This window comes from Aurantibacter sp., from assembly GCF_039941195.1.
GTDB lineage: Bacteria > Bacteroidota > Bacteroidia > Flavobacteriales > Flavobacteriaceae > Aurantibacter_A.
In genome coordinates this window covers 1-57,671 of record NZ_JBDVFA010000085.1, presented here as the reverse complement: position 1 = coordinate 57,671, position 57,671 = coordinate 1, and the positions used below count along the sequence as shown (strand labels likewise).

Below are 57,671 nucleotides of genomic sequence, written 5' to 3'. Positions count from 1 at the left end.
TTCTATATTTTGATAGGATTTTTTTAGCGCCTTTTTAAAATCATCTCCATAAGATGTAACCGCTAATACGCGACCACCATTGGTCAGTACTTTATCGTTTTCAAGCTTTGTACCAGCATGAAAAACAATAGAATCCGCTATGTTTTCAAAACCTGTAATTTCCATTCCCTTTTCATATGTACCGGGATATCCACCAGAAACAGCCATTACCGTAGTAGCTGTTCTAGGATCAATTTTTAAATTGATTTCATCCAACTTTTGGTGAGCCACAGCTTGAAACACTTCTACCAAATCATTTTCTATTCTTGGTATTACAACTTCAGTCTCAGGATCGCCCAAACGAACGTTATATTCTATTACAAAAGGATCATCCCCAACTTTTATCAATCCTATAAAAATAAAACCTTTGTATGGCAACTGATCCGTTTTAAGACCCTCTACGGTCGGTTTAACGACCCTCTCGTGGATTTTATCCATAAATTCTGGGGTAGAGAAAGGAACGGGAGAAATAGCCCCCATACCCCCTGTATTTAAGCCTGTATCGCCTTCACCTATTCTTTTATAATCTTTTGCTGTTGGCAACACTTTGTATCCCTCTCCATCCGTTAAAACAAAAACACTTAACTCTATTCCATCTAAAAACTCTTCTATTACAACGGTTTTACTAGCATTTCCAAATTTTGAATTTGCTAACATCGCATGTAATTCCTGTTTTGCTTCTTCTAAATCATTTAAAATTAAAACACCTTTACCTGCAGCCAAACCATCAGCTTTTAGCACATAAGGTGCTGCAATACTTTCTAAGAACTTATATCCGTTCTCAAGTGTGTCCACTGTAAAACTTTCGTATGCTGCCGTTGGAATACTATGCTTTATCATAAATTCTTTTGCAAATTCCTTACTTCCCTCTAGTTCTGCAGCAGCCTTTTGAGGACCTATTACCGGAATATTTTTCAAATTAGAATTGCTTAGAAAATAGTCATGAACTCCGTTAACCAAAGGATCTTCAGGCCCAACCACGACCAAATCAATATCATTTTCTAAAACCGCTTCTTCAATCTTTTGAAAATCATTTACACCAATCGGGATATTTTTGGCTATTGCCGCCGTACCAGCATTACCTGGAGCGACATAAAGATTTTTACATTTTGGACTTTGATTGAGTTTCCAAGCAAGAGCATGCTCGCGACCACCTGAACCTAAAATAAGAATATTCATTTGTAGAAAATTTGCCCAAAAATAATCCTATTCCAAACAACTGCGTAGAAGCTACTCTTATATTTTTTTAATCCTCTAAAAATAAAAGTAAGAAACACCCAATTTTACATTATATGCTCTCTAATTTACATAAACGCTCTTTGGGACGTTTCTAATGGTAAAACAAAAGCTAAAACCATCAATAACACCTGTTAATTCGACGTTTTACTGGGTTTTATATAAATCGTATACGATTTATTTAGCCCCTGTTAAACGGCCATTTTTAATAAAATCGTCACAGGATAATAGTAAACACCATAAAAAAGAGGTTTTGGAATTCTTTATCCAAAACCTCTTAAATTTTTTAGTTTTTATTCTCTTAATTCTTATTTCTATCCTTAAAATCTCGGTGTTCCGTTTTCTCTAAATCTTCTTTTGATAAAGATTTAAAATAATCGAAAGTTTTCTTCATTCCTTCAGCTCTACCAACTTTTGGTTCCCAGTCTAAAATTCTTTTGGCTTTAGAAATATCAGGTTGGCGTTGCATAGGATCATCTTGTGGTAAATCTTTATAAATTACTTTTTGATCAGTACCTGTTAATTTGATAATTTCTTCTGCAAAATCTTTGATTGTAATTTCATGAGGATTACCAATATTAACTGGATTACTATAATCACTTAGTAATAATCTATAAATACCTTCAACCTCATCGTCTACGTAGCAAAAAGAACGTGTTTGTGAACCGTCTCCAAATACAGTTAAATCTTCACCCCGTAAGGCTTGGCCCATAAATGCTGGAATTACACGACCATCATTTAAGCGCATTCTCGGACCGTATGTATTAAAAATACGTACGATACGTGTTTCCACACCATGAAAACGATGATATGCCATTGTAATTGATTCTTGGAAACGTTTAGCTTCATCATAAACTCCCCTTGGTCCAATGGTGTTTACATTACCATAATACTCTTCGGTTTGTGGGTGTACTAATGGATCACCATAGATTTCAGAAGTTGATGCTATTAATATTCTAGCATTTTTCTCTTTAGCCAAACCTAATAGGTTATGCGTGCCTAAAGCCCCTACTTTCAACGTTTGAATAGGAATTTTTAAATAATCTATTGGACTTGCTGGTGATGCAAAATGCAATATATAATCTAAATCACCGGGCACATGTACAAATTTTGTTACATCATGATGGTAATACTCGAAATTTTCAAGTTTAAACAGATGCTCTATGTTCTTTAAGTCTCCGGTAATAAGGTTATCCATTGCAATTACATGGAATCCCTCTTCTATAAATCGGTCGCAAAGATGAGACCCTAAAAATCCGGCTGCGCCAGTAATCAAAACTTTTTTCATAGTGTAATTAAGCTATAATGGTTTCTTATTATGTTGGGGTAGCAAATGTATGTTCGAAATAAAATCCTACAAAAAATTATGGTTTAAAAACATAGATATTGGGCAACATGTAAGCAAACGAGCTTAATAAGTTCTTTCATTTTCCGATTCCGCCTTATCCTCATAAGAATCTACATTATCTCTTTTCTTAGCTCGCACTTGACCATTCTTACCCGAATCACCACTTTTTGTCTTGTTTTTTATCTTATCTACTCTTCTTCTAAGCAATATCTTCTGCTTCATAGTAGTAAAATTATAGTTATACTTAAAAAAGATGTAACCCAATAAAATCACCACGGACACCAACATAATTGCTAATCCGAAGTTTTTCGCAGTGCTTCCTAGCACAATAAATAGCATTACGAACATCAAATTAAAACATCCTATGATAAAACTAGCTTGTTTATGACTTAACCCCCAATAATCTATTAACACATGATGCGTATGATTGCGATCTGGTGAAAATGGCGCTCTTTTATTTGCAATACGAATAGCAAATACTCTGGCCGTGTCAAAAAGTGGCACTATTAAAATACTTATAGCTATTAAGGGAGCATTTTCTAATAAAAATGGAATCTCCGTATAATCTTGAGGTTTTAAAGCCAAAAATTTTAAAGTAAGAATACTTATTACAAAGCCTACCATTAAAGACCCAGTATCTCCCATAAATATTTTTTTATCTGAAGACAAGTTAAACCCTAAAAATGCCATTAAACTTGCATTCATGGTTATTGCTAATAACGCAAAGAAATATTCCTCGCTTAAATAAAAAATTGTAGTATAGATAACCATAATTACCATTCCTACAACCGAAGCTAAACCGTCTATACCATCTATTAAGTTGTATGAATTAATGATGGTCAACATCATAAACCCAGCTATAAATAAGTACAGGTAATAAGGTATTTCATTAATATTTAAAAAACCATTTAAAGAACCAATAACAAAACCTGGATTTACTAAGATAAAAGCAACGGCAAATACTTGAGCAACTAGTTTTGCACCAGGTGATATTACCACCAAATCATCTTTAAGACCAACAATAAATAAAATAGTAAGACCGGGAATAATATACATAGCTTCATCAAAAACATCGCGGTCTTTAATAAAAAAAAGTGCAAAAATTAAGGTATAATAAAAAGAAACGCCTCCTAATGTTGGAGTTCTTTTTGCGTGTGAACTACGGCCATTTGGGTCATCAGTAAGCCTTCTAAACTCAACTACATTTATAATCTTTGGTATAGTTAAGTAGGTCAGCATAAAAGCGCCTAATGATATTAAAATGGCTGTTTCTAGAAAAAACACTTTATATAACTATTTATTATGAATATTCTGACAGAAAATTCAAGATACACCAAAGTTATGGAAAAGCGATTCAATTTCAATCTTTTAACCCCATAGAAAACTAATTCTAACTATTATTTGAATTTAGAATTAATTCGTTAGGAAATTAAAACATGCCTATTTTACTTTATATAAATTAAACCGCCTTTGCGCTGAAAAGTGCACTATATTTTTGGCTTATTATTTTCCAAGTATATCGCTCAGAAGCCACGCTTTTCATTTCTTTAGCAATCTCTAATAACTGAGTCTCATTTTTTTCTACACTTCTAAGCATTACAATCATTTCTTCAACATCTTTAAAATACAAAGCCCGATTATCGGTTGTAAAACGATTATAGTTGACGTCAAAAGCAATAATTGGCAACCCAAGAAACATCGCCTCTACTAATGAAGGGTTTGTTCCACCGGCACTATGACCATGTATATATAAGTGGCAATTACTACGTAATTCATTTAACTTTTGCTGGTCATAAATTGGGTCCAACAAAAATATATTATGAAATGAATTATATTCATTTTTTAATTTTTTACCATAATCGCTATTTCCCCAATTACCAACAATAACTATGTTTACATCAGACTTACTAAATGCCTCTAATATTATATGAATGTTGTTCTCGGGCTCTATTCGGCAAACTTTAAAAGCATATTTTCTAGGAATTTTTAGAGCTTCTCTCGAGGCTTCATTAACTTGCTCATGGAAGACATGATCGGCACCATATGCTATTAAAACTGAGTCTTTACCATAGGCGTTCTTTACATGGTCGGCAATACCCTGATTATCTACCACAGTAAAATGACTTGAGCGTACTGCTATTTTCTCTTGATATTTTAAATACTTTTTCGCAAAACCATTCCATTTATCTCGTTTCCATTCAAGTCCATCAATATTTGTGATAATTTTCTTCTTAGAAAAAAAACGAACGAAAGGTATCATAAAGGCTCCGCTAACTCCTAAAATCAGCAGAATATCCGCATAAAAAAAAGAATGTATTATTGACCATACATCATAAAGGATACTTGAACTTCCATTCGCGCTAAGAGGCAGGTATTTGAGTTTTGCTCCTAAGTATGTATTCTTTTTCTCATTAGCATATTGTGATGCACTACAATAAACCGTAAAATCGCAATTCTCATTGAGTTCTTTTACTAAATACTCAGCCAAAGTCTCAAATCCACCGTACTTAGCTGGTATTCCTACGGTTCCTATTATTGCAATTTTCAATTTATATGTTTTTTATTGCGACCACATAAAACTTAAACTCACTAGAGGGAAAGGTTATATATATCTTAGCAGTCACATAATATTAGGTCGATTCATACTGGTAGACTACCAGTATTTATAATAATTCTTTAATTTCACACGCAAATTATTCAGCTATGTGGCTAGAAAGGCTAAAAAATGTTTCTTTATTATTTCTAGTTATCACCATTCCTTTTGCACGACTTTATAACATCAACTCTTACGCAATAGCCTTATTCGTTATTACTGTTTTGTGTTCAGCAAAAAAAAAGAATTTTAAACTTTCTTTTTCGTGGTTATTAATACTCTATTACCTACTTATTTGTTTTAATGTTGTATTTATTGATCAAACTGAATCTTATATTAATATCACAAAAAACATTCCTCTAATTTTAATACCGGTTATTCTATTTTTTGTTAACTTTAAAAAATCAACTCTTATAGTATTTGTATATAGTATTGCTATTGCCAGTCTTATATCACTTATTTATACTTACATTAAAAGCAAAGGCTATATATTCTATTTTCATAATCCAACCGAGATTATTGATCTTCAAATAAACTACCTAAGCATCTTTATTTGCTTTTCACTCGCTATATTATACAATGAAATATTGCAAACAAATATAGCCAAATTGCAACACTACATTTTAATTCCTTTTTTCTTTTTTATCCTTGCAATTTTATTCAATCGTACCGGTATAATTATTAGTATTTTAATCACAATATATTTTGTTTTGATTTATTTCAAAAAACAAGGCAATATAAAATTCCTTGTCGGTTTTATTGTTTTATTTAGCCTTTTAATGGGCTATATATTTACTAGACCCATTGTAGCACAAAAATTTAAGGAATTAGTCAATCAAGACTTTGTTGATGAAACTAATTACTCTAACGGCATTAGCAGTAGATTACTTTCTTGGCAATGCAGTCTGGAAAATATAAAAAGTGCTGGATTTTTTGGATTTGGAGTAGATAAATCTACTATGCTTTTAAAAGACTGTTATAAGTCTGAACTAAGTGCCAATTCAATTCAATTTATTAACGAATATAATTCTCACAATCAATTTCTACAGACAATTATGAATTTAGGGATTATTGGATTTTTACTCTTAATTTCTATTTATGGATGTATTCTTTATATGGGAATAAAAAATAAAGATCCTTTACTAATATTCTATTTTATAATCTTACTAATATTTGGCATGACTGAATCATTTCTAATACGGCAATGGGGTTTGGTGTTCTATTCATTTTTTACATCATATCTGTTTTTAAAACATACATTGAAAACCAATTCAAATGAGTTTTCTAATTAAACTTGTGCTCTTTGAATTCATAAATATTTCAACATTATAATTATAACCCATTAATAAACAATGGTTTTTAGCTCTACCGTTTTCATTTTTCTATATCTACCTTTTGTACTTGGCATCTATTTTTTATTAGACAAAAAGCTTCGTAACCTTTTCTTGTTGATAGCTAGTTTGTTCTTTTACGCGTGGGGTGAAGGCATTCTTGTACTATTAATGATGAGCTCTATTGGAGTAAATTACATTGCAGGCCTATTAATAGATATAAGCAACAAAAAACTAAAAACTCGAAGGTCTAACGCTTTTCTAATCATAGGAGTCACCCTAAACCTTATGGTTTTAGTATATTATAAATACATTCATTTCATTTTTGAAAACCTTCAATTTTTAGAGCTAAAATTAAATTTCGACACTTCGAATGTAACTTTACCCATTGGTATTTCATTCTTTACTTTTCAAAGCATATCTTATTTAATTGATGTACATAGAGGATCCGTTGAAGGTCAACGAAGTATTATTAATCTCGGAATGTATATTGCACTTTTTCCACAGCTAATCGCTGGACCTATTGTTCGATATATTGATATTTCTAAAGAAATAGAAAGCCGGAAAGTGACCTCATCGCTTTTTAAATCGGGAATTAGTAGGTTTTTAATTGGTTTTGCTAAAAAGGTAATCATAGCTAACAATGTTGGCTTTATTGCTGATAAAATTTTTGGGGTACCTGTAGGTGATTTATCTACATCAATGACATGGATTGGCGCTATATGCTATTCTTTACAAATTTATTACGATTTCTCTGGATACTCAGATATGGCTATAGGCTTAGGTAAAATGTTTGGGTTCAATTTTAAAGAAAATTTTGAACATCCATATATTTCCAAATCAATAAAAGAATTTTGGCGCAGATGGCATATTTCCCTTTCTTCTTGGTTTAGAGATTATCTCTATATTCCATTAGGTGGGAATAAAAAAGGAAAATACCGCACTTATGTAAATTTATTTATCGTTTTCCTTTTAACTGGCTTATGGCATGGTGCTAGTTGGAATTTTATAATTTGGGGATTGTTTCATGGGTTTTTTCTTATATTAGAAAGAATTGAACCCTTTACACTATCTTCAAAATTTAATATCCTTAAAAGAATATACTTATTGCTAGTTGTTATCATAGGCTGGGTAATATTTAGAGCCGAAGACTTAGGATATGCAGTTGATTATATTTCTCGTATGTTCGCCTTTAAAGATAGTGTTTATACCTATCCGTATTTATTTTTAAATACTTATGTTCTTACTATTATTTCACTTGGAATATTATTTGCCACGCCGCTTAGAGCACTGTTGGTTGAAAAATTAAAGATTATTTTGCCTAATAAATTTGGGGCATTAGCTATAGAGCGTGGTGTTTATATTATGTTATTTTTATTTGCACTTATGGAACTAGCCCAAACTACTTATAATCCATTCATTTATTTTAGATTCTGATATGATTAAACGATATAGCTTGCCTTTACTATTAGCAATTCTGGTGTTTTTTACCATTAAGGTTCTTATAGGAACTCTTAAGTCAAAACCGGAAGAATTAGCAATACAAGTGAATGCCAAAGTTTTAGCAGATGACACTTTTCAAGTTTTTTATTTAAATGAAAAAGCAAAAGTTTTTAACGAAGAGCAAAGTGTAATTAGTGAGGTAAAAGGTGATTCTATTCTTCAAACAATTCGTTTTAAAATTCCATTGGACACCTCCATTAACAAACTTAGATTAGATATTGGCAAAAACAGAAAACAAAAACCTATTGAAATAACATCATTTATTTTAGCTAATGAATTTGATTCATTGACTTACGACATTTCAAAAGACTTCAATAAAAATATTTGTATTGGAGAAGAAAATGGAAAGTTTATAACCAAAACTATATCTAATAGTTATGACCCTTTCTTTATTTCAAAATTTAATGCGAAAGCCGCCATTTTAAATTTAACTAATGATAAACCACTTGTACATAATTTTGTCGCTTATCTAATTTCTTTTGTTTTTGCTTTAGCCTTCCTTCTCTCGGCAACCTTGAATAATTTTAGCCTAAATCGATTATCTCCCAATGCATATACTCTATTTTTCATATTAATAATTCTTGCTCCCCAATGTGCAAAATTATTAGACTCCACAGCTGAAACAAGCAACGAAAAAAGAAAACTAGCAAAAAAACCGGAGTGGAATTTCAAAGAAAGTTATCCAAAAGCATTTGAGGCATACTATAATGATAATTTTGGATTGCGTCCTCTTTTAATTAGTTGGTCTAGTAAATTTAAAATAAAGTTTTTTAAAGATTCTCCGAAACCAGAATTAGCTCAGTTTGGCAAAGACGGATATATCTTTTTTAATGAATATGAAGAAAAAAGTGGAGGAATATATTCTAGTTATTCTAATACCAACTTAGCTAGTGAAAAAGAGTTAAATAATGCACTACAAAAGCATAAGCGAATTAAAAATGAATTAGCTCATAAAAACATTGAATATGTATTTGGGTCTTGGCCCAACAAACACACTATTTATAACGATTTACTCCCATATACAATGAAATTGCAGTTAGCTAATAAAACATCGTTAGCTGATCAAACAGTTTCTTATTTCGAAAAGGCAAAATTACCCATGTTTGATGTTCGAAAGGACTTATTAAACAACAAAAATAAAAAGCAATTATATTACAAATTTGACACCCATTGGAATGCAAACGGAGCATATGAGGGATACCATGCTTTTTGCAAACAAACTTTTGATCAACTTGGTCTAAAGCCGTTTCCATTAGAAGAATTTGAAGTTAGCACTACACCCATAAGAAAGGGAGATTTAACTAAACTAATGGGTATCGATAGCATATCCAGCCACTATGATGTAAAACCTTTATATGAACTAAAAAACGACAATAAAAACTTTCATTTTATATATCCAGGAGGAATATACAAAAATGGCTTTGTTACTATAAATGATAATTGTGGAAATAATAAAACTGCTTTGGTTTTTAGAGACTCCTACGGCTCTGCCTTAATACAGTTTTTATCCCTTCATTACGCGAAAGTCATTTATGTCGCCAGAAGTCAGGTGGATATGTATTGGGTTAACAAAACCAACCCCGACGTAGTAATATTAGGCGTAGTAGAGCGACGTTTACCTTATTTGCTAGATATCGTTGAATAATATAACTTATATAATCAATTTGTATCCTTCTAAAGTCTTTTTCGCTGTTTCCTCCCACACGTATTCTTTAACAATTTTGTCTTTTAACTTATGATTGAAGGGTTTTGAATATGCCGTATCAATTGCGCTTCTTATGGACTCTACGTCATCTGGCTCACAATAATAAGCGTAATCTTCAAAATAGTCTCTTGTATCACCTTTCTCGGTAATTACAATATTTGTTTCCATTGCGGCTGCCTCTAATGAAGATAACCCAGGGGTTTCCATCCAGGAAATTAGCGCATGTACCTTGGCCAATTTATAATAAATAGGTAATTTATCGTGTGGTATAGGTCCAGTAAAATAAACGTTATCTCCTGCAGTCTCATGCACTGCATTGGTAAAAGCAGGGTCGTTTTTAGTTTCATTTCCAATTAATACCAATGGGTATTTATCACCCACGGCTTTTATTAGGTTAAGTGTAGATTTCCTTCCTTCAATTCTAGCAACTGAAAGAATACAATCTTTATATTTTAGCATATCCTCTTCAATACTATCATCGGTAACTGTATCAGGATTAAAAAGTTTGGTGTCGACCGCATTTGGCACTACTACATAATTATAATTTTCTAATTTATATTCGCTTGCCACCCTCTTCATTTCTGACAAAGAATTGGGTAGAAAAACATCGACATCTTCGGTAACCTTTTTTGCTAAACGATAATACCCACGAAAAAGCATATAATAAACTCCCTTATTCATGCGGCCATCTTTTAGATGTCTTAGGAATGTTTTTATATAATTAATAGTGTATGGAGAAAGTACATTAGCAACCTTTTGAGCAAAACCACCTCTTGCCTTTCTTTCAAATTCTGTATACAACCCGTAAATAGTGGATAATGCTACCTTTTTATTATGTTTTTTTGCATGCTTTATTTGCATATAAAGTTCCTGTGGGTCCATTAAATTAAAAAGATGCACTAGGTCGTACCCTGTTAAGTCTGGTTCTAATTCGATACTTATATCAACCTCAACACCCTGTTTCGCTAAATATTCTTTAGTTTTTTCTATTTGTGTTGTGTCGCCACCTGGGGCAGAATATAAATTACTTCTGGACTGGAATAATACTTTCATATTCAAATTTTCAATTTAGCAACAAAAATAAATGCTGCACAAATAATTAATTGTGGTAATAGGAAAAACAAACCGGGTGCCACGATACCACCAACGGCCAAACGCGAGAAATTTAAACTAAATAATATTAGTATTACAAACCAACTTATTTTTCCACTTCGAATAATTAATTCATAGAAAAAACCTGCTACTGCGCCTAAAAAAGAAGCGTGCAAAATTATACCTATCCAGCCTAAATTCATGTAAGCCTCACCTGGCGAAGTTATAGTCATTCCTTCACCTTCAAAGGCCATATCGTATTTTGTCTTTAAAATTACTCCTGTAAAGCCATTGTCATGTAGCCCTAATGCTACTCCTAAATCACTTAAAACCGTATACCCATAATACAAGTCATTATACGTATCAGTATTAAATACTATTGCTTCTAGGTTACTTACATTTACAGCTGTTGTCCACGCTGTAGATCCTATTGCCATAATTGAAAACTCACCTGTATGGCGGTAATAACCAACAAGGGATAAAAACATAATGAACAACACTCCCCATATTATGTATCGATACGAAATTCCTTGCTTTTCTAAATACTTTTTGGTAAAAATAGAATATGCCAAAAAACAAGTGACAACTAAATACGCAGCAGGACCACGAAACCCAATGCCCATTACTAGAAAAACACCAATAATTAAATATAGTACCGAAACTAACTTAATTTTATTTAGTACAAATTTCTCAATAGCAAAACGGTAAACTAAACTAACACTTATAAGCGCATTTGCAATTAAAATATACTTGCCTAACCCTGCTTTAGCACCTATACGTGCACTTTCTACATTATCCAAAAAAATGGGTATGGTACCCATCATAAATAGATAAACAAAAAGATACAATCCAACCCCAGATAGAAAAAAAAGATAAAAAGCCCTTTTCCAATGTTTTAAATCCATTCTAACTAATGGCACTACATCCTTTAGTTTAGGAAATGTCTTAACCAATAAATAATGAGGAACCAAATGTGCTGCAATTATAAAAACCAACAAATAGGTAATTAGAAGAGCCTTTGTTTTAAAAGTGGTTTCAAAAAAAGGAAAGTAATATTCTAAAGCAAAGGGATATAAGCACAAGAAAAATACGAATGCAACCAAAAAGAAAATGGCCGGATGTAAAACATTAAATATTCTAATTTTTCTCAAAAGACTTTAATTTGTAGCTGAACTAATTTCTTGAGAATCAGGATTACTAATTCTCTCAATTCCATTTAAAAGTGTCGTACTCATAACATTGTCTAATATTCGAAAATGATTAATTATAGTCGCCTTTTCAAGATTAGGATCCAAATTTTCACAAGGCGTAATAAAGGTAAGGTCGTTAATTACATTTAATTGCAACCACGCATTCACTTTCGCATAACGCATTTTAATGTAAAGTGCAATTAACCCAAAATCACTCCATAGTATTTCATTATTCAGATAGTAACCACCATAATAAATATTCCTAATTTTATTGTCATGAATTAGTTTAATGAAGCCACTTGGTGATACTTCTTTTTCATCAATAAACATTTTATCTTTTTCGACAACCGCATAAAACACTTTACTTTTATCTAATGAATTTTCAAAATTTTCTATTGCTGTTTGTTCTTTTCCATTTTTAAACATTACAATAATGTTGCTTCCCTTATTAATTTTATCCTCGGTTTTTGCAGTTAATCCTGTTACTGTTTTTCTAGGAAATACCAGTTCGGGCCCTTGCTCATATGAATGAACATAACCAACTCCATTTTTTTTCAGTAATTCTGCGGCTACTGCTTTCATTTCTTTGGTAAAAGAAAAAGAACCTTTATCAACAACAAATGCTTTAACACTTTCATTTCTTGATAAAAAAGAATAAATACCGTTTGGTTTATCTAAAAGACAATAAAAATTATCCGCACCAACATAAAACAAGTTTTCAATTTTATTTTTTAAAACAAATTGATCAATCATATCTTGGTTGTAAAAAAACACCCCTTCTTCCAAAATATTCAGATTTTTGTTTTGTGGCAAATGTGATGGAGCATACACTATTTTCATCCCTAAATCAGACAGCTCTTCAACAATTGGATTAATATTTTTAATAGTAATACTGTCTAAAAAACTATCTTCCCAAACGTCGATAAGTACCAAAGCACTGCGTTCTGGGTTTATTTCAATTTCTTTTTTTACGTCTACATAAAGATCTTTTTCTTTATTGTATTCGCTAAGTAAATATTCAATAGTTATTCCTTTACTTAAAATATTCTTCTGATATGCTAGTTGTTTGTCACTGTCCATTTTACAACCAAAAAAAACTATGCAGCAGATTAGAATTAGAAAAGAAAGAATGTTTATTTTAAAGTTTATTTTCCGAAGGTATATCATTATAATTTCTGAATATCTAAGCCCACTTTCAAAGGTACTGTTTTTTAGTTCTCATAAAAACTTAGGTAAGCGCCAACTACTTTAAAAATTCTAATCGAGACCTGCTATAAACGATGAAATTTTCTCGCTACTATTAGGTGTATTAAAACCATTAGAATTATACGTATTAGTCAACGAATCTATATTTAGTAAATACCCTATTAATTCATCTTTGTTATGTGCAATAGTAATCCCTATTTCATCGAACGAAAAATATAAGCCGCCTGATGCTTTGACATATGCCGAATAGTCAAAAACATATGCAATTATAGGTTTCTTAGTTATCATAAAATCGAATAAAATAGATGAATAATCAGTTATTAAAACGTCACTTATACAAAGTAACTCTTGAGTATCTTCCGAGGACACATTAATAACGTTTTGCAACTGCTCAAAAAATCCTGAATCAAAGATTGCTTTATCTAACGGATGTGGTTTGAACAACAAAATATGTTCTTGTTTTTCTTGAAACATACTATTTAAACTCACCAGCGAATCCTTAATATGATTTGTGCTTTGCATATTATTTCGAAATGTAGGCGTATATAAGATTAACTTCCTGTCTTCAAAATTCTTTAAAAAGTGTGCTCTATTTTTTAACTTATCAGTTAGTTCTTTATCAGCATAAGTATCATAAATAAATTGATTTCTAGGTTGTCCTAGTGCTTTGAGCTTTGAATCGTTTAAATGCATTGCTCCCTTGAATATAAAATTTGCGTTCTCTGAAGCTGTAATAAAATAATTCCACCTTTCGTATGGCAACTTTCTGCCAGACTTCAATATATTATCAATCCATTCGCGCTCTTTTAAGGAATCGTATCCAATTTTTTTGATAGGAGTTCCATGCCAAAGATTAATAATAACAGTTCGTTTAGGTGTAAATGGAAATACATCTGCTCCTTTATGAGAGATAATCCATTTAGATGCTCTAACTACAACCCATAAAGCCTGAAAACTCCATTTGTAAACACACTTAAACCCGCATTTTCTCATTTCTTTAACTTCGGACCGATTAGAAGAAATCCATATTGAGGTATACAAGTGTTTTTTTTGAAAATGAAAGAATAGAAACTTGGGGTTATCACTAAATTTATTAAATCCTGAACCAAACAATATCAGATTTTTGCGTACAGGAACAATAGCACAAATAATAGAAAAGAATATCTTTTCAATCAAAAAAAACAGGAATCTTTTCATTGCAAATTTTCAACACCTTTCGTTATAACACGAAAATAACTAAATCTGACCTTTCTCTTGTTTAATCTCTTTTCTCAATTTAATTGAACCTAATAGACGTATTGAAAAAACTATCGTTTGCGTAATTATCAATAAAAAAACAATTCTATTCATCGTTAAATATTTAAAGAAAACTATTAACAATAACACATGTAAAAGTGAAGCAAAAACAACGCTGTAATTAGCATATTTTTCCTTACCTAGTGCTCCTAAATAGGGGTAGCCAATCATAACTGTAGGCACAAAAATTAAAGCTAAAAAACAAAATAATCGCAACACATTTGCACTTAATTCAAAATCGGGACCAAATACCAAAGCCACTAAAAAGTCACTAAATATATATGCCAATGCAACAATAATTGTGTTTGCCACAATAACATAAAACAGTATTTTTTTAAAAAGTTTTAAGTTTCTATTTTTTGCCATATAGGGATATAATGCATCACCCAATGGAGCATATACTGCCACCATAGCCATAAATAACTTTTCCGCAGCACCAAATATTCCAGCAAAATAGTTGCCCAAAGCAATACCCGCGACAAATGTATTACTAGAAGTGTATAATGCGGCAGCTGAACGTGAAAAAAAGTATTGGGTACTATTCGAAATAAGTCTTTTGACTTCTGGTAAATCTGGCTTAACCCATTTTATTCTAAAATGCTTAAAAGCATAATACATTGAAAATATTCCACCAATAATAAAACCTATGGAATATAACATAGGTACTTTATAATAATCTGCTTCTACCGTAATAAAAACAAATATCAAGGCTGTAAATAGACCCTTCGCAATTACATTAACACGAGTCATGTATTTCATATTTTCCATGCCTTGAAACAACCAAATTGGATTTAAAACTTGCCCAATTACTATCCCAAACCCCAACAAATATGGTAATTTATGTTCTCCTAATTCTGAAATGGTCAATAAACAAACGTATAGCACGATAAAAGCAAGTATTGCCAATACTAGTTTTATAGAATATATATTACTAAAAATCCTATTAATCTTTTGTTTATCATCCCGAAAAATTGAAATGTCTTTAGTTGCTGATAAGTTAAACCCATAATCGCACAAAACAAAGAGATATTGCATAACTGCATAGACCATAAGTACCACTCCGTACTTTTCAGCACCAAGAACTCTACCTAAATATGGAAGGGTAAGAAAAGGCAAAAACAAGTTTACACCTTGTAAAGAGAAAAGCGATACAAAATTTTTAAATAGTTGGTTCTTGAAGAGCCTTTGGTATTTGCCGCTAGTGTCTATCAATATTATTCTTCAAAATTAAATTTGATTTTTAAGAAACTCTATAATACGATAACATGCTTTTCCATCACCATATGGATTATGCCTTTGGCTCATTTGCTGGTAAGCATTATCATTATTTATCAATTTATTGGCCTCATCCACTATTACCTCAGTATTAGTTCCGGTTAAAATTACAGTACCTGCATCTACTGCCTCTGGTCTTTCCGTAGTATCACGCATTACCAGTACTGGCTTCCCTAAACTAGGTGCTTCTTCCTGAACACCCCCACTATCTGTAATAATTAAATATGCCCTATTCATTAGCCATACAAATCCTGGATATGACAAAGGATTGATAAGGCTAATACTGTCAATACCATCTAATATTTGGTAAACTGGTTTTTGAACATTAGGATTTAAATGAACTGGATATATAATTTGAACATTATCGTTCTCTTTTGCCAATTGCGCAAGTGCATTGCAAATATTTATAAAACCTTGACCATGATTCTCCCTACGGTGCCCTGTAACAAGAAGCAATTTCTTTGATGGATTCCATAATTTATTTAATTCCTCTATTTCTTTGTCGGTGTAGCTTGATTCTGTAACTCTTTTAACACTTAACTCTAAAGCATCAATTACTGTATTTCCTGTTACTTCAATAGTATTAGAAGCAATATTTTCATTCAAAAGATTTTCTTTAGCTGTATCTGTTGGTGCAAAATGAAAATCAGCTATTCGACCGGTTATTGATCTATTCATTTCTTCAGGAAATGGAGATCTATTGTTAAATGTTCTTAGCCCTGCTTCTATATGACACACTTTCGAACCAGAATAGAATGCTGCAATCCCGGCTGCCATTGTAGTTGTGGTATCTCCATGAACAAAAACATAATGAGGTCTAAAATCTTCTAAAATAGGTTTTAAACCGATAATAATATCAGAGGTTAATGAATACAAGTTTTGGTTTTGCTTCATTAAATCCATATCAAAATGTGGTGAAATTTCAAAAAATTCCAGTACTTGATCCAACATTTCTCTATGCTGAGCGGTAATGCATACTTTAGTTTCAAAAATATCAGAATTCTTGTTAAATTCTTTAACCAATGGCGCCATTTTAATGGCTTCTGGCCTAGTGCCAAATACTATAAGATTTTTAATTTTCATGTAGTGTTAATTTGGCTTTCAATTATTCTCTTAACCTCTTTAAAGTCTCATTTATTAAAGTAGAAGATGTTCCTTTAGTATATGGAAAATAGATAATCTTAACACCTACTTCTTTAAATTTTTCATCCAGCTCTTGCCATTTATCAGTTTCAAACCAATCATCACCAACAAACATTATATCAAACTTCAATCGCTGCCACATTTTAAACTTGTCCATGTCATTTTGAGGCACTACTGAATCTACCTGTCGAATATTGCGTACTATTTCCATACGCTCTAAATGTGGTATAACTGCTTTTTTGTTTTTATAAGAAACCAGTTCATCACTTGTTACCCCTACAATAAGCTTATCGCAAAGTCCTTTAGCATTCTTTATTAAATTTAAATGACCAATATGAAATAAATCATATACACCCGAAGTATACCCAATTACGGACTTTTCATCTCCTCTTTTATACATTTTATATATTTTTATTTACCATTGCCAATCCTTATTAAAATATTGCTTCTTAAATAATTCAATATTAAGAAACATCCATAGTACTTGACCTGCTCTTGATTCCGTTTTACTTTTTTCTATTAATTGTTCCAACACGCCTTGTTTTAACCATGAACACTCAGTCAATAAGTTACGTGCCATTTCTTCTAAATTCTCGAACCACTCGGTTAAAGGGACCGGAAAGCCTACTTTTTTGCGTTCTATAATCTCCTTTGGTAAGTAATTGTACGATACTTTTCGAAGTAAATACTTTGGTATATCTAAGGTCTCACTGTATTCACTAGCGCTTTTATGTCTTGCTTCATTTTCAGATTTTTCATCTACCCATTTCAATTTTAAATCATATGGTATCTCATTATAACTAAACTCTATAAGATTGTGATCTAAAAAAGGTACCCGCGCTTCCACCGAAGTTTGCATTGTTGTCATGTCAACGCGTTGCAATAGACCTTTAACATGATAAGTGTGAAAGAAACGAAAAACATTCTCTTCATTACTACCCTTATCAAATAGAGTATTTAGCTTATCATCGAACTCTTTTCTATATATTTTTGGGGTTACAATCAAAGCATCTCTCATTTCCCTAGATACATACTCATATTTGTCTATCAAATAATCGTAGAAGCTCTTATCAGAACTACTATTTTCATAATCATAGGGAGCTCTAAAAATTCGTCCATAACCTCCCATTAATTCATCTGCACCCTCACCTGAAAGTACTACAGTAATTTTTTCTTTTAACTTGGATGACATTATTGCTAATGGAATTTCATTTGGCACTCCTAAAGGTGAATCTTTGTATGATATAAGTCGTTCCCAGTTTTGAATATAATCCTCCTTATTCATGATAATTTCATGATGCTTGGTGTTATATTTATCTGCAATTACTCTTGCGTATTCAAACTCATTAAGCTCAGGAAATCCTATCGTATAAGTGTTTACTTTGTCTTTCTTGGCTTCGGCAGTTATCGCCGTAATAAGACTTGAATCTACACCCCCACTTAAATACGTTCCTAGCGGAACATCTGCTATTAATCGATATTCAATTGCTTTTTTAAGCTCATTCTCAAACTTTGCTTCAATTTCATTCTCCGAATATCCAGTAACTTTATTAAATGATGTTGGCAGACTCCAATAGTTATGTTCTCCTAAATAAAAATCTTCGTCAATTTTTAAATAACTGCCAGGAAGCACTTGGTAGATACCTTTAAAAAAAGAGTAAGGTGCCCTTACATATCTGTTTGCTAGGTATTCATCAACCGCAGCTTCGTTGAAACCCGCTGGAACTAAACCACTTGCTAAAATTGCCTTTATTTCTGAAGAAAAGACAAGTTGTTCCCCGTCATTAAAATAATATAGTGGTTTAATACCCATTCGGTCTCTCGCAAGTATTAATTCTTTTGTAGTTGAATTAAACAAGGCAATAGCAAACATTCCGTTAGCCTGATTCAAAAACCAATCAATACCTTTTTGCTGAACTGCTGCGAGAATTACTTCAGTATCCGAATCGCTATTAAAATCATAATTCAGCTGTTTTGAAATTTCCTGAAAATTGTAAATTTCCCCATTAAAAACAATATGCCACTCCTTATTGTTGGAGTGCATTGGTTGATTTGCAATTTCTCGCAAATCAATAATACTTAACCGTCTATGGCCTAAAGCCAAATTATCCTTAAAAGTATAAAATGCCCCTGAGTCAGGACCTCGATGAACAATGGAATCGTTCATTTTAATGATTCTATCTTTAAGTCGATTTACTGAATCTTTGCCAAAAATACCTGCAATTCCACACATAAATACTAATCGTTATTTTTTAGATTGCCTAAACATTTTTTTAAACTATCTCTCCAATACGGAATTTCTATGTCTAACGTATCTTTAATTTTTGATTTATCCATAACACTATATGGCGGCCTCTTCGCTGGTGTAGGATAGGCCTCCGTTCTTATCGGTACCACTTTGCAATCGGTATGGCTTTCGCTTATAATAGCAACTGCAAAATCATACCAACTGGCAACCCCTTCATTACTATAATGATACAAACCGTATTCTGACCTATTTTCACGAATTAATTTCACAATTAATTGAGCCAAATCACCAGCATAAGTTGGTGTGCCAATTTGATCCCCGACAACATTGAGGATTTCTCGGTCCATACCTAATCTCAACAAAGTCTTTAAAAAATTATTCCCATATTCGGAATACAACCAAGAAGTTCTAAGAATAAAATGCTCATCAACTTCATTAACTACTTCTTTTTCGCCTTTTAACTTTGTTTCGCCATAAACACTAATTGGTTTTGGCTCATCTTCTTCAGTACAAATTGTCCCTTTTAAACCATCAAAAACAAAGTCTGTTGAGATTTGAATAAACTTAGTTCCCATTTTTCGAGACGCACGAGCCAAATATTTCGCTCCAATTGTATTTACATTGGTTGCGTTTATAACTTCTCCTTCAGCCTTATCCACAGCTGTATATGCAGCACAATTTATGCACCATTCGGGTTTGGTTAATTCAAAAAAAACATCGACTCCATTTTCGTTGGTGATATCTAAATCTTCAATATCAATAAAATGAAAGTTATGATTTTTAACATTATTGATATTGTCTTTTATGCAACTCGCCAATTGACCTTTACCTCCTGTAATTAATACATTCTTCATAACCTAGCTTGGTCTAAAGTTGGTAATTCCCAATCTTTTTCAGAAACAATAAGTTCTTGATGAGGTACTTTCCAATCGATGTTCAATGTTGGATCATTAAATATTATTCCTCCTTCAGATTCTTTGTTATAGTAATTATCACATTTATAGAAGAATTCGGCTGTGTCGCTTAAGACTACAAAACCATGAGCAAAACCTTTTGGTATAAAAAGTTGTTTTTTATTATCGGCGCTTAATTCAAATGCAACATGCTCTTTATAAGTTGGAGAATTTTTTCGTAAGTCTACAGCAATGTCCAGCACTTTTCCACTTAAAACTCGAACTAGTTTTGCTTGTGCATGGTCACCAATTTGATAATGTAAAGCTCGAATAACTCCCTTTGAAGAATACGATTGATTGTCTTGTACAAAATTAATATTTCCACCAATAGCATCATTAAAACGAAGTGTGTTAAACGACTCTAGAAAATATCCCCGTTCATCTTCAAAAACTGTAGGCTCCATAACAAAACAACCGCTAAGTTTCGTTTCTTTTACAATCATTGATGTTTGTTTAAAATACCCAATAAATTCTTTCCATACCCGCTTTTCATTAGCCGTTCTGCTAATGCTTTGAATTCAGCTTTAGTAATAAAACCCATTTCATAAGCTGCAGCTTCTATTGCACCTATCTTAAGACCTTGTCGCTCTTCAATAACCTCAACAAACTGAGAAGCCTGCATTAAAGATTGAAATGTACCAGTATCTAACCAAGCTGTCCCTCTATCTAAAATGCTTACACTTAATTTACCTCTTTCAAGATATTCCCTATTTACATCCGTAATTTCTAACTCACCTCTAGGACTTGGAGGAATTGTTTTAGCTATTTCAATTACATCATTGTCATAAAAATAAATCCCAGGTACAGCATAATTAGATTTCGGTTCAACTGGTTTTTCTTCTATACTTATAGCTTTTCCATCTTGATTAAACTCAACCACTCCATAGCGTTCTGGGTCGTGTACTCGATATGCATATATAATTCCTCCATCTGGGTCATTATTAGATTGTAATAATTTTGCAAGACCAGATCCATAAAAAATATTATCCCCTAAAACTAAAGCCACTTTATCTTTACCAATAAAGTCAGCTCCTATAATAAAGGCCTCTGCCAAACCATTTGGCGCTTCTTGCACGGCATACGAAAACTTACATCCATACTTTTTTCCATCGCCCAACAAATCACGAAATAATGGCAAGTCTTTAGGAGTTGATATAATTAATATTTCCTGAATACCTGCATACATCAAAGTTGACAACGGATAGTAAATCATTGGCTTATCGTAAATAGGCATTAATTGCTTACTTACTGATAACGTCAACGGATGTAAACGTGTACCAGAACCCCCTGCAAGTATTATTCCCTTCATCTTATGATTTTTTCTTTACCTTCTACAGTAATAATAGCAAGGTAATATCTACATTAATTATACATTTTTTGATAATATTCTTTATAAGACCCTGAGGTAACACTATTTAACCATTCTTCATTTTTGAGATACCATTCAATAGTTCTCTCCAGTCCTTGTTCAAAAGTTACTGAAGGCTCCCAACCCAATTCTTTATTAATCTTCGTAGCATCAATAGCATATCGTAAATCATGTCCAGGCCTATCTTTTACATAAGTTATTAGTTTTTCAGATGTTCCATTTTTCCTACCCAACTTTGTGTCCATTTGCTTACACAACAACTTGACTAAATCTATATTTTGCCATTCATTAAAACCACCAATATTATATGTCTCATGATTTCGGCCTTTATGAAAAACTAAATCAATAGCTCTAGCATGATCTTCAACAAAAAGCCAATCACGTGTATATTTGCCATCGCCATAAACTGGTAATGGTTGATTTTCAATAATATTATTAATAAACAATGGAATTAACTTTTCTGGAAAATGATTGGGCCCATAATTGTTCGAACAATTCGTAATTACAAACGGTAAACCGTAAGTTTCTCCATATGCTCTAACGAAATGGTCAGAACTTGCCTTGGACGCAGAATAAGGTGAATTAGGGTCGTATGCAGTTGATTCTACGAAAAGGCCATCTGTACCTAATGAACCATAAACCTCATCTGTACTAACATGGTAAAAACGTTTCTCTGAAAAATCATCCTTCCAGGTTGCTTTTGCCGCGTTCAAAAGGTTAACTGTACCAAAAACATTGGTTTTTACGAAAGCTAAGGGATCAGTAATTGATCGATCTACATGCGATTCTGCTGCTAAATGAATAACACCATCAAATTTATATTTACTAAATATTTCATTGATATAATTTTCATCAACAATATCTCCTTTTAAAAAATTATAATTTGGCGCATTTTCAATATCTCTTAAATTTTCCAAATTACCCGCATATGTTAAAGCGTCTAAATTGAAAATGTTATTCTTTGGATAATGGTTTACAAACCTTCTAACCACGTGCGAACCAATAAAACCTGCTCCTCCTGTTATTAAAATATTCATTTTATAATTAATTACACGCTATTTTAATTCCTTTGATTTTCTATTTAAATAAGCAATGAATGAAATCAAAAAGAATAGGCCAATTAACAATAATGGTATCAACACAAAGTTCTTATTTAATAGTTGTTTTTTAACCACGTGGGTTTTACCTAGGCTCAATATGCTAATTGGTTTTTTCTGTTCAATTAACTCTACTTGTTTAACTTCATTTTCCTTTATCAAACGGTTTTTAAACATCAGTAAACTTGGCACATTTAATCCACTTTCACTTTCTAATAACACCATACTCTGACCAGTTGTGTTTTGATTGTTTTTTAAACTCGCTGAAAAATTTAATACCATTTCATCAATCTGTTTAATTAACCCATCATTTTGCTTAATTCTAAGCTGCGCATTTTTAGTATGTGCTTCTTGTAGCTGAATAAAATAAGGATTGTTATTGATGTAGTCTAAAATTTTAGCGACATACTCTTCACCCTTTTTAGGATTTTTATGTGTAAAGGTTATTCGATGGGTTCGAATGCTTTTCTTCAATATTTCAGATTTGACAATATCAAGAACAAAATCGTTGTCTTTGTAGTTTTGCAAAATCTCCAAATACTTATTATCATCCTCTGCATTAGTCTTCTCTAAATTAGATTGGTCTTCAATAGGTTCAATGTCGATTTCAAACTTTCTAAAATAATTTACATCTATATCCAAATTCTTAAAAAAAGCAGTGTCTTTAGCTGTTACCTTGGATTTTAATTCCTCTACAACATCATATAAATAATCTTTACTTTCAAAATTTGGCTTAACTATTGCCTCTGTTTGTAATTTATCTTCTACCAATGAATTTAAAACAAAACCTATAACTACTCCAATAATAATGAGCCCTAAAAGCTTAAACGCATTTCTTTTTAGATAAAGAAAAACACGGAGAATTCCAGAAAAAATACTATTTAGTATTTTACGTGTTAACTTTAATAACTGCCCTAAATCTATTTCGTCTGAAGAAGAAGGTGAATTGTTTGGTTGCATTTGGTATATAAGGTTAAGAGTTGAAAATTTGAGTTAATATTTTATCTGTTATCAAATACGTTGGTTTTACACCTGTTGTTCCCAATCCACCGGATGCCAGAGTGCTTCCCGTTTCTAAAGGATTGTCTGAAGCATAATAAGCATATCTTACGGTAACATCTTCACGAATACTTTTTCTTATTTTAGAAGCGGATTGAATTGCTTTCTGGTAATGAACTCCTTCCATTTCAAGTCCGATAACATTCCATGTGGACTTATGAAAAAACTTTAAAATATCTTTATTCTGTAAAGATGTGCCTAAAACTGTAATCATGGCGCCTTCAAATACATTTAATCCATAGCCTTCAAAGTCTTTCGCACACAATTCATTTTTAAAAGGATAATTATCTGCTGTGCCTTCAAATACATGAGCAGAAGGTATCATAATATCACCCTTTCCTCCTTCTAATATACCCGCTTTCCCCATTATTGATATTGATGCTATATTTAAAAAAACAGTTTCTTTATTAACTTTATGCGGTTTAAGCAATTCATCAATAGTTTCAAAGGCCTGTTCGCCAAATGCGTAATCCATTACAAATATAACAGGTTTTTCTTCATCTAGAATTTCTCCATTAAGTTGATAACAACAAGCATCATTTCCCAATTTTGCTAAATCAAAAATTTGAACATCTATATTGGTGCCTGATTTATCGTCAATACTAATCATTCCATTCTTCTGTGCCGTCTTTAATACCTTTTCTTGTAACATCTTATTTTTTGAAGAACTTAGGGCTTCAAAAATCTCAAGTGAACCACCATTAGGAAACTCATTTGTAAGTGCTTTACCTGCATATAATGAATTCATTACACTGTGCATATTAGCACTTATAATATGAATCGGCCTTTTAAGTAAATTGTATTTTGCTAATGATTCCTTTATAGTATTTGCCCATTTCTCTCCATGTATATGATGACCTAAACGTTCTCTTAAAAGTGAACTAAACGCAATAGTTCTTTTATCACCATTTACTTCTTCCTCAATAGTTAACTTACCTAACCAATAAATAATTTTAAGAAATCGCTCCGGATTATCAGCCGTAGCAAATTGCTCATGAACCGCCAAAATTTCAACAAAAGACCTGCCTAATATATTAGCTGTGTGTATCAGCGCAACTTCACGTTCTGCCTGATTTAATTCCTTTTTGTTTACGGCGCCTTCTAATTTTTCCCAATCTCGTATTGTCTTTTTCGTATCTTCAACAAGTACTCTTTTACAAATCTTTTCAGATTCAATAAACAAAAAAGTCAGGTGTGTTAGAATATCATAAATATCGGATCGCCCACGCGTAATCTCAATATTCATCTGCTCATCATCTATTCGATAACAATTCCGTCTTCTTTTTGGTGGAACAATAGGTTTAAAATGCGAATCACTATACCCCTCATCTGAGGTTAAATTAATAAATCGGCATTGTTCAATTCCTTCAGGCAATCTTTCTAGAACATATATTAAACCTTTTAATTCGGCTTTTTCTTCTGCTATAGAACCATATATTTCAGGCCTTAGTAATAACAATGCATTTTTAATAGCCTCGCCAGAAACCCCATTAGGCTTATAAAACCCGCGATTAAATAAGTGACGCATGGTTATATATAGCCTTTCGATGGCATTTGTAGATTCTTGGGCTCGCGTAGTAGTTGATTCTTTCGCCATTAAAGAGTTTCGGTTAAAATTACGATTAAAATTATGGAATTTGGAATTTACGTAGTGCATCAGCTACTTTTCTATCATTACCCAAACGTTGCACCTTATTTTGTCCACCCAACTTTCCAATGGATTTCATATACGCTTGAAATCCCCCTTTTTTTATTTTAGTTATTTTCAAAGTTTGCAGAATTTTCCCATCAATTAAATCAAAATAATAACTATTCTGATGCTGTAATGAAGTGTCAATTAATGCTATAAACTTCGTTAAATCTTCAGGTATTTCTTCAAACTCAACTAACCATTCATGATAAGGTAATTCTTGTTCAATAGGCGTAATTTGAGGTGCAACGGTAAACTCGTTTACTTTTAATCCTGTAGCAGCAATTGCCACTTGCATAGCCTCTTCAACTTCTTTAGCAATAACATGTTCGCCAAAGGCCGAAATAAAATGCTTAATTCTACCTGAGACGATTACTTTAAATGGAGTTAATGAAACAAACCGAATGGTATCCCCTAAATTATAAGCCCAAAGACCTGCATTAGTTGAAATTATCATTGCATAATCTACATTCAATTCAACATCCTTAATAGTTATTCTATTTTTTTTGCCTTCTAGAAAATCATTAACCTTTACAAATTCATAAAAAATACCTGAATTAAGTAGTAAAAGCATCCCTTTATCAACTTGAGAATTTTGATACGCAAAAAAGCCTTCACTAGCTGGAAACAATTCTATACTATCAACGCTTCTCCCAATTAATTCCTCAAACTTGGCACGATAAGGTTCGTAATTAACACCACCATAAATAAAAAGTTGAAAATTCTTGAAAAGCTCTCCAACTTTTTTACCTTTTTTGGTATTTAACTTTTCAAAATACATTTGAACCCATGAAGGAATACCCGCAATTACGGTCATATTCTCATTAATGGTTTCATCTACAATTACATTTACTTTAGTTTCCCAATCTTCAATACAATTGGCTTCCCAGCTTGGCAATCTATTTTTTTGCAAATAATTAGGAACGTAATGTGCAGAGATTCCTGACAAACGACCAATTTTAATACCGTTCTTTTCACTCATTTCAGGACTACCCTGAAGAAAAATCATTTTACCATCAACAAATCCAGCATTTCCTGTTTCATGGATATAATTTAATATAGCATTTCTAGAAGCTTCTACCTGATATTTAATAGATTCTTTAGTAATTGGTATATACTTTACTCCAGAAGTAGTGCCAGATGTTTTAGCAAAATATTCTGGTTTCCCAGGCCATAAAACATCCTCATTACCGGCAACAACTTGATCCACATAGGACTTTAATTCTTCATAGTCACGAATTGCAACCTTACCGACAAAATCTGCATGCGACTTAATTTTTTCAAAATCATGATCGACACCAAATTTGGTGTTTTTAGCAGTACTAATTAATTCTTGAAATAATTTTTCCTGCGTATTTACTGGGTCATTAACCCATTGTTCCGTTTTCCTAGCGATTATTTTGGCGAAAATTTTAGCGGCAAGCGATTTTATAGACATCTGGCTTAATTAAAATCAATAAAATCTTGAGGATTAACAGGTGCTCCATTATTCCATATTTCGAAATGCAAATGAGGACCTGTAGTCAACTCACCCGTATTACCAATCGATGCTATTACCTCACCTGAACGCACCAATTCGCCTTGAGTCTTACTCAAAGAACCATTATGTTTATAAACACTTAACAATCCTCTATCATGCTCCAATATAATAACATATCCTGTTTCCGCAGTCCATTCTGAAAATACAACTATTCCGTCTGCTACTGCTTTTACCGGAGTATCGCGTTTAGCAACAATATCAACTGCATAATGACGCTCTTCCGAATTAAACCCTTGCGATATTGTTCCACTAACAGGGGTAAATAAAACAAGATTTTCACTTTGACTATTAGTATCAAAAAGGTTGTATTTATCTTCCAATGCAACCTCAACCCTCAACAATGAATCTTCTCTAATAGGTGTTAAATCAACAGAAGCTGGATCCAACTTAAACTTTTCATATAGCGAATCTCTATTAAACTCCGTATTCTCTATATCTCCTTTTAACACCATACGAATATTATCCAAATACTTATTGGTATAATTTAATGCCCTAACAAGAGAGTCTGTTTTATAGGTTAATTCGGTCGCCTCACGCTTTAATTTTGTTGAAGAATAACCAGGAATATATTCCCGTAAAGGAGTAAACGCAATTAACAATGTTGTTAAGCCAATTAACCCAATAATACAAAGAGAGCCGGTAACAAATACATTCAATCGGCTTAATTTAAAAGAAATTTTCTCTTCAAAAGTGCTTTCATTAAGTATCACTAGACGATACTTATGCAGCAGCTTTCGTTTAATTTCTTTTCTCTTTTTCCTCTTTTTTGCCATACCTAACAAAGATAATGTATGTATTGAATATCAAGTATAATCCAATCAAATTTATGATTATGCTATAAAAGCTCCTTTTCCTAGAATATTTCAACTCCAATAAAATACGCTAATACCACCTTATTATCAATATTAACAAGATATCAATAGTACCATTGTTGACTTTTTTGTACATTTGGTTTTCAATTAATACTATTGTTATGACAGCATTATACACTTTCTTAGCTATTGGAGCGCCGCAAATTATTTTAGTTGTGGTAGTGGTACTTCTTCTTTTTGGAGGGAAAAAAATTCCAGAATTAATGCGCGGCCTTGGAAGCGGTATTAAAGAATTTAAAGACGCATCTAAAGAAGATGAGAAATTAGAAGAAAAAAAGGATTAAACTTTTTTAAATACTATATGAAAAACGCCCTAAATAAGGGCGTTTTTTTATGCTCGTAATTTCTGTAATCCTATACTATTTTCTTTAAAAAACACCTCATCAATAACATTCAGAACCTAAGATTAAGGTTCAAATTTTCATCTGCATTTACGGTCGTATAATCTGTCAAAAAACACCTGAGCACATTTTTTTGGGAAAGCCCATTTTAATTGACCTTTAGACTCAAATAATTTATACGAAACAGTAAAAAAACACGTTACTAATAAACGGCTATAATTTTTGTTCACAACAAGATTTAAACAAAATCTATTAAAAACATTTAAGAGCCCACTAAAAAAACAATTAGAACTAAATAAAACAAAAGCACTTATTAATAATATAATAAGAGCTAATAGAAATTCTAAGAAACTACAAATTCTTGGCTTTTTAAATAACCCAAATCATGAAAAAGCTATTTTCAGCCTACCTACTTTTTTCAGCGATTATGCTTTCTGCTCAATTTGAGCAAAGCAATTTGTACGCTGCAAATTCACTCACTTCAAATCTCTCAATTGATGATGATAGTCAACCAGACTCATACGCTTCAATATTTAAACCTGTTGAGGAAACATTTGAAGAGGCAGCAGCTAAAAACAACGTGACCTACCGCACTTTTATTGACCTACCCTCTACTCCAAACGGATATTATGTAATTTCTGGAACATATAGCAAAGACAGCAAAAGAGATCAAGCTCTTAAGAAATTAAAGAAAAAAGGATTCGCTCCGGGTTCTGTAAAAAACTTATCAAATAACCTTAACTATGTTTATTTAGAGTATTATGTAGATTGGAAAAAAGCTATTGAAGTTTGCACAAATAAATTTGATGGTCGCTATAAAAATGATGTTTGGGTAATGCAAGTAAAAAATAGCGATCAACCTATAAATCTTCCCCAAGCAAGCAAACCAAATGCTTCAGAAATCTATCAATTAAGCAACCCAATTAGTGATTTAGACCTCGATTACGATGAACCCACACCAACTAATACTTTAAAAGAAACAGTAAATAAAAGTAAGCTCATACAAAAAGCGGACTTGTATTTTGACAAAATGTGGTATGCAGAAGCAGCCAACCTATATGAAGAAGCACTCTTAAAAGGTGAAAAATATTATACCTCCGATATTATTCAAAAAGCAGCAGATTCCTATTATTACAACACTAATATGGAAAAAGCATACGAGTGGTATAACATTTTATATGAAAATTATGGCAAAGAATTATCTGCTGACAATATGTTTAAATATGCCCACACCTTAAAAGGCACAGGCAAATATGGTCGTTCAAAAAGATTAATGAAATTATACAATAAAAAAATAGCAAATAATGCTACTATTTCAAACGCTAGCAACATAGCTATACCTAATGAAGTGGTTTTAGACAACATATTGGCCGCTACAAATGACAAAATCGAGGTTAAAAACCTTGATATTAATTCGGAGTATTCTGACTTTTCTCCAATGTTTTTAGATTCTTCTCAAGTGGTTTTCGCATCTGCTCAAGATTCATCTTTCTTACATACTAGAAAATATAAGTGGAACGACCAACCATATTTAGATTTATACGTTGCTAAGTTGAATGAGGAATCTCATGATTTAAAAGACGCAATGAAATTTTCTAAAAAAATAAACACAAAGTACCATGAAGCTTCTGTTGCATTCTCTCCAGATAATTCCACCATGTACTTTACAAGAAATAATTACGGCAAAAAGCTTAAAAGAGATAAAAATGGTGTAAACAACCTTAAAATATATAAGTCTCACAAGATTGAAGATGAATGGTCTGAAGCCGTTGAATTGCCTTTCGCTAGTGATGATTATTCTATTGGTCATCCCGCATTAAGCCCTGATGGCAAACAACTATATTTCATATCTGATATGCCTGGAACAATGGGAGCAACTGATTTATTTGTTGTAGATGTATTAGAAAATAATAGCTTTTCTGAGCCTAGAAATTTAGGTCCAGAAATTAATACCGACAAGCGCGAAATGTTTCCTTATTTTAATGGGGAAAAACTCTACTTTTCATCAGATGGACATACTGGATTAGGTGGTTTAGATATTTTTGAAGCTTCCTATTCTGAAGATGAAGGTTTTGGAACTCCAACAAATATTGGACAACCTATTAATAGCAATAAAGATGACTTTTCTTATATCGTAGATGAGGAATCTCAAAAAGGCTTTTTCGCCTCTAACAGAGAAGGTGGTAAAGGTGATGACGACATATACTCTTTTGAAAACCTACTACTAGAAGAAGTGCCTGCTAACATAAACGCTATTGCAGGAGTCGTTACAGAATTAGTAACTGGCGATTTAATGCCTAAAGCATTAATAGAACTATTAGACGAAAACAATGTTAAACTAAAAGAAATTGAAACTACTGATGACGGTAGCTTTATATTTGAAGACTTAGACAGTAACACAAAATATAGTATTAGAGCAAACAAAAATCAGTATTTTGAAAATATTATAACAGCTAATACTAGAGAGAATGACACCATTAATTCCGATATTTCTTTAAAGCGATTAGAAGAGTTAATAGCTGTAGTAGATGGTGTTAAAAAGCTTAAAACTGAAATGATACATTTCGATTTTGATAAATCTTATATTCGTACAGATGCAGCCATAGAATTGGATAAAATGGTAGCAGTTATGAATGAATATCCTAATATGGTTATTAAAATTGAATCACATACCGATTCAAGAGGTTCTCGTGTTTATAACGAATACCTTTCTGATAAAAGAGCCAAATCTTCTCGAGACTACCTAATTAAACAAGGAATTGCTCCAGAAAGAATTGAAAGTGCAATTGGATATGGTGAAGCTCGATTAATTAACGAATGTAATGGCACGGTTAAATGTACTGAACAAGCACATTATTTAAACAGACGTTCTGAGTTTATCATTACAAAAATGTAATATTATCAACTTAAAATTATAAAATAAAAGACTGCTATAAAGCGGTCTTTTTTATGCCATCCAATGACTTTTATTAATCTTTTAATTTAGTTGGGCTTCTTTAAAAATGAATTACGCAACAATTTCAAACACCTACACAACAAAGCCAATGGAATATATACAGAAATCTTATTAATAGGAGTTATCATTTATAGAATACCCAATGTCTTATCATGAAGAATACCCTACTTAACAATGAAATTTATTTAGAAACCTTAAAGGATCTAAAAAACTCTTTATTAAGTTCTTATGTGAAAGCATTTTTCTGGTTCACACTACAAAATTCATAAAAACATTATGAAATTTACCTAACAGTAAAAAGTATTCGAATCAACCTAACCGAAAAAGCCCTGTCGATAAACGACAGGGCTTTTGGTTTTAACTTTGATGACAAACCTAATTGAACTTTGCTGAGCGAATTATTGCTTCTAACTCAAACATATAATCACGCTTGTTAGCTGAAGGAGCAAACGTAAAGCCCTCTATAACCAGCTTTCTATCCTTTTCTTTATCATTAACTATGTATGAAACAAAAGGCCCTGCCATTGGATAGTTTTTAATATCCCATATTCCTCTAACTTCTACTGCTTTTTTATCCCCTATCTCAGTAGCAAATACATGAGGAGAAAATGCTGGATCACCACGCATATGAGTAATTTTTCCAGTCACATCCGGTCCAGGAATATACACCGACCCTATGGAATCTCGTAACCGAACAATATCTTTTACAAAAGTTGAGTCATTGTTAAAACTATTACCTGGCAGTTCGTATGCAATAACATTCATTGTCCCTTTAGGTATTTGAGTTTCCATCCAAACAAAGTTATCTTCTTGTTTCACAACTTTAAATGCAGCAGGCATAGATAGGTTTACGCCAAACTTGTTCTTAAGAACTGTTTCTTTACTTAAAGAACCTTTAAAGCGCACTTGAGCTTCGTTAATTTCTAAATTCTTAAAGGACGCTATAATAGCATCAGCTTTCGCGTCTAAATTTGCAATAATTTCATCTTCAGTATGCCCTTTAATTACTCCTACTTTTTGTGGTTTAGCATATAAATCTGTCTTAATATGGCCTAAACTAAGGGTGTCTTTTTCCACATAAAGTATAGCTCTCATATTTCTAATTGTTCCCGTAAACACAGAAGGTGGCACGTGATTTATTGTGAAAATGGGCTCGTCTAATGTAAGTCCCACAGCTGGTGCTGCGAAATGTTCCCGAATTTTATCACCGACTTTACCTTGCCAAAGTTGATTGTCAATTACAACGGCTATGGTGTTTATGCCGCCAATTGATTGCGGTAAATAGGTTTGTTTTTTACCCTCTTTGCACGATATTATTATAGCAAATAATAAGATGAATACTCCAAGTTTTCTCATGTGTATTAAATTGGATGGTTTAGATTGATTTTTAAGATAATGAAATACTAAACGCTTTACCACAAAAATAGTTCCAAGATATAATTAAGCACAAAAATAATTTATGCCAACTTATTTTATGATGGACATTCACATAGTTTAAGCTTGGTGCCCGGCTTAAGATTACTGCTATTTAACCTATTCCACTTTTTTAGGTTATCAATAGAAACTCCTGGATACTTTCGAGAAATAGTCCAGAGCGAATCACCAGATCTAACTGTATGTGTTTTTGCCCCAGAAGGAATCTTAACTGAAGTAGTTGTTGTTTTCTTAGTATTTGTTGAAGCCCTAGCACCACTATTACGCGGATAAATCGTTAGTCGTTGACCAATACTTAAATTATTACTTCGCAGACCATTCCATTGTTTTAATTGACTTACTCTAACCCCATATCGCTCTGCAATTTTCCCTAAAAAATCACCACTTCTTACTCTGTAGCGTATGCGATTAGCCTCAGCTTGCTTAACTAATTTAGGTAATGGACTTTCCTTACTAGCTAACTCTTTTTTTACATGAGCATAAATTTGTTCCTCATTATTAACAAATTTTCCCATCGCTTTTTTAGGCAAACGCAAAGCATAATTTTTTCCTTCGATGTACGGAATCACCTTTAATTTGTATGAAGGATTAAGCACCTTTAACTCCTCTTCACTAACACCTACCAACTCAGAAATTTGCTCAAAAGTTATTAAACTTTTTACATGTATTGTGTCTGTTTCAAAATAAGGTCGCTCAGCTCTTTTGCCTTTAAGTTCATGCTCTTTAGCATATTCGAAAATATACATTGTAGCTAAAAAAGCAGGCACATAACCAGCTGTTTCTCTTGGCAAGTTCCGTCTGATGTTCCAATAGTTTCGATGACCACCAGACCTTCTAATTGCCTTATTTACATTACCTGGGCCAGAATTATAAGCTGCAAGTGCTAAATCCCAATCACCAAAAATTCGATATAATTTTGATAGAAATTGTGCTGAAGCTTTTGTAGATTTTATAGGGTCACTTCGTTCATCTACATAGCTCGTTACATCTAACTTATATTCTTTACCAGTTCCATACATAAATTGCCAAAGCCCTGTAGCCCCAACCCTTGACCTTGCCTTAGGATTTAAAGCAGACTCTACAATAGAAAGGTATTTCATTTCTAAGGGAATATCATGTCGATCAAATTCTTCTTCAAATAGAGGAAAGTAAAATTGGCTAATGGTAAGCATGCGCTCCATTAAACCTCGTTTACGCGTTAAAAAAGATTTGATGATACTTTCTAGTGATTTATTATAAACGACATTGAAAGGCGTTTTTTCGTTTAACTTTTGAAGTCTAGCCTTAAGTGAATCTGTAGGCAAGTCATAAACATAAAGCTCCTCTTCTGTAGCTACAGGGCTGCCATCTATCGTGGTTGTAGCACTAACATTTATTATTTCCTCTTGCATTTCATCAAAGAGTCCATTTGCCTCATACAATTCGCGCATCCAAAGACTATCATACAATGCTGCCAAAGCATTGTCCTTAAGGTCATATTTGCTCTTACTAGAGTCTTTAGCTAATACAAAAGGAGTTTCTTGGTCAGATTCGGCATCCATTAAATCCATTTGTTCAACATTCTGCATGTCGATAGCAAGTGTGTCTACAATGGTATCTTTTACTACTATCAACTTTTCAGACAAATCTGTTGATATAGTATCTTGTTCCTGAGCATAAATACCCGAGCACAATAAAAGAAAAGTAAATAGTACCAGTAAACCTTTTGTTTTTGAAACCATGAACTGTGAAATGTTTTTAGGAAGAACGGCGAAAATCGACTATTCTTTTCAAACCATAAAATTCTGCATTATTAGAAAACTATCTAGGTTTATAAATATAAACGTTCTAATTATTCAATAATTGCTGCTATTCCTGGTAGTGTTTTCCCTTCTAAACTTTCTAACATAGCTCCACCACCGGTAGAAACATAACTAACTTTATCCTGAAAACCAAATTGTTTTACAGCGGCAACAGAATCGCCTCCTCCTACTAAAGAAAAAGCTCCTGCAGCGGTAGCTTCCACAATATAGTCTCCAATAGAAATGGTGCCTTTAGCAAAATTTTCCATTTCAAAAACTCCAATAGGACCATTCCATAAAATAGTTTTTGATTTGGTAATAACCTCTTTAAATATAGCTAAAGTTTTTGGACCAGCATCCAAGCCTTGCCAGCCTTCTGGAATTTTATCTACTTCAACAACTTGAGTTTGCGCATCATTACTAAAATCATCTGCAGCAATGACATCGACAGGAATATGCACTTGTACACCTTTGGCTTCAGCCTGCTTAATTATATTCAAAGCAAGTTCCATTTTATCATCTTCGCAAATAGAATCGCCTACTTCTCCTCCTTTAGCTTTTACAAAAGTATATGTCATTCCACCACCTACAATTAGGTGATCCACCTTATCTAAAATGTTCTCAATAATCGTAATTTTTGAAGAAACTTTGGCGCCTCCTAAAATCGCTAAAACTGGTTTTTCTCCACTAGCCATAACTTTATCAATAGCATCTATCTCCTTAGCTAATAATTGTCCAAAACATTTATTTTCATCAAAAAATTGAGCTACAATTGTTGTTGAAGCGTGAGCGCGATGTGCTGTACCAAAAGCATCATTTACATATATATCTCCTAATTTTGAAAGCTGTTCTGCAAAGGCTTTATCTCCGGAAGTTTCTTCGACGTAATAACGAAGGTTTTCCAATAATAAAACCTCACCTGGCTTTAGATTGTTTACTGCGTTTTCAGCTACTTCACCAACACAATCTTCCACAAATTTTACCTGAACTCCAATTATCTCAGAAACCTTATCTGCTATGTGTTTAAGAGACATCTCCGGATTTCGCTCTCCTTTAGGTCTTCCTAAATGACTCATTAAAACAGCAGAACCACCATCTTCAAGTACTTTAATAATAGTTGGCTTTGCTGCCTCAATTCTATTCGTGTCAGTTACTTTGAATTCAGCATTTAAAGGCACGTTAAAATCAACTCTTATTAGTGCTTTCTTATTCTCGAAATTAAAATCATTTAAGGTCTTCATTGACAATCTTTTTTTTAGGATGCACAAATGTAAAGATTTATGCGCGTACATCGCTTTATGACAGGTTATTTTCTTTAATTCGGTTCAATTAATTCAACTATATTTGACCCATGCGCTTCTCAGAAATATTAGGCTTAAACCATATTAAAAATCACTTGTCATCTAGTGCAGATGCTGGGAGAATATCCCATGCTCAATTGTTTATTGGTCCAGAAGGTAGTGGTACGTTGCCAATGGCGCTAGCTTATGCCCAATATATCATTTGCGGTAATAGCAATGGTGAAAACTCTGAAGGTGATGAAAGTTGTAATCTTAAATGTGGTGCTTATACCCACCCCGACATGCACTTTGCGTTTCCTGTAACAAACTCAGACAAAGTTAAAAGTCATGCCGTAAGCGATCATTATATTTCAGAGTGGCGACAATTTATAAAAGAGCAACCTTATGGTAATCTTTTCGATTGGTATCGTTCAATTGGAATTGAAAAAAAACAGGGCCAAATTGGCGTGGATGAAGCACAAGATATTGTAAAAAAGTTGGCTTTAAAATCATATGAAGGTGGTTTTAAAGTAATGCTAATTTGGATGGCTGACAAAATGAACATAGCAGCAGCTAACAAATTATTAAAGCTAATTGAAGAACCTCCCGAAAAAACTGTTTTCATTTTAATTGCTGAAGATGAGGAACAAATAATTCAGACTATTAAATCTCGTTGTCAACTGCTTCATTTTCCACCACTTTCTGAAGAAGCTATTGCAAACGCACTAATCGAAAAAGGTCTTCAAAAACAAGAAGCTATGCGCTTCGCCCACGAAGCTAATGGCAATTACAACAAGGCTCTTGATTTGCTAAATAATGATTCTGAAGATTTAATTTTTGAAAAATGGTTTGTACAGTGGGTGCGCAGTGCTTTTAAAGCAAAAGGCAATAAAGCCGCCATTCACGATTTAATATCATGGAGTGAATCAGTGGCCAAACAAGGACGTGAAACACAAAAGAATTTTCTTAATTACTGCCTTTCGGTAATGCGACAAGCCTTATTAATTAATTATGGGGCACACGAGCTGGCATACATGAAAATTAATGTTGACAATTTTCATCTCGAAAAATTTGCACCTTTTGTTCATGAAAATAATATCTTAAATATAACTGAAGAGCTCGAAAGTGCTATTTACCATATTGAGCGTAATGGTAATGGCAAAATTATTCTAATGGACCTCTCAATTAAACTCACTCGCCTTCTCCACAAAGCACCAAACAAGATGAATGTGGCCTTAAAATCTTAAAACATGAAATTCTCCGCTGAACTAATTTTACTCATATTTGCTATCATTACTTTTCTACAAAGTGGAATAGATAAAATTTTAGATTGGCAAGGAAACCTTTCTTGGTTAAAAGGTCATTTTAGTAAAAGCCCATTTAAAAATATCGTGCCTATATTATTAATTATTATCACCTTCATTGAAATTGTAGCAGCCTCACTTTGTATTATAGGCTTTATTCAATTAATTGATAATGGAAGTAAAGAATTTGCGTTATACGGTGCAATAACTTCCTGTTTAACGCTACTTATGCTGTTGTTCGGCCAACGCATTGCTAAGGATTATGTGGGAGCACAAACTATTGTCATCTATTTAATACCTACGATTTTTCTTGTATTCCTTTTACAATCCTAATAATCTATAAATCCTGATTCCTTATAAAATAAAAAACCCTAACGCAATAGTTAGGGTTTAATATTATGAGAAGAACTTCTCTATTTTTTATACTTATCATTCAGCAGTTTAACGACTTCGTCTGTTACATCGTTAGCATCTGTACCATATAAAACGCTTCCGCCATCTCCTCCACCTAAGATATAGGTATAGCCTTTTGACTTACCATAGGATTTAATCTCAGCTTTAACAGTACTTATTATGCTATCAAGAATAGTTTGATTAGCTGCTTGTGCCTGTTGAGCCTCTTGTTGTAATTGTTGACCTAAAAACTGTCCCTTTTGTTGAAGAACACCATATTCTTCTTGCGCCTTTTTTTGCGACATTTTTTGAGAATTTGTCTGAAAGGCCTGCATTTCTAATTGATATGCTTGCGACATACTATCCCTTTTTTTGGTCAATACTTCTTCGTCAGCTTTAAATTTAGCATCAGCATCTATTTTTTCTTGATACTCATCCATCAACCGCACGTTATCTACATAAGCTATTTTATTTTGCTCGCAAGACGCAAACAAAACTAGAACTAGAATCAACACTACATTTTTCATATAATTAATTTAATTTGTCATTTCTAAATGAACAGAAATCTTTTGTTTTTATTAATACGCTAAATTTTAGCAGCGCTAAAATAGGAAAGCTTTTTGAATACATGTGAATCTTGATTGACTAATTTAATCCTGTCCAAATCTAGATAATTGTTAAAATAGATATTATCTATATATGTTAAGTTTGTACATTGATTTTAGCTATTACAAATAGCTTGCTAAAACTGCATTATTTTCAATAATTTCTTTAAAGAAATACAATTAATAGTCAGAATATCTAAAAAGGCCTTAAATCGTTTTAAAATAAGAATTACGCTTTTTTGACAATGTATATTAGTGAAGAATATTCCTTAGAGAATAAAGCAAAACAATTTGAGACTAAACCTCGAAAAATTCCTTTGAAAAAACCCAATTTACTTTCCTTGTACTTTTCAGACAATAATGAAACATAAAACGAATCGAAAAATAAAGGTTTAGTGCTAACTACTTCCATTTGATATTTTGAAAAAAGTCTTTGAATTGAAGCCTGAGAAAAATGCCACAAATGTCGTGGCACATCATAAGCAGCCCAGTACTCTTTATAATGCTTAGCGTCGTAAGATTTATAATTTGGTACTGCGATTACCATTGTACCATTATCCTCTAATAAAGAGCTCATTTTTAAAATTTGATTTTCTAAATCTGCTAAATGTTCTAAAACATGCCAAAGAGTAATCACCTCATATTTTCTATTCATTACTGACTCTAGTTCACTGCTTAAGTTTACCTCTTTTTCTGAAGCTTTTCCTCTCGCATGCCAATTAGGTTCTATCCCAAAAACAGTCCAACCTTTTTGTTTAGCAACTGCTAAAAAATCACCGGTCCCAGCCCCTACATCCAATAACGTTTTTTCCTCTTCCACGTATTTATTTATCAAACGTACCTTCAATAACAAAGAGATTCTTTTTACTATTTGATAAATTTTCTCGGTAACTGTGCGATTAGCATCAGTATGAGAAATATAATTTTCGCTTTTATAATATTGATCTAACTCCTTAGGTTGTGGTCGCGTTATTAGCATATCCAATTCCGCATCGTGATACAACTCAAACGCTTCGCCAGTAACGGCGTGGTCTTTAGTTTTTAAAAACAAGTTCATTATAGTTATTGGTAGTAAGGTATTCCTGTCTTAGAGTGCTAAGGTAATTTAAAACAGATTCTTTTGAAAGCGCTTCAGAAGAAAGACAATCTTTTTCAAAATCACTATATACCTCTATGGCAATATAAAAATTATCTTTTCTTAATTCCACCGGTTCCGCTGAATTTTCATCCTCAATATTTAAGGTAGCGTTGAAGGCTTGCTCAAAAAGAACTGGTAAAAAATTAACACTTTTATCGGGTATATCAATTTCATAAAAAGCAAAAAAATAATCTAAACCTCCAATTTGAAAAGGTATATCATCGTAAACATCTACATCGCCCAATTTATACTTTGCATTTACAAATTCATAAAATTCACCAGCTTGTTTAGAATCTTCGAAAATGAACATTTGTCGTTTTGGCAAGCCACGTTTAAACTTCTTACCTTTCGAAATTTTGTAAGTGTCGATATCTGGAGCTATTCTAAGCGGTATACAAGATTGGAACGCAAATACTATTACCGAACATACTAAAATTTTTCTCATTGTTTTGGCGTTTGAAGTTGTTAGCGTAAACAACAAAAACCAAGCCAACTATAAAATGTTCCACGTGGAACACAAATTTAACTTTCTAACTTTACCCGTAACAAATCAGAAAGTTCAGCAGCCTTGCCTTTAGCCTTTTTCAAGGAATTTGTTCGATATATAGTAAAGTGCTTCTTCCCAGCAAACAATTGAATAACCAAGCTATCTCCAGATTGCTCTTTGCCCATTGCCGCTACAGGACCCCATTCTGCACTTCTTTTATATTTTGCTGAAAAAACTGAGATATAATCCGGGAAAACTATGTTCAATTTACTTTTAAGCAACGTAAATCCAAACAATTTAAAATGACGGAAATTTACATACTCCTTTGTAATCTCATAAGAAACTGTGTAACCAAAAAGCAGAACAGCAAAGATTACTAGAACAAGTATTTTAGTATAATCTGTTTTTTCTCCGATAAAATCTATTAAGCAAATCAATATAAACATTGCACCTAAAATTGGCGCTATAATTGGCTTTTTCTGTCTGAAAAATAATGTATTTTTCATCGACCCATATACACTAATAAAACACTAATATCTGAAGGTGAGACTCCACTAATTCGAGAAGCTTGAGAAATAGTAACTGGCCGAATAGCTTCCAGTTTCTCTCTTGCTTCATAAGATAAAGACTTTAACTTTGTATAGTCGAAATCGTCAGGAATTTTTATGTTTTCTAATCTAGATAACTTATCAGCATTGTTTTTTTCTTTTGCTATATAACCCGAATACTTAACTTGTATTTCAGTTTGCTCTAGAACTTCTCTATCAAATGAATTATCCGTAACAAAATTAGAAACAGATTCTAATTCTAGCATATGATCCATTGTAACTTTTGGTCTTGAAAAAACTTTAAACATTTTATCTGACTGCTTAACAACTGCTGAATTTACTCGTTCTAAAATTGGATTTATGTCATCAGGCAATACACTAGTTTTCTTAAAAAAATCAACAAAACTTTCAGAGTTTTCCTTTTTCTTTTCCATTCTACGCAAACGATCTTCCGACGCCAAACCAATCTCATAACCCTTAGGAGTTAATCTTAAATCCGCATTATCCTGTCTTAATAACGTACGGTATTCCGCGCGAGAAGTAAACATTCTATACGGCTCTTCTGTTCCTTTGGTAATTAAATCATCTATTAAAACACCAATATATGCTTCATCTCTTGTTAATATAAAAGGATCCTTTTCTTGTAGTTTTAATGACGCATTTATTCCCGCCATTAAACCTTGTGAAGCTGCTTCTTCATATCCTGTAGTCCCGTTTATCTGACCAGCGAAGTACAAATTATCAACTAATTTAGTCTCTAAAGTATGTTTCAATTGTGTTGGTGGAAAATAATCATATTCAATCGCGTAACCAGGTCTAAAGAATTTTACGTTTTCAAAACCAACTACTGATTTTAGCGCCTTAAATTGAATATCTTCAGGTAATGATGTAGAAAATCCATTCACATAAACCTCTACCGTATTCCATCCTTCCGGTTCTATAAACATTTGATGGCTGTCTTTATCAGCAAATCTATTTATTTTATCTTCTATTGAAGGACAATACCTTGGCCCAATACTTTTAATTCTGCCATTAAACATAGGAGATCTATCAAAACCTTCACGTAATAAATCATGTACTAATTTACTAGTGTGCGTCATATGACAATCCCGTTGTTTATCTAGTATTTGTGTTTCCAGATAAGAAAACTTTTCAGGATTATTATCCCCCGGTTGCACTATCATTTTACTATAATCCAACGAGCGACCATCTACCCTAGGAGGTGTACCAGTTTTCATTCTACCACTTTCAAAACCAATTGCTGTTAATTCTTCTGTAATTCCTGTTGCCGCTTTTTCTCCTGCTCTACCACCTCCAAATTGTTTTTCACCGATATGGATTAATCCATTTAAAAATGTACCATTGGTTAATACAACAGCTCTACTTCTAATCTCAATTCCTAATGAAGTTTTAACACCTACAACCTTTTCATTTTCTATTATTAGTCCTTTTACCATTTCCTGATAAAAATCACAATTAGGCGTATTTTCCAAAGCCATTCTCCATTCTTCAGCAAAGCGCATACGATCACTTTGAGCTCTTGGACTCCACATTGCAGGACCCTTAGATTTGTTCAACATTTTAAACTGTATAGCAGATTTATCAGTAATAACACCGCTATATCCGCCTAGAGCATCTATCTCGCGTACAATTTGCCCTTTAGCTATTCCACCCATAGCCGGATTACAAGACATCTGCCCTATCGTTTGCAAATTCATCGTAACCAATAAGGTTTTTGAACCCATATTTGAGGCTGCTGCTGCCGCTTCTGCACCGGCATGACCACCTCCAACTACTATTACATCGTATTCTTCTCCAAACATAATTTATTGTTCCACGTGGAACATTTTTATCTTTTCCTCTTCCTTTTCACGCATTTGCTTAATATCTCCTTCTGACTTATCCTTATAACCTACGACATGTAAAACACCATGAGCCATAACCCGAAGTAGCTCATTATTAAAGTCAACATCGAAATCTAAGGCGTTATCCTTTACTCTTTCGATTGAAATAAAAATATCAGCAACTATATCACCATCAATCGAATAATCAAAGGTTAATATATCAGTTAACGTATTGTGATTCAAATGTTTAACGTTCAATTCTAATAAATAATTGTCATCACAAAAAATGTAGTTCAATTGATTAACAATTCGCTTCTCGCTTTTCAAAACCCTAAGAAGCCAATCAGTGTATCTAACTTCTTTATCTAAACTAAAATCAATTTCGTAATAATAATCAATCATTATGTTGGAAATACTGCTGTACTTTATTTTGGTAATTCTGCAACAAAGGTAGATCTTGTCTATTTAAAATCTCAATTTCATTTTTGTAATCATCCAAAATGGCTGGTTTTGATGTAATGGGATTTTTAAACAACTCTATATTAGACTTACTTTCTCTTTCTTCCTTTTTACCCTTTTTCATAGCAGCATTTTCTAATTTCAGCAACTCATGTTGTATATTGTTCATCTTATTCTGAGTACGTTGGGTAATACCATTTTCAATAAGATCATTTTCAAAATTTTCCATTTGTCTTAACAATTTTTTAGCCAACTCTTGATCATTTCTATAAATCATATCTTTGAGTTGATTTTCCAATTGTTCCCGAATTAATTGTTGTTCCTTATATATTTCGTACAACTCCTGTAACTCCTGTTCACTAGGTTGTCCTTGACCTGAGCTTCCTCCTTGTCCTTTGCCGCCACCCTTTCCTTTACCTTCTCCTGATTCGCCAGTCTTTTGCCCTTCACCACCTTCTCCTTTATCCCCATCCTGACCATTACTACCATCCTTTCCCTTGCCTGATTTACCCTTCTCACCAGGCTTTTTACCTTCGCCTTGTTGTCCTTCTTGTCCCTCGCCTTGTTTACCTTGACCAGATTGCCCCATTTGCTCCATTTTCTTTTGCAGCTCACCCTGACCCTTAATTATATCTGGAAGTTGAAAATCTTGACCATCACCTTGACCCTTACCCATTTGCATACTTTGTTGCATATTCTCAAGTATTTTAGCCAAGAAATCTGCTAAACTATTTGAAGCATTTAAAACATACTTCTGATAAGACGCTCCTTGAATCAATCGACTTTCCGCCATACTCTCCAAGGTTTTATCCATATTATAATATACTTCTGTAATATGTTCATTTACAAATTCAGAAAGTTCGGCGCGTCTTAAAGACAATGAGAACAAACTATCGTCAATATGCTCAAACAACCCTTTTAATTCTTGTTGTTTTCGAATACTACCTGAAAATTGAGAAACTGAACCATCTATCTCTTTTACTATATCATAAAGATTTTCTTGTTTAAATGAAAAAATAACCAAATTGTCTAAAATTTGACGTAACATCTCTGCATCTTCTGTTACTGCTGATTCGCCACCTGCCGCAGCAGAAGATTGCTGCAATTGTTCGGCCATTTCCCGCATTTTTTGTGCTGCAGACTTTTGCTTTTGAGAAGCATTTTTTTTCGCTTTTTCCTTTTCCTCAGATTCTGAACTTTGATCTATACGCTCATGCTTATTAACTTGTTCTAAAGCTTCCTTTTGATCATTTTTAACTCCAATTTTCTTTTTCTTATCAATATTGAGATCTACTGGCTTTTTTAAAGCCTCATTGTCTTTTTCTAATTCATTTAACTCGTCTGCAAGTTTATTAAACTGATTATTTAGTTTTTTTTGTTCTTTACTAGAAAATTCTTGTCCTATTTTTATTTCTGACAAATAAGCTTGCCTTTCACTCAATTTTTCAAGATCTTTAGCCAATTGAGCTGCTTTTTCAGTAACATAATACCGTTTGGTCAATTCTAACAACTGTTCTAGATTTCTCTCGCTATTTTGTTGCTTTTTACCAATATCTTCGAGTTTTTTCTTTAAATCGACTTTGTTGATTTTATCGGCTATTTTTTGTAATTCCTCCAATAACTTTTGATTCTTTTGTGCTTCTCTTTCTTGTCTTTCTAATCGTTCTTTTAACAACTCATTTAATTTATCATCCTTTTCCCCTTGATCTAAATTTTCTTTTAATTGTTTACTATATTTTTCCATTAAACTTTCTTGTCGTTCTTGTTTTTTTAGAAAGTCCTTTATTTGATTTTGATCATTAAAATTAAATTCGCTTTTTTCTTTTTGTTCTAGATTTATATCCTTTAAAACCTCTTTCTGTTCTTTCAAATCATCTAGGGATTGATCCATATTTTCTAATATAGATTCTTGAAACTTTAATTGTTTATTAAGTAATGCGTCTTGGTCTAATAAAATAGTTGAGAATACTTGACTTTTACTTGCTTTTCCTCCATGAATAGCATCATTATCTATAGCTTCGAAGTAAAAATCATACACCTCACCTTCATTTAATTGTAAACCAGAAGGAAACGTATAATAAAATTCACTAATCCCAGAATTACTCCTTTGAATATCTACTTTTTGTACGTTTTTTGGGTTAGACTTTGAATAACAAATCAACTTTATACTTTTTAGTTTATAATCATCTGAAGCTTTACCTACAAAATAAGAAACATTAGGTTTTAAAGAATCCAAAACTTTTTGAACGCGAATTTTTGGATACTCATCTTTTATCACCTCAAAAGAATACGTCAGATTTTCATAATTTTCTACATGTCTATTACTACTAGCTATTTGATAAGACATATCACTATAAATTCTTTTTGAATAATCAAACTGATTATTACTCCTTATGAAGCTTAAAATAGTATCATTGGTTGAGAAATGAATAACATCAACATATTCTCCAATAATTGTCCAGTTAACTTGAGTTCCTTCAGGAAAAACAGCGTTACCGGTTCCCTTTAAGACTTCTGGTTTTCTATTAATATAATTAGGGAAAGTTAATTTCATTTCGAAGCGCTGTAAAAGAGGAGTTTTTAAAGCGTTTAAACGATAATTTCTAGAACGTACTCCGTTTCCTTCAAAATAATAATCAAAAGAATCTAATGGTGGCGCAAAAGTATACTCAAAGCCACGTACACTCTTTTTCATTATAAACTTTTTACCGTCAACTATAATAAATACAACGTCTGGACGTACATCTCCCTCTGTTTCAACAAAAATCGTATACGATTTTGAATTCAAAACATCACGCCCTTCAGAAAGCATTTTAAAGCGAAATGGAGCTGGCGGATCGAATGCTAAGTCATAATTAACAACCCGCTTATAAGAGCCCACAAATGAGCTTAAATTACCCGAAAACAACACTATCACAAACAAAATAATTGGTGCCGTTAAATACTTGACATACTTAAAATTATCTCTAAAATTTACAGCATTGACAAACGGAACATTTTGCAATTTATTTGAGCGTTGATTTATGCTTGCAATCAATAATTCAGACTCCTCCTTATCACCAACTAAATCTAAAAGATTTATAAGACGATCATCAACTTCTGGAAAATGTTTTCCAATTAAAAGTGAAGCCTCCTTTTTAGATATTCCCCTTTTAACTTTTAACAAATAGAAAATAGGTGTAATTATATACTTATAAAGTAAATAACTACCTATGAGTATAAAAAGCAAAAACAACAATAACCTACCAGTAGAACTTAACCAAAGAAAATATTCTACTCCTAACACACTAAAAAGTAATAGAATTCCTAAACTTAAAAACAAGAGCACTCCCTTTACCAGCATATTTGTATAATAACGCTTGGTAAATTGATTTAACTTATCTAGTATCTTTTGATAACTACTCAAATTCTAGGGTTTTAGCACAATATAAACTAAGCAACAAAACTAGCTAAGAAAATTTTGTTAAAAAGCCTCATTTACATGTTTTGTGGTCCCTTTCAAAATGTATCTTTGCTTTTTAAATTATTATGATGAGTACAAACGTAAGAGTCCGTTTTGCCCCCAGTCCAACTGGCCCTTTACATATAGGCGGTGTAAGAACAGCTTTGTTTAATTATTTGTTTGCAAAAAAACACAGTGGAACTTTTATACTGCGTATAGAAGATACCGATCAAAATAGATATGTAGAAGGTGCTGAACAATATATTATCGACGCCTTAAATTGGTGCGGAATACCCTACGATGAAGGCGTGGAAAAAGAAGGTTCTTTTCCTCCTTATCGTCAAAGTGAACGCAAAGATTTATATAAGAAATATGCCGACCAATTAGTACAAAATGATAAAGCCTATTACGCCTTTGACACCTCAGAATCATTAGACAACTATAGAAAGGAACATGAAGCAAAAGGTAAAACTTTTATATACAATTGGCATAATAGACCTAAACTAACAAATTCATTGTCACTAAGCGATGCAGATACAAAAGCCAAACTTGCCTCAAATATTCCTTATGTTATACGGTTTAAAACTCCTCAAGATAAAAAGTTAATTCTTAATGACTTAATTCGAGGAAAAATTGAGATTGACACTAATATTCTTGATGATAAGGTTCTATTTAAATCAGATGGTATGCCGACCTATCATTTAGCCAATATTGTTGATGATCATTTAATGGAGATATCTCATGTTATTCGAGGTGAAGAATGGTTACCATCTTTAGCACTTCACAAGCAATTATATGATGCTTTTGGATGGCAAAGCCCAGAATTTGCTCATTTACCGCTAATAATGAAACCAGTAGGAAAAGGAAAACTAAGCAAGCGTGATGGAGATAAACTTGGCTTTCCTGTATTTCCTTTGTCTTGGAATGAATCAGTAGGTTATAAAGAAGCGGGATATTTTCCTGAAGCAGTAATCAACTTTTTAGCACTCTTAGGTTGGAACCCAGGCACAGAACAAGAAATTTTTAGTCTTAATGAACTGATTCAATCTTTTGATCTAAATCGTGTAAACAAATCTGGTGCACGATTTGATCCTGATAAAACCAAATGGTATAATCAACATTATTTACAGAACAAATCAAATAAGGAGTTAGCAAACTTATTTCTCCCAACTTTAGAAAAGAAACTAGGCACCGCTACTAATAAACTAAATATAGAAAATGTTGAACGAATAGTTTCTTTAATTAAAGAGCGGGCATCTTTTGTTACAGATTTCTGGGAACTCTCAGACTACTTTTTTATGACTCCAACTAGTTATGGAGAAAAAGCTGTAAAAAAACAATGGAAAGAGAATACACCGGAGCTCATGAGTGAAGTATTGACGCTAATTAGCAATATAGATAATTTTACATCCACTATTATTGAAAAAACGATTAAAGACTGGATCACTTTAAAAGAATTACCTTTTGGCAAAGTTATGGCTCCTCTACGGCTTGTTATTGTCGGAGACATGAAAGGTCCTCATTTATTTGACATCATTGAGTTGATTGGCAAAGACCAAAGTATATCTAGAATATCAAATGCCTTAAAAATGCTTAACTAATTGCTATTCTGTAAAATAAACACCCAAATACTGTAACATTATTATAAATAGTACTACAGATATTATAAACTCTTAGTATATTCATAATCATTAACTAAAACACACTTAATTATGGGAAGTTTTATTTGGGTTCCAATTTTATTTTTTATCGTTGTTGCTTTTATATCCACTGTTTTTATAGTCAAACAACAAACTGCTGTAATTATTGAAACCTTTGGACGTTTTACGAGCGTCAGAAACTCAGGTATTCAATTTAAAATACCGTTCGTTCAACGTATTGCCGCTCGCATTGGTTTAAAGATTCAACAACTTGACGTTATTATTGAAACAAAGACATTAGATGATGTATTCGTAAAGCTCAAAGTGTCTGTACAATATGTAGTCATTAAAGAAAAAGTATATGAAGCTTTTTATAAATTAGAATACCCACATGATCAAATCACCTCTTATGTATTCGACGTGGTACGTGCAGAAGTGCCTAAGATGAAATTAGACGATGTTTTTGTAAAAAAAGATGATATTGCTATTGCTGTAAAAGCAGAGCTACAAGATGCAATGTTAGACTATGGATATGATATTATAAAAACACTAGTAACCGATATTGATCCGGATGCTCAGGTTAAGGAAGCTATGAATCGGATAAATGCATCAGAAAGAGAAAAGATTGCAGCTCAGTTTGAAGGTGATGCAGCTAGAATTTTAATAGTAGAAAAAGCCAAAGCGGAAGCAGAAAGTAAAAGGTTGCAAGGACAAGGTATTGCCGATCAACGAAGAGAAATAGCCAGAGGATTAGAGGAGTCAGTAGAAGTTTTAAATAAAGTAGGTATAAATTCACAAGAGGCCTCTGCGCTTATCGTTGTTACACAGCATTATGATACTTTACAATCTATAGGTGAAGAAACAAACACCAATTTGATACTTCTTCCGAATTCACCACAGGCCGGTAGCGATATGTTAAACAACATGGTAGCCTCTTTTACTGCAAGCAATATGATTGGTGAATCTATGAAAAAGACAAATAAACCGAAGAAAGACACAAACAATTAGAAATATATAAAAACGAGTTTCAAAAGATAGACCTCTTTTGAAACTCGTTTATTTTACTAGTCATTTCTAAATAATCCCAATTGGTTTATTTATCGTATAATTAATCTTTCTGTTGTATTTTGGCCCAAGAATCTCGTAATCCTACAGTTCGGTTAAAAACCAATTTCTCAGGGGTAGTATCTTTATCAACACAGAAATAACCTAATCTTTGAAATTGAACACGATCTTGAGGTTTTGCATCTATCAGACTCGGCTCTAAATATCCAGTAATTGATTCTAAAGACTCTGGGTTAACAAAATCCATAAAATCTTTGTCTTTATGCGTGTCAGGACTTTCATCTGTGAATAAACGATCGTAAAGTCTAACTTCAGATTCTAGTGCATGAGCAATGGACACCCAATGCAAAGTTCCTTTTACTTTTCTAAGACTTTCTTCAGTTCCACTACCACTTTTACTTTTAGTATCATAAGTGCATTGAACCTCAATAACATTACCATTCTCGTCTTTTGTACAACTCTCTGCCTTTATGATATAGCCATTCTTTAATCGTACCTCTTTGCCTAATTTTAATCGGAAAAACTTCTTATTGGCTTCTTCTCTGAAATCCGCTTTTTCAATATATATTTCTCTTGAAAATGGCACCTCTCTAGTCCCAGCAGAATCATCTTCTGGGTTATTTTCAGCAGTTAACCATTCTACCTCTCCTTCAGGATAATTAGTAATCACCACTTTTAATGGATCCAAAACAGCCATAACTCTAGGAGCCACTTTATTTAAATGTTCGCGGACATGAAATTCCAATAAGGATACATCTATTAAATTATCACGCTTGGCAATTCCAATAGTATCCGCAAAATTACGAATAGACTCTGGCGTATAACCTCTTCTTCTCAACCCTGAAATGGTTGGCATTCGAGGGTCATCCCATCCTTGTACAACATCTTCTTCTACTAATTTTAATAACTTTCTTTTGCTAACAACGGTATGACTTAAGTTTCTCCGTGCAAATTCTCGTTGTTTAGGCCTCACCTTACTTTCATCAATAATTTGATCTAAAAACCAATTATACAACTCGCGGTGTGGAAGAAATTCAAGCGTACATAGCGAATGTGAAACTTGTTCAATATAATCACTCTCACCATGTGTCCAGTCGTACATTGGGTAAATACACCAATCGGTATTAGTGCGATGATGTGCACTATGTAAAACGCGATATATGATAGGGTCTCGCATCAACATATTTGTTGACGCCATATCTATCTTCGCACGTAATACATGTTCTCCTTCTTGAAACTTACCATCCTTCATGTCCTGAAACAATTCCAAATTTTCGGAAACTGTGCGATTTCTAAATGGACCATTTACCCCTGGTTCAGTTGGTGTACCTTTTTGGATAGCCATTTCTTCAGAACTTTGACTATCAACATATGCTTTATCTGCTTTAATTAAATCTACTGCCCATTCATAGAGTTGTTGAAAATAATCAGATGAATACCGCTCGGTATCCCAGTGATAACCAAGCCAATGAACATCACGCTTTATAGCATCTACATACTCTTGTTCTTCTTTTGCAGGATTGGTATCATCAAAACGCAAATTTACAGGAGCATTATACTTTTCTCCAAGCCCAAAATTTAAACAAATAGAACTCGCATGCCCTATATGTAAATATCCGTTTGGTTCTGGCGGAAAACGAAATCGTAAAGCCTCTTTAGAAAAGCCATTTTCTATGTCTTCCTCAATTATGTGCTCTATAAAATTCAATGATTTTGGACTATCACTCATACCCGAATTTTTAGGAAACACAAAGGTAGCTAAAATGCAACTATGTGTAAGATAAAAAGTGCCAAGCATACAAATTCGTCTGTTTCACAACGTTTTTGGGGTACGCCACAACATTAACTTCTACAGCCTATAATTATATAACATATTTGTTGTTGAATACAAGGGCTAGAGAATTAACTATCAATTCTCAAATTAAAAACAAACACAAAGTTTTATCAACGATCCCCATCGAAGACTAAACTGGTAGTATTTAAACTACGACTACTTATGAGACCAAAAAAACATTACAGCCTTCAAATAGTTTTGATAGCGTTTATGCTTTTCGGTGCATTTCAAGCTTCTGCTCAACTTATAGCAAATCTTGAAGTTGTTCCTGCAGATAATCCCGATACTGGCGGATCAGCATGGAATAAAATATGTGCCGGAAACAATGGAAATTTTAATCAATACTTTGCATGGGCTGCATTCGATGGTGCATCAAACTCAGGTAATGAATGGATATTAGAACTTTCTGATGCATCTGGAGATTTTTCAAACCCAATAGAATTAGCAAAAGAAACTAGCGATGCAGTTGTTAAGTCACCCGGTCGTGGTTTTGAATTTTCAATTCCAACTGATACAAGAGGTGCTGGTTATAAGCTTAGAGTAAGAAGTACTGACCCCGTTGCCTCTGCAGAAAGCACATTGAGTTATAGCATGTATTACATGGATCACGTATCGAACCTTACGATAACACATGACGGTAGTACATCTCCTCAAGCTACCATAATTAGTACGGACCCAATTACATTATCTGTAGTAAATTTAACAGACGTAAATACCTATCAGTATCAATGGTACAAAGACCTTACTTTATTAGTGGGTGAGACAGGACCAACTTTAAATGTCACTGAAGGAGGAATGTACTTTGCACAAATTGATTATGGCGACTGTTCAGATAATGGTACAACTCAGTCTAACATGCCAGATATTTGCATTGGTGCTGTAGGAGGAAGTACAAGTATAGATACTCCAAGTAAAACAGCATTATGTTCAAGTGATACAGAAGTCTTAACAGTGACTACATCTTTTGGCTCTCCAGATTACCAATGGTTAAAAGATGGTACTGAAATACCTGGTGCTACTGCAGCTACTTACACTGTAGACGGATCAAGTTCTTCATTTGAAGGAGATTATCAAGTAAGTGTTTCTGAAAGTGGTAACTGCCCTGAGGTTTCTGCTGCAATTACATTTACAAACTCAGACAATTTTACAGTAACATCTGTAAACGATGCAAACATTGTACTATTACCAGGAGACACTGAAACATTAAGCGTTACAACTAATGCAACGACCCCGACATTTCAATGGTATAGAAATGGAAGTGCAATATCTGGAGCTACAAGCATTAATTATAATGCAACTCAAGAAGGAACTTATTATGTAGCTGTAACCCAGCCAGCAGGATCTTGTCCTAATCCAACAACAATAAATTCTGATAATACAGAGGTAATTTCACCTTCTTCATTTGAAATAATTATAGATTATGGCACAAGTTATACTGTATGTACAGACACTAGTGCTTCTGTAGATGTTACCACCATTAATGCCGTACTTTCTGATGGAAGTACAATAGACGTTACTACTGATGTTGTATCCAGTTTCTCCTATCAATGGCAACTAGATGGTACAAATGTTAGTGGTTCTACTGATACGAGCATTTATCTTACTGATGTAGCGGAAAATGGAGATTATACTGTAGATGGCACATTAAATACATTTAATGCTACCTCGAACAGCTTACCGATACAGTTATTAACAAACGAAACACTAGCTATTACGAGCACAAGTACTATTTACTGTAGCGCTTCGGACATCGTTACAATAAATACTTCAACAGATTTAACTGGAGAATCTTATCAATGGCAACTTGATGGAACTTCAATTAACACAACAGATACGGCACTAGATGTTACACAACCTGGCACCTATCGTTTGGTAATAGACAAAAACGGTTGCGATTTAATTTCAAATGAAATAGCTATTACTCCATTAGACCCAGAACTTATAACACTAGACCCTGAGGGAACTTTAGTTTTTCCTGAAGGAACGACAAGAACAGTAACTGCAAGTGGTGGTACAGCTTATCACTGGTACGATATCAATAATGTAGAACTAAGTAATACTAGTACTGTTGATATCGATACGGAAGGAGATTACATCTTAATTGCCAATATTGATAATTGTGAAATTACAAAGCAATTTTCAGCTGAATATTTAGACACATTCAAAGTTCCAAATGTAATTACCCCAAATGCCGACGGATATAATGATCAATGGATACTACCAAATTCTTATTCCAACAAAGCTGATGTATCCGTAATTATCTATTCCGAAAACGGAGAAGAGGTTTTAAACATTCAGGATTACAAAAACGATTGGCCTACTTCGGCAAGTTCATTCCCAGCTCAAAACATGGTTTTTTACTATGTGATTAAGAATGCAACAGAAACATTAAAACAAGGTACCATTACAGTTATACGATAACCTATCATGAAACAAATAAAAAACATATTTCTTTTTTTGATAACGGCTTTGGTGTTTGCAAATGTAAATGCTCAAGAAGATGAGCCGCTATTACCCTATAAAGTGGCTCCACAAAATTTATTAAAATTTAATCGATTTTTAATAAATCCTACTTTTTCAACTGTTCAAGAAGACAAATCATACATTAACTTCTTCCACAGAAACCAATCAGTACAATTCAATAATAACGATCAAACATATTTTGTAAGTTATAGTGGTAGAATAGGGGATAGGAATGGATTAGGTCTTAGTCTCTATAGCCAGAAAAAAGGGCTTGTATCTAACATTGGTGTTTTAGCCAACTATGCTTATGGGCTTAAATTAAGCGATAAAAGTAATTTCACATTCGGTGCAAATCTAGCTTATTATAATACAGGTTATAATCAAAATTCAGCTAACCCAATTGATATTAATGACCCTTTATTAAGCGGTACGGATGACAGTAATGTTCTTTCTTTTCAACCTGGTTTTAATCTTTCTTATGGCCAATTCGATTTTGGTGCTTTTGCAGAAAACCTTTTAGATTATAATTTAAAAACAAATGAACAATTAACCAGTTTTGCTGATAAAACATATTCCGCTCATTTACAATATACTCATCCATTTAAAAATGGAGATGGAATTATGGAAGGAGCAAGATTAATGCCTTTGGCTAGAGTACGTTTAAATGCGCAAAACGGCCAAACTACAGAAAACTCACAAGACTTATCCTATGGCGGTGGAATGATTTTAGATCTTCCTAAGCTTGGTTGGTTACAAGGTGGATATGATAGTTTTTATGGAGCATCAGCAGGAGCTGGTTTCAATTTAAACAAGCGCCTTTCCTTAGGATACAATATGGAAAAAGGCTTTGGAACTGACTTCAACAATCTAGGTGTAACTCATGAAATATCATTTGCCTATTCATTTACACCAAATTTAACGGAGGACCGTGTAATGCTTGAGGATAATGAAGAAGAATTGGTTGAAGAAGAATTAACAACTGATGATCTAGCTACTAATGAAGAAATAGAAAAGCTAAAAAAGAAGCTTGAAGAAAACGATGAGATTATTGCTGAACTAATGTTTAGACAAGATTCTTTGGAAGCGAATCGTCAAAAAGATTTAGAAAGACGTTTTAACATGGTTATGAAGATGGTTCGTAATGAAACCAAGGGTGAAAGACCTGACCTTGAAAAAAGAGCACAAGATATGTTCTTAACAGGTCAAGACAATGCGACGCTAGTCCATAACAGTACAGGCAACGATGGGTATATACCAAATAGTACGAACAACTCAAAGAAAAATAATTCCGGACCGAATTACGCAAATGATGTAACACAAAAAAGGGATGCAGTAGCCACTACAAATAGTGTTGTAGGACAAGATGGTAAAATTGTTAAAAGTAGAAAATTTAGAGACCTTGATGGTGTAACAGATGGATACTATGTTGTTGCCAATGTTTATAAAGGAGGACAATACATGGATAAGTTTATGGATAACTTATCCAGTAAAGGTCTTAATCCAGATTATATAGACAACCCAAATAATGGACTAAAATATGTTTACCTCGAAAGATATGACACATGGGATGATGCCTTAGCTGCGCACCAAAGTCAAATGAATGGCGAATATAATGGTGACTTATGGATTATGAATGTTGACAATAAATATTCAAATGAAGCCTACGCGGCAAACGTTGATAAAATAAATGAGAAAGCAGATAAATATGGCAATGACGTTTTACAACAAAATGTAATTGTACAAGACAAATTATCTGGGGTTGAACCTGAAGCACAATCTTATGATTTAGATGGTGTAGGATCAGGTTATTACATTATTGCAAATGTGTTTTCTAGTCCAAAAAACGCCAAACGTTTTGTAAAAATTCTCAACTCATATGGTTTAAGTGCCGGATACTTTATAAATCCTGAAAATAATTGGAGATATGTTTATTTAAAGAAGCACGAATCTTGGAACAATGCCTTGATATCGTACTACTCAAAAATAAATGATTCATATGACGATAAGATGTGGATTATGCGCGTTACTCCAAACTTAATAACCTAACAAGTTCACCCACTAGATGACCAAATTAAATACCAAAAACCTATTCTTTCTTCTTTTGTTGTTTCTGTCTTGTGCGGGAATGGCTCAAGAATATAACAACTTTGAAATTCGTTATCAAAACAACATCAAAGGTGACCTAACTTTTATTAGCAATAACATTGTAAATAGAGACAACGGTAATGGCCAACGACCAGAAGATGCCTATAACAATACTGGAAACTCTTCAACATACAATGACTGGTTAGACATGCAGTATATTGATGTTGATTCAGATGGTTCAACATTTAGCTCAAGTAGCGCAACCTTTAGTTTTCCAGACCCAACCTGTAACCTTGTTCGTTATGCAGGTCTTTATTGGTCTGCAACCTATCCCAGCCAACAAGCAGGACAAACTATTGGCACTAATAGACAAAACGACTTTAATCAAGTACGCCTTAGAGTACCGGGTTCCGCCAGTTATACAAATATTACGGCAGATGAAATTTTGTATGATGGTTTTACAAGCGGAGATGCTACCGTTCGGTTAAACAGTCCATACGCCTGTTATGCAGATATAACATCAATAATCACAGGTTTAGCAAACCCAACTGGTGAATATACTGTAGCAAATGTTAGGTCTGTAGTAGGTTCTTTATCCCCTGGTGGTGGTGCAGCCGGAGGGTGGACCTTAGTAGTGGTATATGAAAACCCTAATCTAACAGGTAAATTAATTACAACTTTTGATGGTTTTGCAAGGGTAAGAAATGAAAACCCTATTGTTAATATCAATTATAGTGGATTCAATACTATTCCTGTTGGTCCAGTTCGTGCAAACATAGGAGTAGCTGCATTAGAAGGTGATAATAGAATTACTGGAGACAGAATGCGAATTCGGGAAACTGCGGCGGAACCATATACTCAAATAAGTAATGGTGCAAACCCGGGAAACAACTTTTTCAATAGTAATATTACCCTTAATGGTGCTGTTACCACAAATAGAAACCCTAATAGTGTAAACACTTTAGGTTACGACACAGATATTCTAGTTCTCAACAACCCAGCTAATTCGGTGATTGATAACGATGCAACCCAAGCAACATTTCAATTTAGAAGTACTGGTGATCAATATTATCCCTTTTTTAATTCTTTTAATGTAGAAATCATTGAGCCTGATATTGTTTTAGAAAAACGAGTAGAAGATATTGCAGGGAACGATATTACTGGCTTGGGTGTAAATTTAGGTCAAATTCTAGATTACGTATTAACCTTTGAAAATATTGGAAATGATGATGCTGAAAATTATGTAATACGAGATGTTCTACCACTTAATGTAACTTTAGATGAGCTGAACATTATTATGCCTACTGGCGTAACGTATGTTTACACACCAGGAGATAGGACAATCACATTTTCAATACCGGATAACATTGTTGAAGAAGGTGATACTTCTCGTTCCATACGTATGCGCGTGCAAGTAGCAGAAAACTGTTTTGACTTTATTGATGCTTGTTCTGATTTGATTCAAAACTTGGCATATTCAACCTACCAAGGAGAAATAAACAACAATGTAATTTCAGATGACCCAAGTGTAACTGATTTTAATTCTTGTGGCTTTATTGTTCCAGGAGCTACTAACTTCTTGTTAGATGATTTGTCTGATTGTAACTTTAGAAGAACAGTTCAATTGTGTGGAGACAGTATTGTATTAGATGCTGGAGACAACTTTGATGATTATGTTTGGGTTAGCGATGATAATAACAATGGAATTTTAGATGCTTCGGATACTGTATTAAATGATGGTAATCCGGATGGCGATGAGAGCACATTAGTTATTAGTGCAACTGGCACATACATCGTAGACAAAATTGTTGCTGACCCCTGTAAAGGATTTAAAGAAATATTTGATGTAGAACTTTTTGGTTCTACGCAATCCAACCCAATTGTAGATTGGTTTAACACCACAAATTCTGATGCAGATCCAACAAATGATATACAGGGACAAATTGTAACTTGTAGTGTTGATGGTGATTTATTACCTGAAATATTTCTATGTGGAACCACCGATTCTCAGCTAATTAATATTAATATCAGTGATGCACAAAGAATAGATTGGGAACGTTTGGATGAAGGAAGTTGTTCTGCAGCTCCTGGAGGTTGTGCCAATAAGAACCAAACTTGTGATTGGGATCTTGTTACATCAGGTAGTGACTTTGATGTAAATACCGCTGGAAAATACCGATTGGTAATTAATTATCAAAACGGTTGTTTTAGTCGTTTTTACTTTGATGTTTATCAAAATAATTTAAACATTGAATATAATACTAATGATATCATTTGTACCACAGATGGAAATATTACCATTACTAATTTAGGAGCTAATTACGGTTACCAATTAGTTGATATAACCAATAACAGTATTGTAGTTCCGTTTAGCTCAAACAATGGCCCTAGCTTCGACTTTGGAACCGGTGATAGTGGTTCTTATAGAGTGGACGTTGTACAATTAGATGGTTCTGGAAATCCAATAGATGGAGCGTGTATTTTTAGTACCCCAGAAATAGGTATTATCGAACGAGATTTTCAAGTAGAAATTGAAACCACTCCAGCAAATTGTAATAACCAAGGTACTATAAAAATTGACGTTTTAAATGTTGAACCTAATTATTCCTATACGCTTAAACTCGCTGATGGCACCTTAGTTGATGATGAAACTGCTCAACCTGACAACACTTATACTTTTAATGTAAATGCTGGGGATTATATTGTTGAAGTTGCAACTGACGAAGGTTGTTTTGACACCCAGAACATTACAGTTGACCGTACTCCTGATCCTACTTTAACCGCGGT

At 33.1% G+C, this 57,671-nt stretch carries 42 protein-coding genes and 1 pseudogene (1 of these 43 running past the window's edge); 12 read left to right on the top strand and 31 right to left on the bottom strand.

Annotated elements, in window-relative coordinates; genetic code table 11:
- The 4 genes from purD to ABJF52_RS13645 form a co-directional block, all read right to left on the bottom strand.
- Positions 1-1,218, bottom strand: the 5' portion of a protein-coding gene (gene purD, locus ABJF52_RS13660; protein WP_348151263.1) for a phosphoribosylamine--glycine ligase. It extends 54 nt beyond the left edge of the window; only the first 1,218 of its 1,272 coding nucleotides appear in the window; it begins with the start codon at positions 1,216-1,218; its stop codon lies beyond the left edge, outside the window.
- 358 nt (positions 1,219-1,576) lie between these two features.
- On the bottom strand, positions 1,577-2,563 hold the full coding sequence (locus tag ABJF52_RS13655; RefSeq protein ID WP_348151260.1) for a UDP-glucuronic acid decarboxylase family protein: 987 nt from the start codon (positions 2,561-2,563) through the stop codon (positions 1,577-1,579).
- 123 nt (positions 2,564-2,686) lie between these two features.
- A complete protein-coding gene (locus tag ABJF52_RS13650; protein ID WP_348151258.1) occupies positions 2,687-3,907 on the bottom strand; it encodes an MraY family glycosyltransferase in 1,221 nt (406 codons plus the stop codon).
- A 175-nt stretch (positions 3,908-4,082) separates the two neighbouring features.
- Positions 4,083-5,171 (bottom strand): DUF1972 domain-containing protein, encoded by a 1,089-nt coding sequence (locus tag ABJF52_RS13645; protein ID WP_348151255.1) that lies wholly within the window; start codon positions 5,169-5,171, stop codon positions 4,083-4,085.
- A gap of 155 nt (positions 5,172-5,326) precedes the next feature.
- On the opposite strand from ABJF52_RS13645, the gene ABJF52_RS13640 reads away from it, so the two are divergent.
- From ABJF52_RS13640 to ABJF52_RS13630, 3 genes are read left to right on the top strand one after another with little or no spacing between them, the layout of a single operon-like run.
- Positions 5,327-6,508 carry an O-antigen ligase family protein gene (locus ABJF52_RS13640; protein ID WP_348151252.1) on the top strand — a complete coding sequence of 394 codons (1,182 nt, stop codon included), beginning with the start codon at positions 5,327-5,329 and terminating at the stop codon, positions 6,506-6,508.
- A 60-nt stretch (positions 6,509-6,568) separates the two neighbouring features.
- Entirely contained in the window at positions 6,569-7,984 is a 1,416-nt protein-coding gene (locus ABJF52_RS13635; protein ID WP_348151250.1) for an MBOAT family O-acyltransferase, read from the top strand.
- A gap of 19 nt (positions 7,985-8,003) precedes the next feature.
- Positions 8,004-9,695: a DHHW family protein gene (locus ABJF52_RS13630; protein WP_348151247.1), complete on the top strand. Its 1,692-nt coding sequence runs from the start codon at positions 8,004-8,006 to the stop codon at positions 9,693-9,695.
- Between the two features lie 6 nt (positions 9,696-9,701).
- Here ABJF52_RS13630 and ABJF52_RS13625 read toward each other — a convergent pair whose 3' ends face one another.
- The 16 genes from ABJF52_RS13625 to ABJF52_RS13550 form a co-directional block, all read right to left on the bottom strand.
- Positions 9,702-10,808 carry a glycosyltransferase family 4 protein gene (locus tag ABJF52_RS13625; protein WP_348151244.1) on the bottom strand — a complete coding sequence of 369 codons (1,107 nt, stop codon included), beginning with the start codon at positions 10,806-10,808 and terminating at the stop codon, positions 9,702-9,704.
- Between the two features lie 2 nt (positions 10,809-10,810).
- A complete protein-coding gene (locus tag ABJF52_RS13620; RefSeq protein WP_153756188.1) occupies positions 10,811-11,998 on the bottom strand; it encodes an O-antigen polymerase in 1,188 nt (395 codons plus the stop codon).
- A gap of 6 nt (positions 11,999-12,004) precedes the next feature.
- Positions 12,005-13,117, bottom strand: a complete 1,113-nt coding sequence (locus ABJF52_RS13615; RefSeq protein ID WP_348151241.1) for a hypothetical protein — start codon at positions 13,115-13,117, stop codon at positions 12,005-12,007.
- A gap of 177 nt (positions 13,118-13,294) precedes the next feature.
- Positions 13,295-14,440, bottom strand: coding sequence for a CDP-glycerol glycerophosphotransferase family protein (locus tag ABJF52_RS13610; RefSeq protein WP_348151238.1), 1,146 nt, complete (start codon positions 14,438-14,440; stop codon positions 13,295-13,297).
- 39 nt (positions 14,441-14,479) lie between these two features.
- Positions 14,480-15,751, bottom strand: coding sequence for a flippase (locus ABJF52_RS13605; RefSeq protein WP_348151235.1), 1,272 nt, complete (start codon positions 15,749-15,751; stop codon positions 14,480-14,482).
- Between the two features lie 15 nt (positions 15,752-15,766).
- Positions 15,767-16,897, bottom strand: coding sequence for a UDP-N-acetylglucosamine 2-epimerase (non-hydrolyzing) (gene wecB, locus ABJF52_RS13600; RefSeq protein WP_348151233.1), 1,131 nt, complete (start codon positions 16,895-16,897; stop codon positions 15,767-15,769).
- A gap of 22 nt (positions 16,898-16,919) precedes the next feature.
- A complete protein-coding gene (locus ABJF52_RS13595) occupies positions 16,920-17,357 on the bottom strand; it encodes an adenylyltransferase/cytidyltransferase family protein (RefSeq protein WP_348151230.1) in 438 nt (145 codons plus the stop codon).
- A 15-nt stretch (positions 17,358-17,372) separates the two neighbouring features.
- On the bottom strand, positions 17,373-19,190 hold the full coding sequence (asnB, locus tag ABJF52_RS13590; RefSeq protein WP_348151227.1) for an asparagine synthase (glutamine-hydrolyzing): 1,818 nt from the start codon (positions 19,188-19,190) through the stop codon (positions 17,373-17,375).
- 5 nt (positions 19,191-19,195) lie between these two features.
- Positions 19,196-20,059, bottom strand: coding sequence for a dTDP-4-dehydrorhamnose reductase (gene rfbD / locus ABJF52_RS13585; protein ID WP_348151224.1), 864 nt, complete (start codon positions 20,057-20,059; stop codon positions 19,196-19,198).
- Positions 20,056-20,601 (bottom strand): dTDP-4-dehydrorhamnose 3,5-epimerase, encoded by a 546-nt coding sequence (gene rfbC / locus ABJF52_RS13580; RefSeq protein WP_348151221.1) that lies wholly within the window; start codon positions 20,599-20,601, stop codon positions 20,056-20,058. The genes rfbD and rfbC overlap by 4 nt, the downstream gene beginning before the upstream one ends.
- On the bottom strand, positions 20,598-21,467 hold the full coding sequence (rfbA, locus tag ABJF52_RS13575; RefSeq protein WP_348151218.1) for a glucose-1-phosphate thymidylyltransferase RfbA: 870 nt from the start codon (positions 21,465-21,467) through the stop codon (positions 20,598-20,600). Before rfbA ends, rfbC begins: the two co-directional genes overlap by 4 nt.
- 53 nt (positions 21,468-21,520) lie before the next feature.
- Positions 21,521-22,564, bottom strand: coding sequence for a dTDP-glucose 4,6-dehydratase (gene rfbB / locus ABJF52_RS13570; protein ID WP_348151215.1), 1,044 nt, complete (start codon positions 22,562-22,564; stop codon positions 21,521-21,523).
- An 18-nt stretch (positions 22,565-22,582) separates the two neighbouring features.
- Entirely contained in the window at positions 22,583-23,584 is a 1,002-nt protein-coding gene (locus ABJF52_RS13565) for a hypothetical protein (RefSeq protein ID WP_348151212.1), read from the bottom strand.
- A 13-nt stretch (positions 23,585-23,597) separates the two neighbouring features.
- Positions 23,598-25,280: a hypothetical protein gene (locus tag ABJF52_RS13560; protein ID WP_348151209.1), complete on the bottom strand. Its 1,683-nt coding sequence runs from the start codon at positions 25,278-25,280 to the stop codon at positions 23,598-23,600.
- Positions 25,281-25,311: 31 nt separating this feature from the next.
- Entirely contained in the window at positions 25,312-26,811 is a 1,500-nt protein-coding gene (locus ABJF52_RS13555; RefSeq protein ID WP_348151206.1) for a GH3 auxin-responsive promoter family protein, read from the bottom strand.
- 5 nt (positions 26,812-26,816) lie between these two features.
- Complete coding sequence (locus tag ABJF52_RS13550; protein ID WP_348151203.1) at positions 26,817-27,686, bottom strand: M23 family metallopeptidase; 870 nt, start codon at positions 27,684-27,686, stop codon at positions 26,817-26,819.
- Positions 27,687-27,886: 200 nt separating this feature from the next.
- Between ABJF52_RS13550 and tatA the strand changes: the two genes are divergently transcribed.
- Together tatA and ABJF52_RS13540 are read left to right on the top strand one after the other, a co-directional pair.
- Complete coding sequence (gene tatA, locus ABJF52_RS13545) at positions 27,887-28,069, top strand: twin-arginine translocase TatA/TatE family subunit (protein ID WP_348151201.1); 183 nt, start codon at positions 27,887-27,889, stop codon at positions 28,067-28,069.
- A 442-nt stretch (positions 28,070-28,511) separates the two neighbouring features.
- Positions 28,512-31,022 (top strand): OmpA family protein, encoded by a 2,511-nt coding sequence (locus ABJF52_RS13540; RefSeq protein WP_348151198.1) that lies wholly within the window; start codon positions 28,512-28,514, stop codon positions 31,020-31,022.
- A gap of 435 nt (positions 31,023-31,457) precedes the next feature.
- Here the strand turns inward: ABJF52_RS13540 and ABJF52_RS13535 are convergent, their stop codons facing one another.
- From ABJF52_RS13535 to ABJF52_RS13525, 3 genes are all read right to left on the bottom strand, one after another.
- Positions 31,458-32,438: a DUF4837 family protein gene (locus ABJF52_RS13535; protein WP_348151195.1), complete on the bottom strand. Its 981-nt coding sequence runs from the start codon at positions 32,436-32,438 to the stop codon at positions 31,458-31,460.
- A gap of 116 nt (positions 32,439-32,554) precedes the next feature.
- Entirely contained in the window at positions 32,555-34,237 is a 1,683-nt protein-coding gene (locus ABJF52_RS13530) for a LysM peptidoglycan-binding domain-containing protein (protein WP_348151192.1), read from the bottom strand.
- Between the two features lie 110 nt (positions 34,238-34,347).
- Positions 34,348-35,538 carry a phosphoglycerate kinase gene (locus ABJF52_RS13525; RefSeq protein ID WP_348151189.1) on the bottom strand — a complete coding sequence of 397 codons (1,191 nt, stop codon included), beginning with the start codon at positions 35,536-35,538 and terminating at the stop codon, positions 34,348-34,350.
- 110 nt (positions 35,539-35,648) lie between these two features.
- Between ABJF52_RS13525 and ABJF52_RS13520 the strand changes: the two genes are divergently transcribed.
- Complete coding sequence (locus ABJF52_RS13520) at positions 35,649-36,824, top strand: DNA polymerase III subunit delta' (RefSeq protein ID WP_348151186.1); 1,176 nt, start codon at positions 35,649-35,651, stop codon at positions 36,822-36,824.
- 3 nt (positions 36,825-36,827) lie between these two features.
- On the top strand, positions 36,828-37,214 hold the full coding sequence (locus ABJF52_RS13515) for a DoxX family protein (RefSeq protein WP_348151183.1): 387 nt from the start codon (positions 36,828-36,830) through the stop codon (positions 37,212-37,214).
- Positions 37,215-37,294: 80 nt separating this feature from the next.
- Here the strand turns inward: ABJF52_RS13515 and ABJF52_RS13510 are convergent, their stop codons facing one another.
- The 7 genes from ABJF52_RS13510 to ABJF52_RS13480 form a co-directional block, all read right to left on the bottom strand.
- Positions 37,295-37,801: an OmpH family outer membrane protein gene (locus ABJF52_RS13510; RefSeq protein WP_348151180.1), complete on the bottom strand. Its 507-nt coding sequence runs from the start codon at positions 37,799-37,801 to the stop codon at positions 37,295-37,297.
- A 307-nt stretch (positions 37,802-38,108) separates the two neighbouring features.
- The gene (locus tag ABJF52_RS13505; protein WP_348151178.1) at positions 38,109-38,936 is read right to left on the bottom strand and encodes a class I SAM-dependent methyltransferase; all 828 of its coding nucleotides are present in this window, start codon (positions 38,934-38,936) and stop codon (positions 38,109-38,111) included.
- Positions 38,914-39,462 (bottom strand): hypothetical protein, encoded by a 549-nt coding sequence (locus ABJF52_RS13500; RefSeq protein ID WP_348151175.1) that lies wholly within the window; start codon positions 39,460-39,462, stop codon positions 38,914-38,916. The genes ABJF52_RS13505 and ABJF52_RS13500 overlap by 23 nt, the downstream gene beginning before the upstream one ends.
- 77 nt (positions 39,463-39,539) lie before the next feature.
- Positions 39,540-40,010, bottom strand: a complete 471-nt coding sequence (locus ABJF52_RS13495; RefSeq protein ID WP_348151172.1) for a hypothetical protein — start codon at positions 40,008-40,010, stop codon at positions 39,540-39,542.
- Entirely contained in the window at positions 40,007-41,875 is a 1,869-nt protein-coding gene (gene mnmG / locus ABJF52_RS13490) for a tRNA uridine-5-carboxymethylaminomethyl(34) synthesis enzyme MnmG (protein WP_348151170.1), read from the bottom strand. Before mnmG ends, ABJF52_RS13495 begins: the two co-directional genes overlap by 4 nt.
- Positions 41,876-41,878: 3 nt before the next feature.
- Positions 41,879-42,298, bottom strand: coding sequence for an rRNA maturation RNase YbeY (ybeY, locus tag ABJF52_RS13485; protein ID WP_348151167.1), 420 nt, complete (start codon positions 42,296-42,298; stop codon positions 41,879-41,881).
- Entirely contained in the window at positions 42,291-45,761 is a 3,471-nt protein-coding gene (locus ABJF52_RS13480) for a hypothetical protein (RefSeq protein ID WP_348151165.1), read from the bottom strand. Before ABJF52_RS13480 ends, ybeY begins: the two co-directional genes overlap by 8 nt.
- 125 nt (positions 45,762-45,886) lie before the next feature.
- Here ABJF52_RS13480 and gltX point away from each other — a divergent pair, with 125 nt between their 5' ends.
- Positions 45,887-47,398, top strand: coding sequence for a glutamate--tRNA ligase (gltX, locus tag ABJF52_RS13475; RefSeq protein WP_348151163.1), 1,512 nt, complete (start codon positions 45,887-45,889; stop codon positions 47,396-47,398).
- A 111-nt stretch (positions 47,399-47,509) separates the two neighbouring features.
- Positions 47,510-48,445: an SPFH domain-containing protein gene (locus ABJF52_RS13470; protein ID WP_348151160.1), complete on the top strand. Its 936-nt coding sequence runs from the start codon at positions 47,510-47,512 to the stop codon at positions 48,443-48,445.
- Between the two features lie 100 nt (positions 48,446-48,545).
- On the opposite strand, the gene ABJF52_RS13465 is transcribed toward ABJF52_RS13470, so the two are convergent.
- Positions 48,546-50,231, bottom strand: a complete 1,686-nt coding sequence (locus ABJF52_RS13465; protein ID WP_348151157.1) for a glutamine--tRNA ligase/YqeY domain fusion protein — start codon at positions 50,229-50,231, stop codon at positions 48,546-48,548.
- A 267-nt stretch (positions 50,232-50,498) separates the two neighbouring features.
- On the opposite strand from ABJF52_RS13465, the gene ABJF52_RS13460 reads away from it, so the two are divergent.
- The 3 genes and pseudogenes from ABJF52_RS13460 to ABJF52_RS13450 form a co-directional block, all read left to right on the top strand.
- The gene (locus ABJF52_RS13460; RefSeq protein WP_348151155.1) at positions 50,499-52,757 is read left to right on the top strand and encodes a gliding motility-associated C-terminal domain-containing protein; all 2,259 of its coding nucleotides are present in this window, start codon (positions 50,499-50,501) and stop codon (positions 52,755-52,757) included.
- A gap of 6 nt (positions 52,758-52,763) precedes the next feature.
- On the top strand, positions 52,764-54,845 hold the full coding sequence (locus tag ABJF52_RS13455) for a type IX secretion system membrane protein PorP/SprF (RefSeq protein ID WP_348151152.1): 2,082 nt from the start codon (positions 52,764-52,766) through the stop codon (positions 54,843-54,845).
- 16 nt (positions 54,846-54,861) lie between these two features.
- Positions 54,862-57,671: pseudogene (locus ABJF52_RS13450) on the top strand (hypothetical protein); the annotation flags it as partial.

Coding starts and splice junctions, on each gene's coding strand:
- ABJF52_RS13655 (WP_348151260.1), bottom strand. CDS start 2,563: ATGAAAAAAGTTTTGATTACTGGCGCAGCCGGATTTTTAGGGTCTCAT.
- ABJF52_RS13640 (WP_348151252.1), top strand. CDS start 5,327: ATGTGGCTAGAAAGGCTAAAAAATGTTTCTTTATTATTTCTAGTTATC.
- ABJF52_RS13635 (WP_348151250.1), top strand. CDS start 6,569: ATGGTTTTTAGCTCTACCGTTTTCATTTTTCTATATCTACCTTTTGTA.
- ABJF52_RS13625 (WP_348151244.1), bottom strand. CDS start 10,808: ATGAAAGTATTATTCCAGTCCAGAAGTAATTTATATTCTGCCCCAGGT.
- ABJF52_RS13615 (WP_348151241.1), bottom strand. CDS start 13,117: ATGGACAGTGACAAACAACTAGCATATCAGAAGAATATTTTAAGTAAA.
- ABJF52_RS13610 (WP_348151238.1), bottom strand. CDS start 14,440: ATGAAAAGATTCCTGTTTTTTTTGATTGAAAAGATATTCTTTTCTATT.
- wecB (WP_348151233.1), bottom strand. CDS start 16,897: ATGAAAATTAAAAATCTTATAGTATTTGGCACTAGGCCAGAAGCCATT.
- ABJF52_RS13595 (WP_348151230.1), bottom strand. CDS start 17,357: ATGTATAAAAGAGGAGATGAAAAGTCCGTAATTGGGTATACTTCGGGT.
- asnB (WP_348151227.1), bottom strand. CDS start 19,190: ATGTGTGGAATTGCAGGTATTTTTGGCAAAGATTCAGTAAATCGACTT.
- rfbD (WP_348151224.1), bottom strand. CDS start 20,059: ATGAAGAATGTATTAATTACAGGAGGTAAAGGTCAATTGGCGAGTTGC.
- rfbC (WP_348151221.1), bottom strand. CDS start 20,601: ATGATTGTAAAAGAAACGAAACTTAGCGGTTGTTTTGTTATGGAGCCT.
- rfbA (WP_348151218.1), bottom strand. CDS start 21,467: ATGAAGGGAATAATACTTGCAGGGGGTTCTGGTACACGTTTACATCCG.
- rfbB (WP_348151215.1), bottom strand. CDS start 22,564: ATGAATATTTTAATAACAGGAGGAGCAGGTTTTATTGGTTCGCACGTG.
- ABJF52_RS13565 (WP_348151212.1), bottom strand. CDS start 23,584: ATGCAACCAAACAATTCACCTTCTTCTTCAGACGAAATAGATTTAGGG.
- ABJF52_RS13560 (WP_348151209.1), bottom strand. CDS start 25,280: ATGGCGAAAGAATCAACTACTACGCGAGCCCAAGAATCTACAAATGCC.
- ABJF52_RS13555 (WP_348151206.1), bottom strand. CDS start 26,811: ATGTCTATAAAATCGCTTGCCGCTAAAATTTTCGCCAAAATAATCGCT.
- ABJF52_RS13550 (WP_348151203.1), bottom strand. CDS start 27,686: ATGGCAAAAAAGAGGAAAAAGAGAAAAGAAATTAAACGAAAGCTGCTG.
- tatA (WP_348151201.1), top strand. CDS start 27,887: ATGACAGCATTATACACTTTCTTAGCTATTGGAGCGCCGCAAATTATT.
- ABJF52_RS13540 (WP_348151198.1), top strand. CDS start 28,512: ATGAAAAAGCTATTTTCAGCCTACCTACTTTTTTCAGCGATTATGCTT.
- ABJF52_RS13535 (WP_348151195.1), bottom strand. CDS start 32,438: ATGAGAAAACTTGGAGTATTCATCTTATTATTTGCTATAATAATATCG.
- ABJF52_RS13530 (WP_348151192.1), bottom strand. CDS start 34,237: ATGGTTTCAAAAACAAAAGGTTTACTGGTACTATTTACTTTTCTTTTA.
- ABJF52_RS13525 (WP_348151189.1), bottom strand. CDS start 35,538: ATGAAGACCTTAAATGATTTTAATTTCGAGAATAAGAAAGCACTAATA.
- ABJF52_RS13520 (WP_348151186.1), top strand. CDS start 35,649: ATGCGCTTCTCAGAAATATTAGGCTTAAACCATATTAAAAATCACTTG.
- ABJF52_RS13515 (WP_348151183.1), top strand. CDS start 36,828: ATGAAATTCTCCGCTGAACTAATTTTACTCATATTTGCTATCATTACT.
- ABJF52_RS13510 (WP_348151180.1), bottom strand. CDS start 37,801: ATGAAAAATGTAGTGTTGATTCTAGTTCTAGTTTTGTTTGCGTCTTGC.
- ABJF52_RS13505 (WP_348151178.1), bottom strand. CDS start 38,936: ATGAACTTGTTTTTAAAAACTAAAGACCACGCCGTTACTGGCGAAGCG.
- ABJF52_RS13500 (WP_348151175.1), bottom strand. CDS start 39,462: ATGAGAAAAATTTTAGTATGTTCGGTAATAGTATTTGCGTTCCAATCT.
- ABJF52_RS13495 (WP_348151172.1), bottom strand. CDS start 40,010: ATGAAAAATACATTATTTTTCAGACAGAAAAAGCCAATTATAGCGCCA.
- mnmG (WP_348151170.1), bottom strand. CDS start 41,875: ATGTTTGGAGAAGAATACGATGTAATAGTAGTTGGAGGTGGTCATGCC.
- ybeY (WP_348151167.1), bottom strand. CDS start 42,298: ATGATTGATTATTATTACGAAATTGATTTTAGTTTAGATAAAGAAGTT.
- gltX (WP_348151163.1), top strand. CDS start 45,887: ATGAGTACAAACGTAAGAGTCCGTTTTGCCCCCAGTCCAACTGGCCCT.
- ABJF52_RS13470 (WP_348151160.1), top strand. CDS start 47,510: ATGGGAAGTTTTATTTGGGTTCCAATTTTATTTTTTATCGTTGTTGCT.
- ABJF52_RS13465 (WP_348151157.1), bottom strand. CDS start 50,231: ATGAGTGATAGTCCAAAATCATTGAATTTTATAGAGCACATAATTGAG.
- ABJF52_RS13460 (WP_348151155.1), top strand. CDS start 50,499: ATGAGACCAAAAAAACATTACAGCCTTCAAATAGTTTTGATAGCGTTT.
- ABJF52_RS13455 (WP_348151152.1), top strand. CDS start 52,764: ATGAAACAAATAAAAAACATATTTCTTTTTTTGATAACGGCTTTGGTG.